This window comes from Sphingomonas phyllosphaerae, from assembly GCF_036946485.1.
GTDB lineage: Bacteria > Pseudomonadota > Alphaproteobacteria > Sphingomonadales > Sphingomonadaceae > Sphingomonas > Sphingomonas phyllosphaerae_E.
The window spans coordinates 473,416-530,242 of the sequence record NZ_JAQIJA010000005.1; the positions used below are offsets into that span (position 1 = coordinate 473,416).

Annotated in this window: 54 protein-coding genes (2 of these 54 running past the window's edge); 17 read left to right on the plus strand and 37 right to left on the minus strand. The window is 68.3% G+C overall.

Going from position 1 to position 56,827, the window contains the following annotated elements:
- Window positions 1-1,884, minus strand: the 5' portion of a protein-coding gene (locus tag PGN16_RS10830) for a CocE/NonD family hydrolase (RefSeq protein ID WP_335309409.1). It extends 33 nt beyond the left edge of the window; the window shows 1,884 of its 1,917 coding nt (coding positions 1-1,884); its start codon is at window positions 1,882-1,884; the stop codon falls past the left edge of the window.
- A 151-nt stretch (window positions 1,885-2,035) separates the two neighbouring features.
- Between PGN16_RS10830 and PGN16_RS10835 the strand changes: the two genes are divergently transcribed.
- The 3 genes from PGN16_RS10835 to PGN16_RS10845 all read left to right on the plus strand — a co-directional run bounded on the left by PGN16_RS10835 (window position 2,036) and on the right by PGN16_RS10845 (window position 6,177).
- Entirely contained in the window at window positions 2,036-3,745 is a 1,710-nt protein-coding gene (locus PGN16_RS10835; RefSeq protein WP_335309410.1) for an alpha-L-fucosidase, read from the plus strand.
- Window positions 3,746-4,088: 343 nt separating this feature from the next.
- Window positions 4,089-4,553, plus strand: coding sequence for a glycine zipper 2TM domain-containing protein (locus PGN16_RS10840; RefSeq protein WP_335309411.1), 465 nt, complete (start codon window positions 4,089-4,091; stop codon window positions 4,551-4,553).
- Window positions 4,554-4,695: 142 nt separating this feature from the next.
- Window positions 4,696-6,177, plus strand: coding sequence for a lipopolysaccharide biosynthesis protein (locus PGN16_RS10845; RefSeq protein WP_335309412.1), 1,482 nt, complete (start codon window positions 4,696-4,698; stop codon window positions 6,175-6,177).
- 9 nt (window positions 6,178-6,186) lie between these two features.
- Here PGN16_RS10845 and PGN16_RS10850 read toward each other — a convergent pair whose 3' ends face one another.
- From PGN16_RS10850 to PGN16_RS10875, 6 genes are all read right to left on the minus strand, one after another.
- Window positions 6,187-7,074 (minus strand): ATP-grasp fold amidoligase family protein, encoded by an 888-nt coding sequence (locus PGN16_RS10850; RefSeq protein ID WP_335309413.1) that lies wholly within the window; start codon window positions 7,072-7,074, stop codon window positions 6,187-6,189.
- 136 nt (window positions 7,075-7,210) lie between these two features.
- Window positions 7,211-7,612, minus strand: coding sequence for a TadE/TadG family type IV pilus assembly protein (locus tag PGN16_RS10855; protein ID WP_335309414.1), 402 nt, complete (start codon window positions 7,610-7,612; stop codon window positions 7,211-7,213).
- A complete protein-coding gene (locus PGN16_RS10860) occupies window positions 7,609-8,130 on the minus strand; it encodes a TadE/TadG family type IV pilus assembly protein (protein WP_335309415.1) in 522 nt (173 codons plus the stop codon). Before PGN16_RS10860 ends, PGN16_RS10855 begins: the two co-directional genes overlap by 4 nt.
- Window positions 8,127-10,088, minus strand: coding sequence for a hypothetical protein (locus PGN16_RS10865; RefSeq protein ID WP_335309416.1), 1,962 nt, complete (start codon window positions 10,086-10,088; stop codon window positions 8,127-8,129). The genes PGN16_RS10860 and PGN16_RS10865 overlap by 4 nt, the downstream gene beginning before the upstream one ends.
- Window positions 10,089-10,243: 155 nt before the next feature.
- Complete coding sequence (locus tag PGN16_RS10870) at window positions 10,244-10,954, minus strand: anti-sigma factor (protein ID WP_335309417.1); 711 nt, start codon at window positions 10,952-10,954, stop codon at window positions 10,244-10,246.
- Complete coding sequence (locus PGN16_RS10875) at window positions 10,944-11,525, minus strand: sigma-70 family RNA polymerase sigma factor (protein ID WP_335309418.1); 582 nt, start codon at window positions 11,523-11,525, stop codon at window positions 10,944-10,946. The genes PGN16_RS10870 and PGN16_RS10875 overlap by 11 nt, the downstream gene beginning before the upstream one ends.
- 144 nt (window positions 11,526-11,669) lie before the next feature.
- On the opposite strand from PGN16_RS10875, the gene PGN16_RS10880 reads away from it, so the two are divergent.
- A complete protein-coding gene (locus PGN16_RS10880) occupies window positions 11,670-12,668 on the plus strand; it encodes a ferritin-like domain-containing protein (protein ID WP_443019623.1) in 999 nt (332 codons plus the stop codon).
- 53 nt (window positions 12,669-12,721) lie between these two features.
- Entirely contained in the window at window positions 12,722-13,768 is a 1,047-nt protein-coding gene (locus PGN16_RS10885) for a ferritin-like domain-containing protein (RefSeq protein ID WP_335309419.1), read from the plus strand.
- 105 nt (window positions 13,769-13,873) lie between these two features.
- Here PGN16_RS10885 and queA read toward each other — a convergent pair whose 3' ends face one another.
- The 7 genes from queA to panC form a co-directional block, all read right to left on the minus strand.
- Window positions 13,874-14,899, minus strand: a complete 1,026-nt coding sequence (queA, locus tag PGN16_RS10890) for a tRNA preQ1(34) S-adenosylmethionine ribosyltransferase-isomerase QueA (protein ID WP_335309420.1) — start codon at window positions 14,897-14,899, stop codon at window positions 13,874-13,876.
- Window positions 14,900-14,903: 4 nt separating this feature from the next.
- Window positions 14,904-15,578: a peptidylprolyl isomerase gene (locus PGN16_RS10895; RefSeq protein ID WP_335309421.1), complete on the minus strand. Its 675-nt coding sequence runs from the start codon at window positions 15,576-15,578 to the stop codon at window positions 14,904-14,906.
- Between the two features lie 299 nt (window positions 15,579-15,877).
- A complete protein-coding gene (gene coaD / locus PGN16_RS10900) occupies window positions 15,878-16,378 on the minus strand; it encodes a pantetheine-phosphate adenylyltransferase (protein WP_335309422.1) in 501 nt (166 codons plus the stop codon).
- Window positions 16,379-16,393: 15 nt separating this feature from the next.
- Window positions 16,394-17,302, minus strand: a complete 909-nt coding sequence (locus PGN16_RS10905) for a polyprenyl synthetase family protein (protein ID WP_335309423.1) — start codon at window positions 17,300-17,302, stop codon at window positions 16,394-16,396.
- Window positions 17,299-17,538: an exodeoxyribonuclease VII small subunit gene (locus PGN16_RS10910; protein WP_028967147.1), complete on the minus strand. Its 240-nt coding sequence runs from the start codon at window positions 17,536-17,538 to the stop codon at window positions 17,299-17,301. The genes PGN16_RS10905 and PGN16_RS10910 overlap by 4 nt, the downstream gene beginning before the upstream one ends.
- 50 nt (window positions 17,539-17,588) lie before the next feature.
- Entirely contained in the window at window positions 17,589-17,879 is a 291-nt protein-coding gene (locus PGN16_RS10915) for a hypothetical protein (protein ID WP_335309424.1), read from the minus strand.
- 109 nt (window positions 17,880-17,988) lie between these two features.
- Window positions 17,989-18,831, minus strand: a complete 843-nt coding sequence (gene panC / locus PGN16_RS10920) for a pantoate--beta-alanine ligase (RefSeq protein ID WP_335309425.1) — start codon at window positions 18,829-18,831, stop codon at window positions 17,989-17,991.
- A 116-nt stretch (window positions 18,832-18,947) separates the two neighbouring features.
- Here panC and PGN16_RS10925 point away from each other — a divergent pair, with 116 nt between their 5' ends.
- From PGN16_RS10925 to pgmG, 3 genes are read left to right on the plus strand one after another with little or no spacing between them, the layout of a single operon-like run.
- Window positions 18,948-19,715, plus strand: coding sequence for a division plane positioning ATPase MipZ (locus tag PGN16_RS10925; RefSeq protein ID WP_335309426.1), 768 nt, complete (start codon window positions 18,948-18,950; stop codon window positions 19,713-19,715).
- A 2-nt stretch (window positions 19,716-19,717) separates the two neighbouring features.
- The gene (locus tag PGN16_RS10930; RefSeq protein ID WP_335309427.1) at window positions 19,718-19,984 is read left to right on the plus strand and encodes a J domain-containing protein; all 267 of its coding nucleotides are present in this window, start codon (window positions 19,718-19,720) and stop codon (window positions 19,982-19,984) included.
- Window positions 19,981-21,351 carry a phosphoglucomutase/phosphomannomutase PgmG gene (gene pgmG / locus PGN16_RS10935; protein ID WP_335309428.1) on the plus strand — a complete coding sequence of 457 codons (1,371 nt, stop codon included), beginning with the start codon at window positions 19,981-19,983 and terminating at the stop codon, window positions 21,349-21,351. The genes PGN16_RS10930 and pgmG overlap by 4 nt, the downstream gene beginning before the upstream one ends.
- 165 nt (window positions 21,352-21,516) lie before the next feature.
- On the opposite strand, the gene PGN16_RS10940 is transcribed toward pgmG, so the two are convergent.
- Entirely contained in the window at window positions 21,517-22,257 is a 741-nt protein-coding gene (locus tag PGN16_RS10940) for a Crp/Fnr family transcriptional regulator (protein ID WP_335309429.1), read from the minus strand.
- 128 nt (window positions 22,258-22,385) lie between these two features.
- Here PGN16_RS10940 and murA point away from each other — a divergent pair, with 128 nt between their 5' ends.
- Together murA and PGN16_RS10950 are read left to right on the plus strand one after the other, a co-directional pair.
- Window positions 22,386-23,669, plus strand: coding sequence for a UDP-N-acetylglucosamine 1-carboxyvinyltransferase (gene murA / locus PGN16_RS10945; protein WP_335309430.1), 1,284 nt, complete (start codon window positions 22,386-22,388; stop codon window positions 23,667-23,669).
- A gap of 145 nt (window positions 23,670-23,814) precedes the next feature.
- Entirely contained in the window at window positions 23,815-24,027 is a 213-nt protein-coding gene (locus PGN16_RS10950; RefSeq protein ID WP_335309431.1) for a hypothetical protein, read from the plus strand.
- A gap of 162 nt (window positions 24,028-24,189) precedes the next feature.
- Here the strand turns inward: PGN16_RS10950 and PGN16_RS10955 are convergent, their stop codons facing one another.
- The 4 genes from PGN16_RS10955 to PGN16_RS10970 all read right to left on the minus strand — a co-directional run bounded on the left by PGN16_RS10955 (window position 24,190) and on the right by PGN16_RS10970 (window position 28,248).
- Window positions 24,190-24,744, minus strand: coding sequence for a hypothetical protein (locus PGN16_RS10955; RefSeq protein WP_335309432.1), 555 nt, complete (start codon window positions 24,742-24,744; stop codon window positions 24,190-24,192).
- A gap of 85 nt (window positions 24,745-24,829) precedes the next feature.
- On the minus strand, window positions 24,830-26,053 hold the full coding sequence (locus tag PGN16_RS10960) for a threonine synthase (protein ID WP_335309433.1): 1,224 nt from the start codon (window positions 26,051-26,053) through the stop codon (window positions 24,830-24,832).
- Window positions 26,054-26,137: 84 nt separating this feature from the next.
- A complete protein-coding gene (locus PGN16_RS10965; RefSeq protein WP_335309434.1) occupies window positions 26,138-27,424 on the minus strand; it encodes a homoserine dehydrogenase in 1,287 nt (428 codons plus the stop codon).
- 341 nt (window positions 27,425-27,765) lie between these two features.
- Window positions 27,766-28,248, minus strand: a complete 483-nt coding sequence (locus PGN16_RS10970) for a GNAT family N-acetyltransferase (RefSeq protein ID WP_335309435.1) — start codon at window positions 28,246-28,248, stop codon at window positions 27,766-27,768.
- Window positions 28,249-28,362: 114 nt separating this feature from the next.
- Between PGN16_RS10970 and PGN16_RS10975 the strand changes: the two genes are divergently transcribed.
- From PGN16_RS10975 to PGN16_RS10995, 5 genes are all read left to right on the plus strand, one after another.
- Complete coding sequence (locus PGN16_RS10975; RefSeq protein WP_335309436.1) at window positions 28,363-29,151, plus strand: DUF6454 family protein; 789 nt, start codon at window positions 28,363-28,365, stop codon at window positions 29,149-29,151.
- 211 nt (window positions 29,152-29,362) lie between these two features.
- The gene (locus tag PGN16_RS10980) at window positions 29,363-31,300 is read left to right on the plus strand and encodes an OPT family oligopeptide transporter (protein ID WP_335309437.1); all 1,938 of its coding nucleotides are present in this window, start codon (window positions 29,363-29,365) and stop codon (window positions 31,298-31,300) included.
- Window positions 31,297-31,758, plus strand: coding sequence for an OsmC family protein (locus PGN16_RS10985; protein WP_335309438.1), 462 nt, complete (start codon window positions 31,297-31,299; stop codon window positions 31,756-31,758). The genes PGN16_RS10980 and PGN16_RS10985 overlap by 4 nt, the downstream gene beginning before the upstream one ends.
- A 136-nt stretch (window positions 31,759-31,894) precedes the next feature.
- Window positions 31,895-32,278 (plus strand): DUF2946 family protein, encoded by a 384-nt coding sequence (locus PGN16_RS10990; protein WP_335309439.1) that lies wholly within the window; start codon window positions 31,895-31,897, stop codon window positions 32,276-32,278.
- Window positions 32,279-32,325: 47 nt separating this feature from the next.
- Entirely contained in the window at window positions 32,326-33,642 is a 1,317-nt protein-coding gene (locus PGN16_RS10995) for a PepSY-associated TM helix domain-containing protein (protein ID WP_335309440.1), read from the plus strand.
- Here PGN16_RS10995 and PGN16_RS11000 read toward each other — a convergent pair.
- Both PGN16_RS11000 and PGN16_RS11005 read right to left on the minus strand, forming a co-directional pair.
- Window positions 33,597-34,790 carry a multidrug effflux MFS transporter gene (locus PGN16_RS11000; protein WP_335310325.1) on the minus strand — a complete coding sequence of 398 codons (1,194 nt, stop codon included), beginning with the start codon at window positions 34,788-34,790 and terminating at the stop codon, window positions 33,597-33,599. The genes PGN16_RS10995 and PGN16_RS11000 overlap by 46 nt on opposite strands.
- Window positions 34,791-34,835: 45 nt before the next feature.
- Window positions 34,836-36,017 carry a M24 family metallopeptidase gene (locus tag PGN16_RS11005; protein ID WP_335309441.1) on the minus strand — a complete coding sequence of 394 codons (1,182 nt, stop codon included), beginning with the start codon at window positions 36,015-36,017 and terminating at the stop codon, window positions 34,836-34,838.
- 123 nt (window positions 36,018-36,140) lie between these two features.
- On the opposite strand from PGN16_RS11005, the gene PGN16_RS11010 reads away from it, so the two are divergent.
- A complete protein-coding gene (locus PGN16_RS11010; RefSeq protein ID WP_335309442.1) occupies window positions 36,141-36,458 on the plus strand; it encodes a hypothetical protein in 318 nt (105 codons plus the stop codon).
- On the opposite strand, the gene PGN16_RS11015 is transcribed toward PGN16_RS11010, so the two are convergent.
- The 15 genes from PGN16_RS11015 to PGN16_RS11085 all read right to left on the minus strand — a co-directional run bounded on the left by PGN16_RS11015 (window position 36,440) and on the right by PGN16_RS11085 (window position 55,112).
- Window positions 36,440-38,182: a glycogen debranching protein gene (locus tag PGN16_RS11015; RefSeq protein WP_335309443.1), complete on the minus strand. Its 1,743-nt coding sequence runs from the start codon at window positions 38,180-38,182 to the stop codon at window positions 36,440-36,442. The genes PGN16_RS11010 and PGN16_RS11015 overlap by 19 nt on opposite strands.
- The gene (locus tag PGN16_RS11020) at window positions 38,179-39,798 is read right to left on the minus strand and encodes an alpha-D-glucose phosphate-specific phosphoglucomutase (RefSeq protein WP_335309444.1); all 1,620 of its coding nucleotides are present in this window, start codon (window positions 39,796-39,798) and stop codon (window positions 38,179-38,181) included. Before PGN16_RS11020 ends, PGN16_RS11015 begins: the two co-directional genes overlap by 4 nt.
- Entirely contained in the window at window positions 39,795-41,243 is a 1,449-nt protein-coding gene (gene glgA / locus PGN16_RS11025) for a glycogen synthase GlgA (protein ID WP_335309445.1), read from the minus strand. Before glgA ends, PGN16_RS11020 begins: the two co-directional genes overlap by 4 nt.
- Window positions 41,244-41,247: 4 nt before the next feature.
- The gene (gene glgC, locus PGN16_RS11030; protein WP_184035998.1) at window positions 41,248-42,510 is read right to left on the minus strand and encodes a glucose-1-phosphate adenylyltransferase; all 1,263 of its coding nucleotides are present in this window, start codon (window positions 42,508-42,510) and stop codon (window positions 41,248-41,250) included.
- A gap of 264 nt (window positions 42,511-42,774) precedes the next feature.
- Window positions 42,775-44,946, minus strand: a complete 2,172-nt coding sequence (gene glgB / locus PGN16_RS11035; protein WP_335309446.1) for a 1,4-alpha-glucan branching protein GlgB — start codon at window positions 44,944-44,946, stop codon at window positions 42,775-42,777.
- On the minus strand, window positions 44,943-47,363 hold the full coding sequence (locus PGN16_RS11040) for a glycogen/starch/alpha-glucan phosphorylase (RefSeq protein WP_443019659.1): 2,421 nt from the start codon (window positions 47,361-47,363) through the stop codon (window positions 44,943-44,945). The genes glgB and PGN16_RS11040 overlap by 4 nt, the downstream gene beginning before the upstream one ends.
- A 32-nt stretch (window positions 47,364-47,395) precedes the next feature.
- Window positions 47,396-48,295 carry a YihY/virulence factor BrkB family protein gene (locus PGN16_RS11045; protein ID WP_335309448.1) on the minus strand — a complete coding sequence of 300 codons (900 nt, stop codon included), beginning with the start codon at window positions 48,293-48,295 and terminating at the stop codon, window positions 47,396-47,398.
- Between the two features lie 269 nt (window positions 48,296-48,564).
- Complete coding sequence (locus PGN16_RS11050) at window positions 48,565-48,918, minus strand: HesB/IscA family protein (RefSeq protein ID WP_335309449.1); 354 nt, start codon at window positions 48,916-48,918, stop codon at window positions 48,565-48,567.
- Complete coding sequence (locus tag PGN16_RS11055) at window positions 48,918-49,382, minus strand: SUF system Fe-S cluster assembly protein (protein ID WP_335309451.1); 465 nt, start codon at window positions 49,380-49,382, stop codon at window positions 48,918-48,920. The genes PGN16_RS11050 and PGN16_RS11055 overlap by 1 nt, the downstream gene beginning before the upstream one ends.
- Window positions 49,379-50,596: an aminotransferase class V-fold PLP-dependent enzyme gene (locus tag PGN16_RS11060; protein ID WP_335309452.1), complete on the minus strand. Its 1,218-nt coding sequence runs from the start codon at window positions 50,594-50,596 to the stop codon at window positions 49,379-49,381. The genes PGN16_RS11055 and PGN16_RS11060 overlap by 4 nt, the downstream gene beginning before the upstream one ends.
- 136 nt (window positions 50,597-50,732) lie before the next feature.
- On the minus strand, window positions 50,733-51,797 hold the full coding sequence (locus PGN16_RS11065; protein WP_335309453.1) for a SufD family Fe-S cluster assembly protein: 1,065 nt from the start codon (window positions 51,795-51,797) through the stop codon (window positions 50,733-50,735).
- 190 nt (window positions 51,798-51,987) lie between these two features.
- Window positions 51,988-52,848: a Fe-S cluster assembly ATPase SufC gene (gene sufC / locus PGN16_RS11070; RefSeq protein WP_335309454.1), complete on the minus strand. Its 861-nt coding sequence runs from the start codon at window positions 52,846-52,848 to the stop codon at window positions 51,988-51,990.
- A 13-nt stretch (window positions 52,849-52,861) separates the two neighbouring features.
- On the minus strand, window positions 52,862-53,203 hold the full coding sequence (locus tag PGN16_RS11075; RefSeq protein ID WP_335309455.1) for a hypothetical protein: 342 nt from the start codon (window positions 53,201-53,203) through the stop codon (window positions 52,862-52,864).
- Entirely contained in the window at window positions 53,200-54,663 is a 1,464-nt protein-coding gene (gene sufB, locus PGN16_RS11080; protein WP_335309457.1) for a Fe-S cluster assembly protein SufB, read from the minus strand. Before sufB ends, PGN16_RS11075 begins: the two co-directional genes overlap by 4 nt.
- A gap of 2 nt (window positions 54,664-54,665) precedes the next feature.
- Window positions 54,666-55,112, minus strand: a complete 447-nt coding sequence (locus tag PGN16_RS11085; RefSeq protein ID WP_335309458.1) for an SUF system Fe-S cluster assembly regulator — start codon at window positions 55,110-55,112, stop codon at window positions 54,666-54,668.
- 277 nt (window positions 55,113-55,389) lie between these two features.
- Between PGN16_RS11085 and PGN16_RS11090 the strand changes: the two genes are divergently transcribed.
- Complete coding sequence (locus PGN16_RS11090) at window positions 55,390-56,415, plus strand: quinone-dependent dihydroorotate dehydrogenase (protein ID WP_335309459.1); 1,026 nt, start codon at window positions 55,390-55,392, stop codon at window positions 56,413-56,415.
- A gap of 127 nt (window positions 56,416-56,542) precedes the next feature.
- Here PGN16_RS11090 and PGN16_RS11095 read toward each other — a convergent pair whose 3' ends face one another.
- Window positions 56,543-56,827 carry the final stretch of a gamma-glutamyltransferase family protein gene (locus PGN16_RS11095; RefSeq protein WP_335309460.1) on the minus strand. The gene runs 1,446 nt beyond the window's last position, so 285 of the gene's 1,731 nt are visible here — the last part of the coding sequence; its start codon lies off the right edge, out of view — the gene reads right to left on this strand; it ends in the stop codon at window positions 56,543-56,545.

The following is a 56,827-nucleotide window of genomic DNA, read 5'->3' on the forward strand; positions in this document are numbered from 1 at the left end:
CGCGCTTGGGGTCGCGCCGCCGCGTTCGATCGTGACCGTCGCCTTCTTGTAGTCGCCCGGCTGCGCGAAGAAGATGTTCTTCACATAGGTCTGCGGGTTGCGGTCGTAGAGCGGGAACAGGCTCGACTGGACCTGCACCATCACCCGGTGTCCCGGCTGGAAGACGTGGTTCACCGTCGGCAGGCGGAAGCGATAGCGCTGGACCTTGCCCGCCGGGATCGCGCTGGGCTTGGCAAAGCTGTCGCGGTAGCGGCCGCGGAAGATGTCGAGGCTGATCGGCAGCTGATAACCGCCCATCTTCGCGTCGGCGACGTTGGCGGGCAGCACGTCGATGATCTTGACGACGAAATCGCCGTCGGTGCCGGTCGTCTTGGCATAGAGATCAGCGATCGGCGCGCCCGAGACGCGCAGCGGCTGCGTCAGCACCGGTGTCATATAGGTCATCACGTCGGTGCGACCATCGGCGGGACGCTGGTCGCTGACCAGCCAGTCGCCCCAGCGACCGTCGTCGAAATTGACCGGACGCGGCAGATGCGGAACCGGCTTGGCGGGATCGGAGACGTAGGCGTCGCCGCCCGCCGCGCCCTTCGCCAGCGCCAGCCCGCCGTCCGCCTGCAGATACATCGGCGTCAGCGGCGCGGCGCAGCCCTGTTCGCACGCCAGTGGCCAATTCGCGAAGCGATCCCAATGGTTCTCGCCGGTGTTGTAGATCGCGGCGGTCGGCAGGTTCGCCGCCGGCCCGTCCTTGAGATATTGATCGAACAGCGGACGCACCATCTGCTCGCGGAATTGCGCGGCGGTGTCGCCGTTCCATTGGAACGGGCCGAGGCTGCGCCCCTCGCGGTTGACCTGGCTGTGCCGCCACGGCCCCATGACGAGGAAGTTGTTGCCGACCTTGCCCTTGGCCTTGAGCGCCTCCCATGCGGTGATCGCGCCGTACATGTCCTCCTGATCCCACAGCCCCTGTTCCCAGAGCGTGGGCACGTTCGAGGGATTGGCGGCGAGCAATTTGTCGAGCGCCTGCCCCTGCCAGAAGGCGTCATAGGCGGGATGCTGCGACATGCGCGTCCAATAGGGCAGCTGGTCGTAGCCCGACTGCTTCGCCCAACCGCCCGCCGACTTGTCGCGGAAATTGTCGTAATCGTCATAGCCGCCGGTCGGCGGGAGCGGGCCGCCGCTCTTGTAACCGGTCTGCCCGCCCAGCCACGCGATGTTGGCGAGCCGGAACGCGCCATAGTGGAACCAGTCGTCGCCCATCCAGCCGTCGATCATCGGGCTTTCGGGCGCGGCGACCCTGAGCGCGGGATGCGGATTGAGCAGCGCCATCACGACGGTAAAGCCCTCGTAGGACGAGCCGATCATCCCGACGCGGCCGTTCGACTGCGGCAGGTTCGCCTTGTTCACCAGCCAGTCGATCGTGTCGTAGGCGTCGGTGACGTGGTCGACCTTGGTGGGGTTGAGCGGGCCGATCACCGGGCGCGTCACGACGTAATCGCCCTCCGAGCCATATTTGCCGCGCACGTCCTGATAGACGCGGATATACCCGCCCTTCACGAAGATCTCGTCGGCGAGCGGCAGCGCGTTGAGCATCGACGGGCTGTCGCTGCGGTTCGCGCGCGCCGAGGCGTTGTACGGCGTTCGGGTCAGCACGATCGGCGCGTTGGTCGCGTTCTTCGGGATGACGATGACGGTGTGGAGCTTCACCCCGTCGCGCATCGGGATCATCACCTCCTGCTTAATATAGTCGCGCGCGATCGTCGGCAGGCGGAAGTTCGCGGGGATGTCGCCCCCGGCCGGTGGCTGGGTCTTCGGTCCGGTCTGGGGCGCCTGCGCCGCGACGGTGGCAAGGGCGATGAGCGGCAGCGACAGCACGGAACGACGCATGGAAAACTCCGGCAGGATTGTTGTCGCGATCTGTGCGGCAGGACGCCCGCCGCCGCAAGCGCGTCGAAAGGGGGTGGCATTGCACCGGATCGCCGGGCATGATGATGAAAACCAGTTCTCAAATCAAAGAACGACCCGGAGAGGAGCAGCCATGAAGGTGACACGCAGGCAGGCGCTGGGCGCGGGCGCGACCGCAGCGGCGGTGGCCTCGGTGCCCGCGGGCGCGGCGAGCGCGGGCACATGCGCCTACGGCACCCGGCCCGGCGGCAAGCGTGCGGTGCGCGTCCCCGCCCCGCGCGCCTTCACCGGCGACTGGCGGTCGCTGACCGACGGCTACAGCGTCCCGGACTGGTTCCGCGACGCCAAGTTCGGGATCTGGGCGCACTGGACCGCGCAATGCGTCCCCGCCGCGGGCGACTGGTATGCGCGCAACATGTACCTGCAGGGGTCGTCGCAATATGCGCATCACCTGAAGAACTATGGCCACCCCGCCGACACCGGCTTCATGGAGATCCAGAACCGCTGGAAGGCCGAGAAGTGGGACCCGGTGCGGCTGATCGACCTCTATCAGAAGGCCGGCGCGCGCTATTTCATGGCGCTCGCCAATCATCACGACAATCTCGATTGCTATGCCTCGACGCATCACGCGTGGAACAGCACGCGTGTCGGGCCGAAGCGCGACATCGTGGGGACGTGGGAGAAGCTGGCGCGCGAGCGGGGCCTGCGCTTCGGGGTGTCGAACCATTCGGCGCATGCGTGGCACTGGAACCAGGCCGCCTATGGCTATGACGCCGAAGGGCCGCGGCGCGGGCAGCGCTATGACGCGTTCCGGCTGACCGCCGCCGACGGCAAGGGCAAATGGTGGGACGGGCTCGACCCGCAGCAGCTCTACACCGGGCGCGACGATATCATGCCCGACGGGATCGAGACGCTGCTGGAGGCCGATGCGTGGCACGAGGCGCACGACCGGCTGTGGAACGAGGGCACGCCCGCCAACCCGGCGTTCGTGCGCAACTGGTATCTGCGCTGTCAGGAGCTGATCGACCGCTACCGCCCCGATCTGGTCTATTTCGACAATTTCGACCTGCCGCTCGAACAGGCCGGGCTCGACATCACCGCGTACTTCTACAACCGCAGCATGGCGTGGAACCGCGGGCAATTGCAGGCGGTGGTGACCGGCAAGAACATCCCGCCGCAGCGCCGGATGGGCGTGGTCGACGACGTCGAGCGCGGCGGCAAGACCTATATCGAGCGCTTCCCGTGGCAGACCGACACCTGCATCGGCGAATGGCATTACGATCAGGCGGTCTACGATCAGGACCGCTACAAGTCCGCCGCGACGGTCATCCACACGTTGTGCGACGTGGTGTCGAAAAACGGCAATCTGATGGTCAACGTGCCGCTGCGCGGCGACGGCACGATCGACGACAAGGAAGAGCGGATCGTCGAGGGGATTGCGGCGTGGATGCAGCGTTATGGCGACGCGATCTACGCCACCCGCCCGTGGCGCGTGCATGGCGAGGGGCCGCGCAACGGCGGCGGCGGGCTGTTCTCCGAGGGCGGGCCGAAGTCGCTCTATGGCCCCAAGGACATTCGCTATGTTACCAAGGGCGAGCGGCTGCACGCTTTGGTGCTCGGCTGGCCGGAGGACGGGGTTGCGCGGCTGACGTTGCTGGCGAAGGACAATCGCGTCGGGCGCGGCACCGTCCAGCGCGTGACGGTGCCGGGCAGCGACGCGCCGCTGCGCTTCGTGCGGACCGGCGATGCGCTGGAGGTGACGTTGCCGCCCGCGTTGCGCAACGACATCGGCATCGCGCTGATCCTCAGCGGGTCGGGGCTGACCGAAGGGTCGGTAATATAGGGTGCGATGACGTCAGCTTGCTCCGTCATTGCGAGCGGAGCGAAGCAATCCAGTGCCGGATCAGGACGCCCTGGATTGCTTCGCTGCGCTCGCAATGACGATCGGGCTCGCCCCGTCGCCCCGGCCCTGAGCCGGGGCCCCGCTTCTGCGCCGCGTTTGGGAGAGAAGAAGCGGGATCCCGGATCAAGTCCGGGATGACGGAAAGAGGAAGGTGGCGTTTTGAACATCGACCTTAACGCAGGATAACGGACGCATTCAGTCTTCGCTCAATCGCGCGAGTCTATCCCCATCACTGTCGCAGCCGCTCCGGCCGGCGACGGTGGTGCGTGAGGGGAGCTGGATCATGTTCAGGAAGATGTCGGTGGGTCTCGGGTCTGCGGCGCTGGCGATCGTGGCGCTGACGCCGGTCGCGGCGCAGGCGCAGCGGTGGGTCGAGCGCGACTATTACGAGCGCGACTATCGCGGCTATGACGACGACGGCTATCGCGATCACGATCGCGCCTATCGCAGCGCGTATCGCGACGGCTGGAACCGTGGCCCGCGCTATGCCGAATACGACCGCGGCGGCTATGACCGCGACGATCGCTATCGTGGCTATGACCGCGACGACCGCCGCTATCGCTACCGCGCGCGCTGCCAGAGCGGCACGACCGGCACGGTGCTGGGCGCGATCGCCGGCGGGCTGCTCGGCCGCACGATCGATCGCGGTGGCGATCGGACGCTGGGCACCGTGATCGGCGCGGGCGCGGGTGCGCTGGCCGGCAATGCGGTCGAACGGTCGGACAATCCGCGTTACTGCCAGCGCTGACGATCGTGTCTTCCTGTCGAAGGTCGATCGTCCGCGGTCCCTTCGTATCCCTGAGCCCTCTTCCCGACGGAAGGGGGCTCTTTCGTATTGCGCCGCAACATGTTTCGCGACAAGCGCATGGCGGCGGCGCCACGAATCCGGCATGGCGCGCGACGTTTCGTCGAAGAGGAAGATCGTGGCGCGTCCAGCGGTTCTCAACACGCTCAGTCTGGCGATCTCCAGCGGGCTGAACTTCATCTCCCTGCTGCTGTGGGTGCGGCTGCTGCCGCCGGTCGAATTCGGGCAGTTCACGCTCATCACCACGACCGCGCTGCTCATCAACGCGATCCTGTTCGAATGGGCGCGGATCGTCAGCGCGCGGACGCTCTATTCGCCGACCGCCGCGACTCGCATCGATCCGGCGCGCGCCGATGCGCTGTTCACGATCGTCTTCGGCCTGATCCTGTTGCTCGGCATCCTGACCGCTATTCTGTCGATCTCGGGGCACACGATCTTCGGGCTGGGGCCGCGCTGGATGTGGGTACTGTTCGTGTTCCTCGTCAGCGAGGTGGCGCTGACGCAGCTCAACGTCATCAGCCGCGCGCGCCACGCCGCGTGGCACACCTTCTGGGTGATCGTGACACGCTCGACGCTGTCGCTGGTCATCGGGCTGGCGCTGGTGCTGGGGTATGGCCTCGGCCTGTCGGGGGTGTTGCTCGGGCTGGTGATCGGACAGGCGGTCGCGGTGATCGGCGGGATCGCCACCGATGCGGTATGGCGGCGGCTGCGCATCGCGGGGGCGCGCGCCGAGGATCGCGAGGTGATGGGCGGGATGCTGAAGCTCGGCGCGCCGCTGATGCTCAGTTCGGGGCTGTCCTACGGCGTCGGGGTGCTCGACCGCTATCAGGTCGAGCATATCCTCGGCACCTCCAGCGTCGCTTATTACGCGGCGCCGGCCGACCTGCTGCAGAAGACGCTGGGCTTCGCGATGCTGGCGGTCAACATCACCATGTATCCCGCGATGGTGCGCGCCTACGAGGACGAAGGGCCGGACAAGGCGCGCGTGCTGCTGGAGGGCAATGCCGTCATGTATGTGGCGATGTGCCTGCCGGTGCTGGTCGCCGCCACGGTGCTGGCCGGGCCGGTCAGCCACCTGCTGCTCGGCGCGCGGCTGGCGCCGCAGAGCGCGCCGCTGCTGCCGCTCGTCACCGCATCGGCGCTGTTGCGGTTGCTGATCATCTATCACCTGCAGGTCGCGTTCCAACTGACCCGGCACATGCGGTTGCTGATGGTCGCGCCGGCGCTGGCGATCGCGACCTTCGTGCTGCTCGGGCCGCTGTCGCTGCACCGCTTCGGGCTGATGGGGATCGCGGGCGTGTCGCTGCTGGCGCAGGCGACCGGCTATGCGGTCAGCGCGATAATGGCGCGGCGCACGTTCGGCATCCGGCTGCTGGGGCGCGACAATGCCAAGGTGCTGGTGGCGGGGGCGGCGATGGCGGCGGCGATGCTGCCGTTCGCGCACGTCACCGGCGTGCCGATGACATTGGTCGCGCTCGCCGCCGGGGGGCTGGTCTATGCCGCCGCGATCCTGCTGCTGCGGCTGGATCAGGTGCGCACGATCAAGGCGAAGTTCGTGCGCCGCTGACCGCCGCGATCAGACCGCGATCGACAGGTCGTCCGGTCGCGACGACGACAGCCGCTGCTCGCTCTCCGCCCACCAGTCGCCCATCATGCGATCGGCCGAGCGCGGCGAGAAGCGCTCCAGCCCCGCCCCCGGCGCGAAGGTGATCTCGCCGAACATCGGCCCGGCCTCCAGATCGTAGAAGTCGATCCGCGCGAATGCGAAGCCCGACGACAGTTCCTCGACCAGTTCGATCATGCGCGCCAGATGCCGAGGCGCGGGCACCTCGCCCTCGATCGGGTCATGCGCGAGGCTGAACGCCATTCGCTTCCAGTCGCGATCGTAGAAGCTGCGGCGGTGATCGGTGAAGCGCCCGGCGTCGACCTGCACGGCGCGGACCCGCCCGTTGAAGCAGAAGAACTTATAGTCGTTCAGGTTTTCGCCGATCATCGGCTCGATCAGCAGCAGCCGGTCGATCTCGTTATACCACCATTCGTGCAGGAAGGGGTACCAGTCGTTCTCCAGCCACGTCTTGCTGGTCACGCGCAGTTGCTGCCACGCCGCCTCGTCATAGGTGCGGACGAACGCGTTCCAGCCCGAGGAGTGGTTGGCCTTCACCACGAACGGCGTGCTGCACGGCACCTGCGCGGGCAGCACCTTGCCGGACCACAGGGTCGGGATCACCACGTCGCGACCGACGCGTTCCGCCACCCAGTCCTTCACCCGCACCTTGTCGGCGAGCAGCGGGAGCAGGGGATTGTGCGGTGCGAGCTTGAGCGCCTGCACCCGCTCGTTGAAGGTCTTCGGCTGGTCGAGGTCCGGCCACTCGCCGAGCGCCTTGAGATACTGCGCCTGCAAGGATTGCTTGGCGGGCAGCGCCGTAAAGACCGCCCGCATCACCGACTGCAGCAGGTTCGCCAACATACCTCTCCCACCGAGCCAACGCATCCCGGCTCCCCGCCGGGCACCGGCCCCACGGACGGCAGCGCCATAGACTCTTGTCCACCAAGGCGGAACGTCGGTTTTTTACAATTCCTCCTGCCCGCCGTGCCGCGGATCACACCTTCGGCAAGGCCGGCAGGCACGAGCGGCCTCGCACGATCGTCGGCAATGGCAACAGCTTGGCGACCGGCGAGCCGAAGTTGACCGTCAGCGTCACCAGCAGCGACCCGGCCGCGCCGTTGCAGGTGGCGGCGGGATCGACGACGACATTGGCGGGATCGACCTTGATGCCGTTCGCCTTCGCGCGCTGCACCGCATAGGCGACCTGCTTCGCGGCGCTGTCGCACGCCGCCGTTGCGATTGTGCGGCACCGTGCGGTGCTGTACGCGGCCTGGTCCAGCGCCTGATCCATCCAGACCAGCCGCGCGCCCTCGATCAGCCCGAACAGCGCCATCAGCAGCAGCGGCAGAACGATGCCGAATTCGATGACGGTCGCGCCGCGTTCGTCGCGGATCATTGGAGCCGCACCGTCGTGCTCTGTGAGACGACGCCGTTGCCGAGCAAACCGCGCGGCAGCAACGCCGGGCGGAAGGGATAGGACGCCGACATCTTCATGTAATAGCCCGACTGGCTGTTCGCCGACGCGCCACTGCCGCACGGCGCGCCACAGCTTCCCGCCGGCACCAGCGTCGCCGCCGCGGTGAGACAGGAGCAGGTCCGCGAGGTGTTGACGCAATTGTTCACCCCGCCGTTGCAGCCGACCGTCACCGTCAGCACGCCGGCGCCGGTGACCCCGGAGGCGGTGCGCAGATAACCGGGCAGCGCGGTGAAATTCACCGCGTCGCGCGACTTGAAGGCCGCGATCGACGCACCGCTCATCGCCTGCGCCAGCCGCGCGCGCTCGATCGAGAACGATCCGATGTCGAGCGCGGCGAGCATCGTGATGAAGAACAGCACCATCCACAGCGCGAATTCGGCCGCCGCCACGCCGCGCCGCTCGCCCGCGAGCCGGCGGAGAAGATGGGGTTTCCTCATGCGATCAGATCCACGGTTCCGCTGCCGCCGGCACCGGTGCCGATGCCCGAACAGGTCGATCCCGCGGTGGCGCCACCGGTCAGCGTCACGCGATAGGCGATGAGCATGAAGCAGCGGACGGCTGAATTCGAACTATTGCCCCCGCTGCTGGTGAGCGCCGAATTGGGCAGGTGCATCGTGCCGCTGAACACGCTGGTCGCCCCGTTACTCCATTTGGTGTCGGCCGAGGTCAGGCTGTCGATCAGGATGTCGGCGATCGCGCCGCCAGTGGTCGTGGTGCCGGGCGCCATCAGCAGCGTCTTCGCGCCGCCGGCGAGATTAATCGTGCCCGACAGGATGAAGCTGACATTGACCCCTGCCATGTCGTAGCCGGAAACATCGACGCTCTCCAACGTGTTGCCCCAGGTCTGGTTGTTGATCGGCGAGGTGTAGGGCCAGGTGGTACCGCCCGTACCGTTCGCCAGATTGCCATTCACGGTATAGCGACCGGCCCCGAACAGCACCGACCCGGCGATGGCGAGATCGCCGTTGATGAGGTGATTGGCGGTCTTGCCGAAGACGAGCCGACTGCCGCCCTCGGTAAACACCGACCCGTTGGCGCTGAACAGCCCATCGCCCATGAAGAAGCGACCGCTGCCGCTGAGGCTGATCGCCCGTGCACCCGGATTGGCGATCGTGACGTTGCCCGCCCCGGCGATGATGGTCGAATCGCCGCCGACCGAAATGCCGCCCGCCACGTCAAGCGCGCCGTCCCCCAGCGTCAGCCAGCTACCGCCGCCGACCGAGATGCCGCCGAAGGCGTGCGCGCCGGCACCGATCGCCAGCTTCGCGCCGTCGCCGACCACGAGCGGCGCGTTGATCGTCACCGGCCCCGCACCGATGCGATTGGTGCCGGTGAAGCGAACGGTGCCTTGCCCGATCGACAGCTCACCGTCGCCGAACGTGACATCCGTGGCGGAAAAACCGCCGTTGATCCGGTAAGTACCGTTGCCGAAGGTGACGATCGCACCGCCGTCGATCGTCACGCCGCGCGCCACCGTCACCTTCGAATCCGCAGCGAAGGTGACGGTGACGCTGCCCGAGGCCGTGAGCGTGTCGATCGTGTAATTGCCGGTCGGCACGGTGAAGTTGGTGCTGTTGCCCTTGCGGAAGCCGGCGACCGCCGCCGATGGCGAGCTGCTGAACGACCAGACCGCGCCGCCGCCCGGCGTCGTCGGGTTAGCCAGCGCCAGCGGCGTGCGCGAGGTGCCGATCAGCGAGCGCGCGCTGCTGAGATCGAGATTGTCGGCGAGCGGATCGGAAATGGTGGAACTCTGCTTCACCCGCTTGTCCGCGCTGGGGACATTGGTGTTCCAGTCCGGATTCGTGAAATTACCGGCGTAGCGGAGCAGATCGGCGGCGAGCGTGCCGTAATTGTTGACGATGTCGCCCGCGCCCGAGATGATGTTCTTCGCGGTGATCCCGGTGCCGTTGTTGGCGACCGTTCCCGCCCCCGCGACCGCGCAATTGGCCGCATTGATCGTCGCCCCGCCCTGCGTTTCGATCGCCGTGCCCGAGCTGGCGAGCCCGACGATGCAGCCGGCGGTGGACTGCGTCGCCAGACTGGCGGTCGCGGTCGTCCTGACCGGATAGCTTGCCCCCATCCCGAGCACGCGACCGAGCGTGACGGTCATCGGGACGGTGATCGTCACCCGCACCGCCTTCGCCCCCGCGGTGGGAACGTCGGCGACCAGCTGCGCGACGACGGTGCCGGCGGTGATGCCGTTGACCCTGGCCAGATCGTCTGCGGTCGGCTGAAGGATTGCCTCGCTCTTCGCCGCATTATAGGCGACCCCGGCGGCCAGCGCCGCCATGTCCGCCACGCGCTGGTTCGCGACCATCATCTCATAGCCGCGGTTGAGGTCGACCGCGAAGCTCGCCATCCCGATCAGGCTGACCGCGGACAGCGCGGCAAGCACGCTGACGCCGCCGCCGCGATCGGCGAGGACGTTCCTGAGCCACCTGGGCGCGCGAAAGCTTCGTTCCCACACGCACCCGCTGCTAACGGGTTTTCGTAAACAAATTCAGACCGCTGGCGCTACCGACCCCGGATGGCGCCGGGACGCGCGCACGCTTACAGGCGCTCGACGACGCCCGCGGCGACGACGGGGCCGGTCGGCTGGCCGGTCGGCGAACCGCCGCGCGGCTCGATCGAGATCGCCAGCGTGCTGCCCGCCGCGGGCACGTTCGCGGTCGCAATGCGGATCACGCGCGCGCCGCCCCGCGGAAGCAGGCCCAGCGACACCGGCTTGCCGCCGACCGGAATCCGCCACAGCTCGCCATCGTTTCCGGCCGGCGTGTCGACACCACGGCTCAGCCGCAGCGATCCGCTGGCCGGCTCGACCACCGCGACCGGCGGCGATGCCTTCGACGGATCGGTCCACGCCAATTGCGCGATCATCAGCCCGGCGGGGGCGACGGGCCGGGCGACCGGGGGTGTCCGCACCGGCGGCGTGGCCGCCGGCGGGATCAGCAGCCACGCCGCGAGCGACGCCGCGATCGCGCCGCCGGCCGCGCCCAGCGACAGCGATCGCCAGTGCAACCGCGACGCACGGGGCGTGATCGTCGGCAGGGCCAGCATCGCCTCGATCCGCGCGGCGAGATCGGGCGGCGGCGCGACGTCGCGATATTCGGCGAGCAGCGGGGCGAAGCGCGCCTCCCACCATTCGACCTCGGCGGCGAAGTCCGGTTCGCGCGCGCGCCAATCCTCCGCGCGCGCGGCTTCTTCGGCGGACAACAGGCCGACGACCAGCTCGGCGGCCAGGATGCGATCGTCAGGCGTCATCGTGCAGACACTCCCGCAAACGGATCAGCGCACGGCGGATGATACTCTTCATGGTCGGAAGCGGGACGCCCGTGCGATCCGCGACATCGGCATAGGTCAGCCCATCGAGAAAGGCGGAGCGGATTGCCCCGCGCGATCGATCCTCCAATTGTTCCATGCAGTCATCCAGCCGCTGCCCCTCCTCGGCCGCGACCAGCGACTGATCGGCGAGCGGCGCGTCGTCGGCTGCCTCCACGCCCCCGCCGTCGGGGATCGGCGTGACGGCGCGGCCGCGCGGCGAGCGGCGCCAGTCGAGCGAGCGATTGCGCGCGATCGTCGCCAGCCAGGTCACGGGATGGCTGCGTTCCGGCCGATAGGCGGCGGCGCGGCGCCAGACGATCAGATACACTTCCTGCAACACGTCCTCCGCGGCCTGTCGCTCGCCACAGATACGCAGGCAGATGCCGAATAGCTTCGCGGCGGTCATGTCGTACACGCGCCGGAACGCCTGCCGGTCGCCGGTCGCGCTCATCGCCAGTGCGGTGGCGAGCGCCGCCCTTCGTGTATCCGCCTGCGTCTCGATAGCCGTCACCGCATCACTCCGCTGGCAGAACCGGTCAGTTCAACAGCTTTTTCACTAAACCCTGCATCCCGATCCAGGTTCATCTCGTACCTGCCTTACCCACGGCAAGGACGATGCCCCCCTGTCATCCGCGTGGGTTGTGGGAGGTGCGACATGACGATGCAAGACGCCCGAACCGAGCAGGACCTTTTGATCGAAACCTTTGACGGCCGCGCGCGCCGCCGCGAAAATCGCCGCGCGTTCTTTACCGCTGCTTTGGGGGTCGCCGCCGTCGGCGGGGCCTTCGCCTATGCCGATCCGGCGCTGGCGCAGACCAGCGTGACCGACAGCGACGTGCTAAACTTCGCGCTGAACCTCGAATATCTGGAGGCGCAATTCTACCTTTATGCGGTCGGTGGAACCGGGCTGACCAGCGATCTGACCGCCAGCGGCGGCGGCGCGGCGGGCGGCACGGTGACCGGCGGCGCGGCGGTCGATTTCACCACCGATCCGCTGGTGGGTGCCTATGCCCGCGAAATCGCCGCCGACGAGCTGGCGCACGTCAAGTTCCTGCGCACCGCGCTGGGCAGCGCGGCGGTCGCGATGCCGAACATCAACATCAGCGGCGACGCGAGCGGGCCGTTCACCGCCGCCGCGCGGGCGGCCGGCGTGGTCGATTCGTCCACCGCCTTCAATCCGTACAGCTCGCCGACCAACTTCCTGCTGGGTGCGTTCATCTTCGAGGACGTCGGCGTCACCGCCTACAAGGGCGCGGCGCCGTTGCTGAGCAACAAGACCTTCCTGGAGGCCGCCGCGGGCATCCTGGCCGTGGAGGCGTATCACGCCGCGATCGTGCGCACGACGCTCTATTCGAAGGGCGTGCAGGGCCTGATCGACGCCACCGAGAAGATCGCCGCCGCGCGCGATTCGCTGGACGGGGCGCCGACCGAGGACAAGGTGCGCGGCATCGGCCCCAACGACGATCAGGGGATCGCCCCCTCCGGCAGCGGTGCGACGCTGACCGCGAACCTGTCGCCGCTCAACAGCAACGGCCTCGCGTTCAGCCGCACGCCCGGACAGGTGCTCAACATCGTCTACCTCAACGCCGGAACCGCGACGATGGGCGGTTTCTTCCCCAACGGCGTCAACGGAAACATCAAATCGACGACCTGAGCGCCGTGGCGCTTCCGATGATGTTCCCCTGACGCTTTCAAGGAATCTTCCCCATGATCGATCCCATCAAAGCCATCGAGATCCTGGCCGCCGCCGATGCGCGCCGCGCCGCCCGCCGCGGTTTCCTGAAGGCCGCCGGTGGCGGCGCGATGCTGCTGGGCGGCGCTTCGCTGCTGTCGGGCTGCTACGGCGACTATGGCGATTCCGTCGACCCGACGCCGACACCATCGCCGACCCCGACGCCGTCGGCGATCACCGACAGCGACGTCCTGAACCTGGCGCTCAACCTCGAGTATCTCGAGGCGCAATTCTACCTCTATGCCGTCAACGGCACCGGCCTGTCCGCCGCGCAGACCGCCAGCGGCAGCGGCACCGCGGGCGGCACCGTCACCGGCGGCGCCAAGGTCGACTTTTCGGGCGATCCGGCGGTCGGCGCCTATGCGCGCGAGATCGCCGCGGACGAGGCGGCGCATGTCGCCTTCCTGCGCGCAGCACTCGGCTCGGCGGCGGTGGCGATGCCCAATATCAACATCGACGGCGGCGCGAATGGCGCCTTCACCGCCGCGGCGCGCGCCGCCGGGGTGATCGGGTCGAGCGACACGTTCAACCCCTATGCCTCGCCCGAGAACTTCCTGCTGGGCGCGTTCATCTTCGAGGACGTCGGCGTCACCGCCTACAAGGGCGCGGCACCGTTGCTCAGCAACAAGACCTATCTGGAGGCGGCGGCCGGCATTCTTGCGGCGGAGGCCTATCACGCCGGGATCGTGCGCACCGTACTGTATGCCAAGGGTATCTCGACCGCGGCACTGCTGACCGCCACGACCAAGATCTCCGACGCGCGCGATCTGCTCGACGGCAAGCCGACCGACGATGCGGTGCGCGGGATCGGCGCCGACGACGATCAGGGGCTGGTCGACAGCAGCAATGCCGCCAATCTGGTGCCGGCCAACGGCAACGGCCTCGCCTACAGCCGCAGCAGCGAGCAGGTGCACAACATCGTCTACCTGAACGCCACCGGTGCGAACCGGACGAGCGGCGGCTTCTTCCCGAACGGGACGAACAACCCCAACGCCGCGCTGCGCGTCGGGCTGTCGTCGTAATATCTCCATCCGTCATCCCGGACCTGATCCGGGATCCCGCTTCTTCTGCTCGGCGTGCAAGGAAGAAGCGGGGCCCCGGATCAAGTCCGGGGCGACGGAGGAGGGTTACGGCAGCAACAGGCTCGCGTCGCCGTAGGAATAGAAGCGATAGTCGTGCTCGATCGCATAGGCATAGGCCGCCTGCATCCGGTCGAGCCCCATCAGCGCCGATACCAGCATGAACAATGTCGAGCGCGGCAGGTGGAAGTTGGTCATCAGCCCGTCGATGCCGCGGAAGCGATAGCCGGGGGTGATGAAGATCGACGTGTCGCCCTCGAACGGCTGGATGCCGCCGTCCGCGTCGGTCGCGCTCTCGATCAACCGTAGCGAGGTGGTGCCGACCGCGATCACCCGCCCGCCGCGCGCGCGCACCGCATTGAGCCGCGCGGCGGTGGCGGCGTCGATCCGGCCCCATTCGGCGTGCATCTTGTGGTCGGCGGTGTCCTCGGCCTTGACCGGCAGGAACGTGCCGGCGCCGACATGGAGCGTCAGCGTCGCGTGCTCGACCCCGGCGGACTCCAGCGCGGCGAGCAGCGCGGGGGTGAAGTGCAGCGCGGCGGTCGGTGCGGCCACCGCGCCCGGCTCGGCCGCGAACATCGTCTGGTAATCCTGCGCGTCGCGCGCGTCGGTGTCGCGCTTGCCCGCGATATAGGGCGGCAGCGGCATCCGCCCGGCGCGCTCCAGCAGCAGCTCGACCGGCTCCTCACCCGCGAAGACCAGCGCCCAACTGCCATCCTCGGCACGGTCGTGCGCGGTGGCGACCACCTCCTGCCCGAAGTCGATCGCATCGCCGTCGCGCAGCCGCCGCGCGTTGCGGACGAACGCGCGCCAGCGGCGCGGCCCCTCGCGCTTGTGGAGCGTCGCGCCGATCCGCGCCGATCCGCGCGTGCCCTCCAGCTGCGCGGGGATGACGCGGGTGTCGTTGAACACCAGCAGGTCGCCCGCGCGGAGCTGCGCCGGCAGGTCGGCGACGATCCGGTCGGCGAGCCCGTCGGGCGTGACCACCAGCATCCGCGCCGCGTCGCGCGGGGCGGCGGGGCGCAGCGCGATCCGCTCCGGCGGGAGCGTGAAGTCGAACAGATCGACGTTCATTGTGTCAGCGGCGGGCGGCGCGCTTCTTGGGCGCGGGCTGCGTGCCCGGTAGCGTGGGGAGCGTCGCCGGCAGCGTCGGCGGCGGCGCGACCGCCAGCGGCTGATATGCCAAGGGATTGTCCGACGCGATATAGGCGTGGACGATCCGCGACGGATTCTGCGGCGGCTCGCCCTTTTCGATCAGGTCGACGTAGTTCATGCCGGTCGTCACGCGGCCGAACACGGTGTACTTCTTGTCGAGCTGGAAGCGCGGTTGCAGCACGATGTAGAACTGGCTGTTGGCGCTGTCTTCCTTCTCGGCGCGCGCCGCCGCCACCGCGCCGCGGACGTGCGGCAGGTAATTGAACTCGGCGGGCAGGTCGGGAAGCGTGCTGCCGCCGGTGCCGTCGCCCCTGGGATCGCCGCCCTGCGCCATGAAGCCGTCGATCACGCGATGGAAGGTCAGCCCGTCGTAGAAATGCTGGCGGGTCAGCGTCTTGATCCGCTCGACCATCTTGGGCGCGACATCGGGGCGCAGCGCCACCTCGACCCGGCCGCCCGTCGAGAGATCGAGCACCCAGACGTTGCTCTTGTCGGTCAGCGGCGGGGCGGGCAGCCGGTCCTGCGTGGTCACCTGGGCGGAAGCGGCGACGGACGCGGTCGCGGCGAGCGCGGCGGCAAGAAGGGCGAACGGGCGCATCGGGTCTTTCGGATCGGATCAGTGGGTTCTGTTTCGCCCTAGACCAGAAACGCGCTTGCGCCAAACTGAACGCGTGGCGGCGTGAGACAGGAATCCGCGCCTGTCGTCCCCGCGGCGGCGAGACCTTTGCGGAGCCAATTTCCGTGCGTCATCCCGGACTTGATCCGGGATCCCGCTTCTACCTGGTTCGCGAGAAGAAGCGGGGCCCCGGATCAAGTCCGGGGCGATGAGCGAGCGGAACGTCCGGATCGAAAGTGACGCCGGTTCATGATGGAACCCAGAGGATCGATCCCGACGACTCAGCTTCCCCGCCGACCATCCCGCTCGACGCGCGCCACCACCTCGTCGCGCACCGCCGGGCTGACGAACTTGCCGATATGGCCGCCGAAGATCGCGATTTCCTTCACCAGCCGCGACGCGATCGGTTGCAGGCAGACGTCGGCCATCAGGAAGACCGTCTCGATCCGGTCGTTCAGCTGCTGGTTCATCCCCGCCATCTGATATTCGTATTCGAAATCGGCGACGGCGCGCAGGCCGCGGACGATCATCGTCGCCCCTTCCCGCTCGGCGAAGTCCATGAGCAGCGAATCGAACGACACGACGCGGATGTCACCGCCGATCGCGGCGACTTCGCGCTCGACCATCGCCATCCGCTCACCCAGCGAAAACATCGGCGACTTGCCCGGATTGGTGGTGACGCCCACCACCAGCCGGTCGACCAGCTTCGCGCCGCGCCGGATGATGTCCATATGCCCCAGCGTGATCGGATCGAAGGTGCCGGGATAGACGCCGATACGCATGGGGAAGCCTTCCGGTCAGCCGCGACGATCGATGACGAAGCGCGCGATCGCGCGGAGCAATTCGGCCTCCTCGCCATAGCTGCGCAGATGGTCGATCGCCTGATCGACCAGCATCCGCGATTGCTGGCGCGCGCGGTCGACGCCGAGCAGCGAGACGAACGTCTCCTTGCCCTGCTCGCCGTCCTTGCGCAGCTTCTTGCCGGCCAGTTCCTCGTCGCCCTCGACGTCGAGCAGGTCGTCGACGATCTGGAACGCGAGCCCGAGGTCGTGCGCATAGCCGCGCAGGTGGCGGCGGCCCTCCGGCGGGATACGCCCGAGGATCGCCCCGCCCTCCACCGCCGCGCCGATCAGCGCGCCGGTCTTCATCTGCTGGAGCCGGGTGACGGTGTTCAGGTCGAAGCGCGTGCCGTCGGCCTTGAGGTCCATCGCCTGCCCGCCCGCCATCCCCGACGGGCCGGAGGCGCGCGCGAGGTCGGCGATCAACTCGGCACGGACAAAGGGGTCGGCATGTGTCGCGGGATCGGCGAGCACCTCGAACGCCAGGGCATGGAGGCAGTCTCCGGCGAGGATCGCGGTCGCCTCATCGAACGCCTTGTGGACGGTCGCCTTGCCGTGGCGCAGATCGTCGTCGTCCATCGCGGGCAGATCGTCGTGGATCAGCGAATAGACGTGGATCGCCTCCAGCGCGACCGCGACGCGCGCCGCGGCATCGCGCGCGACGTCGAACAGCCGCGCGGTCGCGAACACCAGCAACGGACGCAGCCGCTTGCCGCCACCGATCGTGGCGTGGCGCATCGCGCGATACAGGTCCGCGCGCGGATCGTCGGGGATCGGCAGCAGCGCGTCGAAGCGCCGGTCCATCTCCGCCGACACTTCCTTGAGCGCCGCCTTGAGCTGCGGCGAGGCGTTGGCGGCGACGCTCATCCGGCGGCGAACGGCTCGACCGCGGCGGGGCGCCCGTCGGCGCCGGTACGGATCGCCTCGATCCGCGCCTGGGCGGCATCCAGCCGGTCGGCGCACCGCTGCCGCAGCACGCTGCCGCGCTCGTACAGGCGGATCGCCTCCTCCAGCGGGGTATCACCCGATTCAAGCCGCGCGACGATCTCCTCGAGTTCGCGCAGACCGGCTTCGAAGGACAGCGTCTCGGTCGAATTCTCCATGACCGGGCTATGCGCCGCGCAACCGCGACGGGTCAAGGAGATGCCGCAGGTTAGGCGGCGCGGCGCTGCATCCCGCCGAGCACGTCGCGCGCGGCGCGCTGCGCATTGGCGATCTCACGCGCGGTCATGTCCTCGGCGATGTCCGAGCGCGCGGCGGCGGCGGCGTCATTGCCCCAGGCGGCCGACAGGTTGAACCACTTGTGCGCCTCGATCAGGTCGAGGATCGCACCCATGGTGCCGGTCGAATAGGCGACACCCAGATCATAGGCGGCGTCGCTGTCGCCGCGGGTCGCTTCGTTGGTGCGGCGCGCTAACAGCGCGAGGTCGAATTCAGTTACCATCGGATCACCCCTCCATCCTTCAATGTGAGAGGGGTTGTGCACCGATTCGGCTCACCAAATGGTTAAGGCCGCGATCATCTAAGCCAGTGACGCCAAATGGCTGGTCCGATCACGCCGGATCGACCGCAAGGTTGTCGATCAGCCGCGTGTTGCCCAGCCGCGCGGCGGCCAGCAACTGGCGCCGCCGCCCCGGTGCGGGATCGCTTTCGAGCGTCTCGGCATCGACCAGCGCGACATAATCGACGGTGAAGCCGGCCGCGACCAGCGTCGCGGTCGCATCCGCCAACGCCTTCTCGACATCGCCCCCGCCCAGCACCGCACGCGCCGCGACGCCCAGCGCCCGGGGCAGCGCCACCGCTTTCTGACGCTCCTCGGGCAACAGATAGACGTTGCGCGACGACAGCGCGAGGCCGTCGTCCTCGCGCTGGGTGGGGACGCCGGTGACCTCGATGTCGAAATCGAGGTCGGCGACCATCCGCCGGATCACGGCGAGCTGCTGGAAATCCTTCTCGCCGAAATAGGCGCGGGTCGGGCGGACCTGGTTGAACAGCTTGGCGACGACGGTCGCGACCCCGTCGAAATGGCCGGGCCGCGCCGCCCCGTCCCAACCGTCGCTGACGCCCGATACCGATACGTTCGTCGCGAAGCCCGCCGGGTACATCTGCTCGACCGGCGGCAACCACAAGACATCGCAGCCCGCGTCGGTGAGCATGGCGATGTCGCTGACCTCCTTGCGGGGGTAGCGCGACAGGTCCTCGTTGGCGCCGAACTGCTTGGGATTGACGAAGATCGACGCGACGACCAGCGCCCCGGGGCGCCGCGCCGCCTCGACCAGGGCGATGTGCCCGGCATGGAGCGCCCCCATCGTCGGCACCAGCGCCACCTCACGCCCGCCGGCGCGCGCTGCCTCCAGCGCGGCGCGCAGGCCGGCGAGATCACGATATACTTCCACCCGTTACCCCTCGAAACTCGCGGTCGGGGGTTCTATGGTCGGGGCAGGACGCAATCAATCGAGGATGCGACGAATTGTCCGAAACGGGGACGGAAGCGCAACACGGTCGCACGCATGTGATTGTGTTCGCCAACGAAAAGGGTGGCACGGGCAAGTCGACGACGGCGGTCCACGTCGCGATCGCGCTGGCCGCGAAGGGCGCGCGCGTGGCGTGCATCGACCTCGATCATCGCCAGCGGACGCTGGGGCGCTATCTCGACAATCGCGAGGCGACGGTGAAGCGCGCGGGCATCGATCTGGCGGTGCCGGTCCATGCCACGGGTGACGGGCGCGCCGACGGCAGCTTCGGCGGGTTGTACCGGGACTTCACCGACGGCTACGACTTTCTCGTCATCGACACGCCGGGACGCGACGATCCGGCGGCGCGCATCGCCGCCGCGCTGGCCGACACGCTGGTGACGCCGATGAACGACAGTTTCGTCGACTTCGACCTGATCGGGCAGGTCGATCCCGAAACCTACAAGGTGGTGCGCCCCAGTTTCTATTCGGAGCTGATCTGGGACGCGCGCAAGGCCCGCGCGCGTGAGGACGGCACGACGATCGACTGGGTCGTGCTGCGCAACCGCCTGCAATATCTGGAGGCGCGCAACATGCGCCGCGTGTCCGAAGCGCTCGACCAGCTCGCGCGGCGCGTCGGCTTCCGCATCATCCCCGGCCTGGGCGAGCGCGTGATCTATCGCGAATTGTTCCCCAAGGGGCTGACGCTGCTCGACGCCAAGGAGTTCGGCGGGATGGGGCTGAGCCATGTCGCCGCGCGGCAGGAGCTGCGCGAGATGATGGCGGCGCTGGCGCTGCCCGAAGTCGGCGCGACGCAGGCCGCCTGACGATGCTGATGAAATGGGTCGTCGCCGCGCTGATCGTGTGGGGCGTGTGGATGCTGCTCCGCAAACCGGCGAAGAAGCGCGTCTCGCCACTCGGCGAGGCGCGGCGCGTGCTGGGCGTCGATGCGCGCGCCGACGCGGGCGAGATCCGCGCCGCGCATCGCCGGCTGATGAGCGAGCTGCACCCCGATCGCGGCGGTTCCGAACAGCGCGCGCGGCGCGTCAATGCCGCGCGCGACACATTGCTCGCCGCGCTGAAGGACCCGCGATGACGCACCGGCTCTCGCCCGAGATCCTGCGCGCCTATGACATTCGCGGGCGCGTCGGCGACACGCTGACCGAGGCCGATGCCTGGGCGGTCGGGCGCGGCTTCGCGACGCGCATCCGACGCGCGGGCGGGACGCGCGTCGCGGTCGGCTATGACGGGCGGACGCATTCGCCGATGCTGGAGGCGGCGCTGGTCGCCGGGCTGATCGCCTCGGGCGTGGACGTCGTCCGCATCGGGGTCGGGCCGTCGCCGATGCTCTATTATGCCGCCGCAACGCTAGAAGTGGATGGCGGCGTACAGGTAACGGGCAGCCATAATCCCCGCGAGGACAATGGCTTCAAGCTGGTGATGCAGGGCAACAGCTTTTGCGGGCCGGACGTGCGCGATCTCGCGCGGCTCGCCGAGACCGGCGACTGGGAGGTCGGCGCCGGCACCGTCACCCAGGCCGAGGTGCTCGACGCCTATGTCGGGCGGCTGCTCGCCGGCTATGCGGGTGGCACCTACCGGATCGGCTGGGACGCCGGCAACGGCGCCGCCGGTCCCGCCATCCGGGCGCTGACCGCGCAGCTTCCGGGCGAACATCATCTGTTGTTCTGCGACATCGACGGTACCTTCCCCAACCACCACCCCGACCCGACGGTGGAGGCCAATCTCGCACAGCTTCAGGCGCTGGTGGCGGAGAAGAAGCTCGATTTCGGATTGGCTTTCGACGGCGACGGCGATCGGATCGGCGCGGTCGACGCGCAGGGGCGCGTGTTGTGGGGCGACGAGATCCTGTCGATCCTGGTCGGGCCGATCCTCGCCGAACTGCCGGGCAGCACGATCGTCGCCGACGTGAAATCGAGCGACGCCTTGTTCGAACGGATCACCGCGTTGGGCGGCACGCCGGTGATGTGGCGGACCGGGCACAGCGAGATCAAGACGAAGATGAAGGCGCTCGGCGCGCCGCTGGCCGGCGAGCTGTCCGGGCATATCTTCTTCGCGCACCATTATTACGGGTTCGACGATGCGCTCTATGCCGCGGTGCGGCTGATCCATGCGGTGCATCTGTCGGGGCGCTCGCTGACCGAGCTGCGCGAGGACACCTCCGCGCGGGTCGCGACCCCCGAATGGCGCGTCCCGGTCGCCGAGGCGCGCAAGGTCGCGGTGGTCGAGGAGGTGGCCGCGCGACTGTCCGAACAGGGCGCGCGCGTGACCGTCACCGATGGCGTGCGCGTGTCGACCGACGACGGCTGGTGGCTGCTGCGCGCCTCGAACACGCAGGCCGCGCTGACGCTGCGCGCCGAGGGCCGCGACGCCGAGGCGCTGGCGCGGCTGGTGGCGGCGATCGATGCGCAACTGGCGGCAAACGGGCTGTCGCGCGCCGGATGACGTTTATTTCCATCCTCTCGTCATCCCGGACTTGATCCGGGATCCCGCTTCTTACTTCCGTGGCCAAGAAGCGGGGCCCCGGATCAAGTCCGGGGCGACGAAATAACGAGCCGCCTGGCCCCAGAACTACCGCGTCCATCCCGTACACGCCCGGGAAGCTACCCCCTAAGCCTGCTGCACCTCGGGCAGCCACGACAGATCGCCTTCCTCGCTGCGATCGTTGCGCCCCGCCGCGCGGCGCAGCCCCGCCTCGTCGAGGATCGTGACCCGCCCGGCGGTGCGCGTGATCAGCGCCTGATCCTCGAGCTGGCGCAGCATCCGGTTGACATGAACCGCGGTCAGACCGATCGCGTCGCCGATCTCCTCCTGCGTCAACCCGGGGGTGAAGCTGTCGCCGATCGCCGGATCGCCGCGCCGCATCCGCCCGCGGATCTCCAGCAACATCCCCGCCACCCGCGCGCGTGCGGGCAGCTTGGCGACCGCCGCGAGCCGATCCGCCAGCGACGCGCTCTCGACCTGTTCGAGCGCGGTCAGCGCCAGCGCCAGTCGCGGGTGACGCAGCGTCGCGTCGGCCAAGGCATTGCGATCGATCGGCGAAACGATGCTGTCGGCGGCCGCCACCAGCGTCTGCTGCGCCTTGCCGAACACCATCACCTGCGTCCCGAACAAGTCGCCGGGGAAGATCAGCCGCAATATCTGTCGACTGCCGTCGCCGAGCAACACATAGCCCATCATCATGCCGCTTTTCAGCGCGAAGAGATCGGTGCCGCGTTCGTTCTGGCGCACAAGCGTCGCGCCCCGGCGAAGCGCGCGTTCCCGCTCGACAAGCCCCGCCAGCACGCCGCGTTCGACTGTGGTAAGAGATAGAAAATCGCCGACCCGATCGGCGAAACTAAGCGCTGGCACGCAATGTTGATCCTCAAGTTCCTCGGATCGTTACGCGGGCGTGGCCCATAGCTGCATTAAAACCGATCAACCGGGCGGATGCGTTCGCTCGCTTGGCGTCGGCACCCGGCTTCGATAGAGCATGGCTGATGGACCGTATCATCATTCGCGGCGGCCGCCGCCTGTCTGGCAAGCTCCCCATTTCCGGCGCCAAGAATGCCGCCTTGACGCTGATGCCATGCGCCTTGCTCACCGACGAGCCGCTGACGCTGCGCAATCTCCCGCGCCTCGCCGATGTCGACGGCTTCGGGCACCTGCTCAACCAATTGGGTGCCTCGACCCGGATCGAGGGCAGCAAGCCCGACGAATTCGGCCGCGTGATGACGATCCGCGCCGGGCAGCTGACCTCGACCGAGGCCCCCTATGACATCGTGCGCAAGATGCGCGCGTCGATCCTGGTATTGGGTCCGATCCTCGCCCGCGCCGGACAGGCGCGCGTCTCGCTGCCGGGCGGCTGCGCGATCGGCAACCGCCCGATCGACCTGCATCTGAAGGCGCTGGAGGCGATCGGCGCGACGCTGGAGATGAGCGCGGGCTATGTCACCGCCACCGCGCCGGGCGGACGACTGGCGGGCGGCAGCTACAGCTTCCCGGTCGTCTCGGTCGGCGCGACCGAGAATGTCGTCATGGCGGCGGTGACCGCGAAGGGCGGCAGCCGGATCGAGAATGCCGCGCGCGAGCCCGAGATTGTCGACCTGTGCCGCTGTCTGATCGCGATGGGCGCGCGGATCGAGGGCGTCGGCACCGGCACGCTCGAGATCGAGGGCGTCGACGAGCTGCACGGCGCGACCTATGCCGTGATGCCCGACCGGATCGAGGCGGGCAGCTATGCCTGCGCGGTCGCCGTCACCGGCGGCGCGGTTGAACTGACCAACGTCAACGCCGCCGACATGGGCGCGACGCTCGACGCGCTGCGCGAAGCCGGCGTCGGGATCGAGGAGCGGCGCGGGTCGATCATGGTCACGTCCGAGGCGGAGCTGAAGCCGCTGTCGTTGTCGACCGCGCCCTATCCGGGCTTCGCCACCGACATGCAGGCGCAGTTCATGGCGATGCTGTGCAAGGCGCCGGGCACCAGCACGCTGACCGAGACGATCTTCGAGAACCGTTACATGCACGTTCCCGAACTGGCGCGGATGGGCGCGGACATCAGCGTGCGCGGGCGCACTGCGGAAGTCACCGGCGTCGACCGGCTGGTCGGCGCGCCGGTGATGGCCACCGATCTGCGCGCGTCGATGAGCCTGATCATCGCCGGGCTGGTCGCGGACGGCGAGACGACCGTCTCGCGCGTCTACCACCTCGATCGCGGCTACGAGCGGCTGGAGGAAAAGCTGCAGGCGGTCGGCGCGGACATCGAGCGCGACGGCGGCGGCTGACCGGGCGCCCTGCCGCGGCGCGTTAACGGTTCGTCAACCAATTTCGATTAAAGCCGTGGTGGGGCGTTGACGAACCGGCGCGCAGTCGTTCCTCTCTCGGCCCTGCGGCGACACGAGTCGCCCGCACGCCCGAGGGTGGGAAACGATGGACGCGATGATGGGCGGTGCGCCGTCCGAGCAACTGGCAACGATCCTGTGGAGCGCCCGCAGCGCCGGTGCGACGCTGATCATCTCCCGCGGGCAGGATCCGGCGGCGATCCGGCTGCTGCTCGACGAAGGACTGGTCCGCGAGCGGCTCGGGCATCTGGTGCTGACGCTGAAGGGCTTGCAACGCCGACGGGCGTGCGCGCCGTATTGAAGGCGACGGTCGGCCCCACACGCCCCGTCATTCCCGCGAAGGCGGGAATCCAGAACCTCTGACGTTTATGGCTCGCGCGAAGACCTGCGCGTCTGGATTCCCGCCAGCGTGGGGATGACGGGATGTGGTGGGTAGCGGAAGGTCCGCTATAAAACGCGCTGATCAGCCGGTCCATCCGCGAAGCCGCCGACGAATGAAAAACAAATGTCGGCCTGTCGCTACAATCAGGCCAAGCAAGACACCCAGCACAAATTTTCCTAGCCATTTGTCGGATCGAGCATTCTCGGCCAAGCCGCGTAGTTGATCCATGCGCTGGGCCGGCGATAGCAGAACCTTTCCTGAACCATCGCGTGCGGCGAGTATCACGTTCGTGCCGGCGAAATCGAAAACGTCGACACTTCGAACCTCAGGTAAAACGGAAGGCAGTACGCACGATCCTGCGTTGTAATAGGCACCGCAAGTCACATTAACGCGCTCACCTGATGGCAAAACTAAGCGTAAGTACCGGTCTCGTTTTCCCGATGTGTGCAAGTGGCCTTTTATTGTTCGCGCCTGTGCGTGAAGAGCAGCCTCGCCGACTCCGGCCCACTCGCTAATAGTGAAGCAGCTGACGACTAAACCTGTAAAAAGCGGAATCACTGTCCAATTTAAGGCGACGCTTCTTTCCCACAAGGCGATCCCGCAGTTGATCCACTCTGAGCAGGAACCTGCCTTCACGATCATAGGTCCTCAACGCCCGGCCCTGACATACCACATCCTATCAGCGGAAGTGATGTCCGCAATTGGGCGGCTTCAGCGGTCCCTACAAAGCATCGAAATCAATCACTCCATGCCGGTCCAGCCGCTGCTCCGCCGCCGGCATCGGATACTTCAACCCCGTCGCGCAATTGAACAGCACAACCTCGTCATCCTCATCCACCAGCCCGTCGCGCAGCGCCTGCCGATACGCCGCCAGCGTCGCGCCGCCCTCCGGGCACATCAACAGACCGTCCTTGCGCGCGCAATCGTCGACCGCCTTCAGGATCGCGGGATCGCCGACCGCCAGCGCGCGCCCGCCGCTCTCGCGCACGGCGCGCAGGATCAGGAAATCGCCGACCGCACGCGGCACGCGGATGCCCGCGGCGACGGTGTGCGCGTCCTCCCAGCGTTCGGCATGTTCCTCGCCCGCCTCGAAGGCGCGCACGATCGGCGCACATCCCGCGGCCTGTACCGCAAACATCCGCGGCCGTTCCGCGCCGATCCAGCCGAGTTTCTCCAGCTCTTCGAACGCCTTCCACATGCCGATCAATCCGGTGCCGCCGCCGGTCGGGTAGAAGATCGCCTTGGGCAGCCGCCAGCCGAATTGCGCCGCCAGTTCCAGCCCCATCGTCTTCTTGCCCTCGATCCGGTACGGCTCCTTCAGGGTCGAAAAGTCGAACCACCGCCCCTCTGCGGCACCTTTGCCAACAATCGCACCGCAATCGTCGATCAAGCCGTTGACGCGCCACACCTTTGCGCCCTGCGCGGCGATCTCCCGGACGTTCACCTCGGGCGTATCCTCCGGGCAGAAGACGATCGTCTCGATCCCGACGCGCGTGGCATAGGCGGCGAGCGCCGCCCCGGCATTGCCGTTGGTCGGCATCGCAATCCGCGTGACGCCCAGTTCCTTCGCCATCGCCACCGCCATCACCAACCCGCGTGCCTTGAAGCTGCCGGTCGGCAACCGGCCCTCGTCCTTGACCCAGACGTTCGGGCCGGCGCTGGCGGGGGCCGGGATCAGCGGCGTTTCGATCTCGCCGAGGCTGACGATGTTGCGGGTGTGGCGCACCGGCAGCAACTCGCGCCACCGCCATAGATCGGTCGGTCGCGTGGCGAGCGCATCACGCGGCAGCGCGGCGCGAATCGCATCGAGATCGTAGCGCACGAGCAGCGGTCGCCCGGCGCGCGAGAGATTGTGGAGCTGGTCGGCCTCATACCGCTCCCCGGTCAGCGAACATTCGAGATGCGTGACGAACGTCGCGCGGTCGGCGGTGAGGTTTTCGTTCATGCCCGTGGGTTTAACCGGCGGCGGGAGGGGCGTCATCCCCACGACCCTCGTCATTCCCGCGGAGGCGGGAATGACGGAATGACCTCACCCCAGAATGTGCATCCACAACGGCTCGCCGGTCAGGCTCTGCGAGCCGCGCAGCCGCTCCAGCGCGGCGGCGACGCAACGTTCCGGGCCGTCGTGGGTGACGATCGCGACCAGCACGCTGCCGTCGGCGGGCGCGCCGCGCTGGATCAGGCTTTCGATCGAGACGCCCGCGTCGCGCATCGCCGCCGCGATCTCGGCGAGCACGCCGACGCGGTCCGCGACCGTGAAGCGCAGATAGGCGCGCCCACGCCGCTCGCCGCTGTCCGCCGCCGCGGCGGTCGCGAGCGCGTCGGCGGGCATGGCGAACGGCGGGCCGGCCTCGCCGCGCGCGATGTCGATCAGATCGGCGACCACCGCGCTGGCGGTCGGCCCCTCGCCCGCGCCCGCGCCCTGGAACAGCAAGCGGCCGACGAAATTGCCCTCCGCCACCACTGCGTTGGTCGCGCCGGTGACATGCGCGAGCGGGTGATCGTTGGGGACGAGATGCGCGTGGACGCGCTGGAACAGCCGGTCGCCGTCCGCCTCCGCGACCCCGACCAGTCGCACGCGATAGCCCAGCGCCGCCGCCTCGGCGATGTCGGCGGCGAGCAGGTGCCGGATGCCACTGATCGCCACATCGCCGAATGCAGGGGCGGTGCCGAAGGCGAGGCTGGCGAGGATCGACAGTTTGTGCGCCGCGTCGACCCCGTCGATGTCGAACGACGGATCGGCCTCGGCAAAGCCGAGCGCCTGCGCCTCGGCGAGCACCTCCGCGAAGTCGCGCCCCTCGGCCTCCATCTTCGAGACGATAAAATTGCACGTCCCGTTGAGGATGCCGTAGACGCGCGCGATCGCATTCGCCGCCGCGCCTTCGCGCAGCCCCTTGATCACCGGGATGCCGCCGGCGACCGCCGCCTCGAACTTCAGCGGCACGCCCGCGCCTTCCGCGACCCGCGCCAGCTCGAGGCCGTGATGCGCGAGCATCGCCTTGTTGGCGGTGACGAACCCCTTGCCCGCCGCCAGCGTGCGGCGCGCGAGCGCCAGCGCCGGGCCGTCCGACCCGCCGATCAGCTCGACGACGACGTCGGCTTCCGCCTCGGCCAGCGAGGCCGTGTCGTCGACCCAGGCGAAGCGCGACAGATCGACGCCGCGGTCCTTCGACCGGTCGCGCGCGGAAACCGCGACCACCTCGATCGGGCGACCGGCGCGGCGGGTAATCAGCTCGCGGTTCTCGTCGAGGACGCGGATCACGCCGCCCCCGACCGTCCCCAGTCCCGCCAATGCCACCCGCAACGCCTGCGCCATATTCGCCTCCGTATCCTTAGCCCGCGCTGCTAGGCGGTGCGGCTGATGCTGTCGAGCGCGTTGAAAACCGGCAGATTGCAATTCCTGCAATCATGGTGGGAATTATTGCACTTGCGTCCTGGCGTGCTGCGGCGCAAAAAAGGTGTGCCTTTCAGGCATCCTCTCCTAAAAACTTTTACAGCCGGGCCTTGCCCGGCTTTTTTTTGGCCCTGACGTCCGCTAGGCAGCGACTCGCCGCACCGGAGAGCGCGGACGAACAGGAAAAAACAGGACAGGATGCGCCGGTCGAACCGGCAGCGGAGCGGGGAACGGTCGGCGGGCCGTTCCCCGGGCGGGGCACCTCACAGCGAGCGGAACATCACCAGCGCATCGACCGGGCCGAGCGTCGGATGCCGGAACGCGCCGGGCAACCGCCCGACGATCGCGAAGCCGAGCGCCTGCCAAAGCGCGACCGCGCGCGCGTTGCTGGATACCACGAAATTGAATTGCATCGCGGTGAAGCCCGCCGCGCGGGCACGATCGAACGAATCCGTCGCCATCGCGCGCGCCACACCCCGCCCCCGCACGGCGGGATCGACCATATAGCCCGCATTGGCGACGTGATCGCCGCCACCGGACTGGTTCGCACGCAGATAATAGCTGCCGAACAGCCGCCCTTCCTCTTCGATGACGAAGGTTTCGCGGTCCGGGCCACACCAGTGTGCCACTGCGGCCGCCGCACTCATGTCGCGCGGCAAGGCATAGGTCTCGCCGGCGGCAATTTCGGGAAGAAGCAGCGCGGCGATCGCCGCCGCATCATCGCGGGAGGCAGGACGGATCATCATCGCCGACGTCTTTAAGTCGACATCGGACCCTCATCAAACCGCAACGCAGCTTGCGCGCTGCTGACATGAAGCGCGGGCATGGGCGTGGCGGACAAGGGTTGCGGGGGTCCGGCCATGAACCGTCGATGGATGCGATCCGGGACGACCGTCGCGCTGTTGCTGCTCTCCAGCCTGTCGGTCGCGGCCGCGCCGCAAACCGCCGAGGACGAGGTGGAGGGCGCGCAGTTCCGCGGCGTCGCCGCGCTCGACGGCAGTGTCTTCCACGTTCAGGGACTTGCCTTGCAGGGGCGGCGCGTCTGGGTGACCTCGGTCGATCGCTTTTCGCGTCGCGGCTTCCTGCATCTGTTCGACCGCGCGACGGGGCGGTTCGTCCGCAGGGTCGAGCTGACCGATGGCGCGCGCTACCATCCCGGCGGGATTTCGGTCGACGGACATTCCCTGTGGGTGCCGGTCGCCGAGCTGCGCCCGGATAGCTCGGCCGTGTTGGTGGAGGTGGATACCGAGACGCTGCGCGTGCGGCGGCGCATCCGGGTCGCCGATCACCTCGGCTGCGTCGCGGCGCAGGGGCGCTGGCTGGTGGCGGGTAATTGGAACAGCCGGCTGCTGTACGTCATCGACCGCGACGCGCCGACGCGGATGCGGGTCGTACCCAACCCGTCGCCGACCCGCTATCAGGACCTCAAGTTCGCCGGCGGGCAATTGGTGGGCAGCGGCCCGCGGTCGTGGTGGAGCGGGACGGTCGATTGGCTCGACTGGCCGAAGCTGACGCTGCGCCGCTCGATCGGTGCGGGGGCTTTTACCGCGGAGGGCATGGCGATCGAGGGGCGCGACCTGTATTTCGCGCCGGAGGATGGGCCGGGGCGCCTGTACCGGTTCCGGCTGAAGGACGGAGTGTCGGCGTAGAAGTAAGACCGGAGTTCTCGCTAACGCCCTGAACTGTCGCCCCGGACTTGATCCGAGGCCCCTCTCCTTCTTGCCCCCGCACGGAGCAGCAGGATCCCGGATCAAGTCCGGGATGACGGGGAAATCGAGCCGCCCGCCTGCCACCGCGCCATCAATCATCGTGGGTTTGCCCGGTCTGTAACCGGCCGCGGACTTGTGGCACGGAGGCGACATGGCTCCCGCTCCGCTCCGCTCTCCTGTCGAACTCACGCTGCGCGGCGTGCTGCTCGGCGGCATCATCACGTTGCTGTTCACCGCCGCCAACGTCTATCTCGGGCTGAAGATCGGGCTGACCTTCGCCACCTCGATCCCCGCCGCGGTGATCTCGATGGCGGTGCTGCGCGCGTTTCGCGATTCGACGATCCTCGAGAACAATATCGTCCAGACCGTCGCCTCGGCGGCGGGGACGCTGGCGGCGATCATCTTCGTGCTGCCGGGGCTGGTGATGATCGGCTGGTGGCAGGGCTTTCCGTTCGTTACCACCGCGACGATCACCGCGACCGGCGGCATCCTCGGCGTGATGTTCTCGGTGCCGCTGCGCCGCGCGCTGGTGGTCGATACCGTGCTGCCCTTCCCCGAAGGCCGCGCCGCCGCCGAGGTGCTCAAGGTCGGTGAGGAAAGCCGCCACGGCGGCGCGGAGAGTGCCAAGGGCCTGTCGGCGATCGTCGCGAGCACGCTGGCCGCCGCGGGCTTTTCGATCCTGACGCAGACGCGGCTGATCGCGGGCGAGGCCGCGCACTTCTTCCGTGTCGGCGCGGGCGCGACCGGGGTGAGCGCGGGCCTGTCGTTCGCGCTGCTGGGCGCGGGGCATCTGATCGGGCTGTCGGCGGGGCTCGCAATCCTGCTCGGTGTCGTGGTCGGATGGTGGGTGGTGCTGCCGATCCTGACCGCCGCGGCGCCACAGGTCGGTGATGTCGCGGCCTGGGCGAACGGGGTGTTCCGTAGCGACGTGCGCTTCTTCGGCGCAGGCGTGATCGGGGTGGCGGCGATCTGGACCTTGCTGCGGATCGCGCGCCCGGTGATCGGCGGGCTGCGCGCCTCGCTGACCGCGTCGCGCGGCGCCAGCGTCGCGATCGAGGAGCGCGACCTGCCGATCGGAATCGTCGCGGCGGTGAGCCTTGCGACGCTCGTGCCGATCGCGGTGCTGCTCCATTCGGTAGTGAGCGGCGGGCCGCTCGTGGGGCATGAATGGGCGCTGGTCGCGGGCAGCCTGTTGTTCGTGGCGGTGATCGGGCTCGTGATCGCGGCGGTGTGCGGCTATATGGCCGGGCTGATCGGAGCGTCGAACTCGCCGGTGTCGGGGATCGGCATCCTGTCGGTGATCGCGGCGGCGACCTTGCTGGTCGGGCTGTTCGGACGCGGCGGCGAGCTCGCGCAGACACAGGCGCTGGTCGCCTATGCGCTGATCGTGACGGGCATCGTGTTCGGCGTGGCGACGATCTCGAACGACAATCTGCAGGATCTGAAGACCGGGCAGCTGGTCGGCGCGACGCCGTGGAAGCAGCAGGTCGCGCTGGTCATCGGCGTGTGCTTCGGATCGGTAGTGGTGCCGCCGGTGATGCAGTTGCTCTACACCTCGTTCGGCTTCGCCGGGACGCCGGGCGCGGGGCCGAACGCCTTGGCCGCGCCGCAGGCGGCGCTGATCTCGGCGCTGGCGAAGGGCGTGCTGGGCGGCAATCTCAACTGGACGATGATCGGCTGGGGCGCGCTGGTCGGCGTGGCGGTGATCGCGCTCGACGAGGCGCTGTGTCGGGCCGGGGGACTTCGGCTGCCGCCGCTGGGCGTCGGGCTCGGCATCTACCTGCCGATGAGCGCGACGCTGACGGTGGTGGTCGGCGCGGTGGTCGGGCATTTCTACGACAGGCGCGCCGACGCACGCCCCGGTGCCGAGGCGGCCAAGCGGCTGGGCGTGCTGACCGCGACCGGCATGATCGTCGGCGAGAGCCTGTGGAACGTCGTGTTCGCCGGGATCGTCTATGAGACCGGCACCGAGACGCCGCTCGCCCTGGTCGACGGGTTCGAGGGGCCGGCGCTGATCGCGGGAACGTTGCTGTTCGCGCTGGTCGCGTGGTGGCTGTATCGCCGCACACGGCGACTGCACGCGGCGTGACGCGCGTCCGGCTGCGTTGGACCGGCAATCGCGGCGTCGGCACCGCGGGATACACCGGCTATGCGCGCGATCATGAGATCGCGGCGGACGGCAAGCCGGTGATCGCCGGCTCGTCCGACCCGCGCTTCCGCGGCGATGCGACGCGCTGGAACCCTGAGGAATTGCTGCTCGGCGCGATCAGCGCCTGTCATCAATTATGGTATCTGCATCTGTGCGCCGACGCCGGGATCGTCGTCACCGATTATCGCGACGAGGCGGATGCGGTGCTGACGCTCGACGCGGACGGCAATGGGCAGATAAGCGAGGCGACCTTGCGTCCGCACGTCACGATCGCGGCCGGCGGCGATGCCGCACTGGCCGAGGCGCTTCATGCGGAGGCGCAGCGGCGCTGCTTCATCGCGCGCTCGGTCGCCTTTCCGGTGCGCCATGCGGCGGTGATCGCGGTCGACGCGGTATAGGCGCGTTAACCATCGGGCACTACAGTGCCGCGCATGGCAGATGTTGTTCGTCATTGCGAGCGTAGCGAAGCAACCCAAGGCGTCATGATCCGGCCCTGAATTGCTTCGCTGCGCTCGCAATGACGGAGTTGCTGTGGTGAGCGGGATTCGCACACGATCGACGCTGTTCGCGATCGTGGCCGCGCTGGCGTTGCTGGTGCGGTTGCTGGTGCCGGCCGGGTTCATGCCGCAGGTCGCGCACGGGCAGGTCGCGATCGTCGCCTGCCCCGGCATGGCGATGGCGACCAGCGCGCATCACCACGCGCAGGACGCGCCGGTGCACGACGGTTTCGAGCGTCCGTGCGCCTTCGCCGCGGTCGCCGCACCGGCGACGTTGCTCGCGATCGTGTTGCTGCTGGTGCTGCCGCCGGCGGCGATGGTTCAGCAAATCCGTCGCCTCGCACCGCCACTTGCACCGCGCCTTGCGCTGCGCTGGCGACCGCCACTCCGCGCCCCGCCGACGATCCTCCCGACCCGCTGACCTGCTGTCGCGGCGCGCCCGATGCGCGCCGAACCCGAGGAATCGTCATGACCCTTTCCCGTCCGGTCGCGATCGCGGCCGAACTCCAGCGCGCGGTGTGGCGCTGGCACTTCTTCGCCGGCCTGCTGGTGCTGCCGTTCCTGCTGTGGCTGGCGGTGACCGGCGCGCTGTATCTCTACAAGCCCGAGATCGAGCGGCAGGTCTATGCCGACTGGATCCACGTCACGCCCGGGCGCGCGACGCTGCCGCTCGAGACGCTCGCCGCGCGCGTCGGGGCCTCGGTCGGCGGCACGGTGACGCAGGTGCAGAAGCCCGCGCTTCTCGACGAAAGCTGGCGCGTGACTGTGCGGCGCGCCAACGGGACGCAGCGGATGGCGTTCGTCGATCCGCATGACGCGCATGTCTTCGGCACCACCAATCCGGGCGGGGTGATGCAGACCATCAAGCATCTCCACAGCCTCGCGATCACCGGCTGGGTGGGCAACTGGCTGATCGAGATCGCCGCCGGCTGGTCGATCATCCTCGTCGTCAGCGGGCTGTATTTGTGGTGGGGCCGTGGGCGGACGGTGACGGTACGCGGCCGGGCGAGCGGGCGGCTGTTCTGGCGCGACCTCCATGCCGTGACCGGGCTGTTCGCGGGCGGCTTGATCCTGTTCCTCGCGCTGAGCGGGATGCCGTGGAGCGCGGTGTGGGGGCACAACGTGCAGGCGGGAGTGGCCGGCGCGGGCTGGGGTCGCCCCGCCGCGCCCGGCGGCGAGGGACATGCCGGGCACGATTTGCCATGGTCGCTCCAGCAACATGCGATGCCGATGGGGCATGACGGCCCGCGCATCGCCGCCGACCGCGCGCTGGCGGCGGCGCAGGCGCGCGGCATGGCGCCCGACTGGACGCTGACGTGGCCGGAAGGCCCGGGCGCGCCGTATCTGGTCAGCGCGACGCTCGGGCCGTCAGGGGCGGCGCATGTCGTCTATGTCGACGCCGGCACCGGGCGGGTGTTGCAGGACGCCGGGTTCAGGGACTTCGGCCGCCCCGGTCAGGTGATCGAGTGGAGCGCGGCGGTCCATCAGGGCAAGGAATATGGCGAAGCGAACCGGCTCATCATGCTGTTCGCCTGCGCGGCGCTCGCGTTGCTGACCGTCACCGCGCCGGTGATGTGGTGGAAGCGCGGGCCGCGCGGACGGACGACGCTGCCCGATGCGCGCACCGGCACCGGGCTGCTCGCGATCATGAGCGTAGCGGGCGTGCTGTTCCCGCTGACCGGGCTGACGATGCTCGCCGCGTTGGCCTATGGGCGGATCAAGACCGCACTCGGCACGGCTCAGGCGAGCCGCGCGCGGAAGAGCTGGCCCTCCTCCACGACATAGACGATCACGAACGCCGCGACGCCGATCGCGAGATAGCCCAAAGTCAGCGGCAGCGTGGTGCCGGCATAGGATTGGCCGATCGCCGATCCGACCAGCACCGCGCCGACGCTGGTGATGAAGCCCTGCACCGACGAGGCGGTGCCCGCGATTCGCCCGACCGGCTCCATCGCCATCGCGCCGAAGTTTGACCCGCACAGGCCGATGCAGGTCATGCTCAGCGACTGGAAGACCATGTAGCTGGCGAGCGTCTCCCACCCCATCCACACTACCGACAGGTGCAGCAGCGACAGCACGATCAGCGCCAGCACCGCGCTCTGCGAGATCAGCCGCGTGCCGAGCCGCTCGACCAGCCGGCTGTTCATGAACGACGCCACGCCCATCGCGCCCGCGCAGATCGCGAACAACAGCGTGAAGCGGTCGCCCGCGCCGAACTCATCGACGAACACCTGCTGCGCCGAGGAGACGAATGCGATGATCCCGCCGAACGTCAGCGAGGCAGCAAGCGCATAGCCGAGCGAATAGCGGTTGGTGAGCGTCAGCCGGTAGCTGCTGGAGAGATTGGCGAGCGAGATCGCGGTGCGGCGCTCGACCGGGAGCGTCTCGGGCAGCCGCGTCAGCGTCCACACCAGCACCAGCCCCGCAAAGCCGCCGAGCGCGTAGAAGACGAACCGCCACGGCCCGATCACCAGCAACCCCTGTCCGATCGTCGGCGCGAGGATCGGCACGAGGAAGAAGATCATTTGCGCCACCGACATGGTGCGCGCCATCGCGCGGCCCGAGGCGTTGTCACGCACCACCGCCACTGCGATCACGCGCGTCGAAGCGGACATCAGCCCCTGCAACACGCGCGCGCCGAGCAGCGCCGCGAACGTCGCCGAGGCGGCGGCGAAGACGCTCGCCCCGACGAACCCGATCAAGGTCGCGACCAGCACCGGCTTGCGCCCGTAGCGATCGGCAAGCGGGCCGTAGAGCAACTGCCCGACGCCGAACCCCAGCACATAGGCCGTCACCACCCACTGCCGGTGGTTGGCCTGATCGATCGCCAGATCGCGCCCGATATCGGCGAGCGCGGGAAGCATCAAATCCACTCCCAGCGCATTCACTGCCATCACCGCCGCAACGAAAATGACGAATTCTGTCGCATTCATGCCCGGGGGCGCGGCGTGGGGCTTCATGCAATAATGTCCGTTTTTTCAATCGAATGGGCGGTCGATACTCGGTTGCGGCTCGGTAAACCACGCCGCTCCAGCGTTCGTGACGTAGAAATGATCCTCCAGCCGAATGCCGAAGCGGCCGGGGACGACGATCATCGGCTCGTTCGAGAAGCACATGCCCGGGGCGAGCGGGGTCCGGTCGCCGCGCACCAGATACGCCGGCTCGTGGATCGACAGCCCGATGCCATGGCCAGTGCGATGCGGCAGGCCGGGGAGACGGTAGTCCGGCCCCAGCCCCTCACGCACCAGCACGGCGCGTGCGGCGGCGTCGATGTCCTCGCACGGCACGCCCGGCGCAACCGCGGCGAAGGCAGCGGCCTGCGCGGCGTGTTCGATGTCCCAGATTGCACGCACCTCGTCGGCGACCTGGCCGAACGCGTACGTGCGCGTGATGTCGGAATGATAGCCGTGGACGCGGCAGCCGGTGTCGACCAGCACCAGATCGCCCTCCGCCAGCGCACGGTCGCCGGGCAGGCCGTGCGGATAGGCGGTGGCCTGCCCGAACTGCACCGCGCAGAAATAGGACGGGCCGCCGCCGATCGCGCGATGCGCATCGTCGATAAAGCGGACCACTTCGCTTTCCCGGATGCCGGGGCGCAGGATGCGCGCGGCGGCCGCGTGCACCGCGAGCGTCATCTGCATCGCCTGACGCATCAGCGCGAGTTCGGCGGGCGACTTGATCATCCGGCAGCCGTCGATCGCGGGCGCGCCGTCGACGGTGGTCAGCCCCGCCCCCGCCAGCCGCCGCGCCCAGCCGAAGAAGAGCATGGGATCCAGCGCGAGCCTCGCCCCGGCGGGCAAGGCGTCGGCGACCAGCGCCACCGGATCCTCATCCTCTTCCCACAGCGCCAGATCGGCGGAAACGGCGAGTTCGGCCTCCAGCGAGCCGCGCTCGAACGTCGGGCAGACCAGCCGCGGCGTACCGGTGACCGGCAGCAGCAGCGCGACCAGCCGTTCGGTCGGGTTCCACGGCACGCCGGTGAAATAATGAAGCGACGGCCCGGCCTGCACCAGCAGCGCATCGGCGCCCAGCTCCGCGGTCAATTCGCGGGCGCGCTCCAGCCGTGCGTTGCGCTCGGCGACATCGATCGGCGGCGCCTTGTCCGCCCAGGGGATGATGGCCGCGAGTTCCGCCGCCGCGCTGGATCCGCCGATCGTCATGCCACGCTCCGTCAAAATGGGTCATGCCGCCGCGGTCCCGGCGAACAATAACATAGGTGGTTACCGCTTCTTTACTCCTCGCTCCGTAGATCGCGGGCAGGACAGAAGAAGTGAGAAGGGGCCATGGCATCCAAACCGCAGATCGACAACCGTCGGGAGCCGCGTCTTCCGGCCGAATGTCGCGGGCTGGCGCGGCTGGCGATTTCGATCGAAATCCTCGACGCCTCGGCAGCGGGACTGCGTGCGCGCGCCGGCATGTCGCTGGCGGCAGGCACGCTGCTGAAGCTGACGCTGCCGGGGGGTGCGGAACGCCATGCGCGGATCGCATGGGTCGACGATCACGTCTTCGGCTGCGAGTTCATGAAGCCGTTAAACAGCAAGGAGTTGCGCGATCTGGTCGATGCGACCGCCAACGCCGCGCCTTATGCGATCTGCGCCTGATCCGTCAGCGTGACGCTGCGCGCGGTACGGTCGACGGTGATCGTCGCGTCGCGCAAGCGCAGGATGAAGCCGGGCGCGTCGTGCCAGTCGGCATCGCGCATCGGCTGACCGTCGAGCCGTAACCATGTCGCATCGTGCGCGACCGCCGCGTCGGCGAGCGACGCGCACGCCGCGCGCCGCCGCGCCAGATCGGCGACGAACGATTCGCGCGCGCGGTCGCGGCCCTCCCAGTCGAGCCACAGCAGCTCATCCTGCGCATAGCCGTTGTTGTTGCCGCCTTGCGTGCGGCCGAACTCGTCGCCCGCCGTCAGCATGATCGTCCCGCGCGTTGCGAACAGGGTCGCGAGCAGCGCGCGCACGTCGGCGTCGCGCGCGGCGCGTACCGCGGGGTCGTCGCTCTTGCCCTCGACGCCGTTGTTCCACGCGATCTCGCCGGCATGGCCGTCGCGATTGTCCTCGCCATTGGCGTGGTTATGGCGGGTGGCGAAGGCGACGGTGTCGGCGAGCGTGAGGCCGTCATGCGCGGCGACGAAGCTGACCCCGCGCGTGCGATCGCCGAAAATGTCGCTCGATCCCATCAGCCGCGTCGCGAGCGCCCCCGCGCCGCCATCGCGGCGCCAGAAACGGCGGACGTCGTCGCGATAGCGATCGTTCCATTCGAGCCAGTCGTCGGGAAAGTTTCCCAGCTGATAGCCGCCGGGACCGATATCCCACGGCTCGGCGATCAACACGCGGTCGCGCAGCACGGGGTCGGCGGCGATCTCGGCGAAGATCGGCGCGGCGGGGTCGAAGCCCGGACCGCGCGCCATGACGGTGGCGAGGTCGAAGCGGAAGCCGTCGACCCCGGCCTGCGTGACGAAGTGGCGCAGCGTGTCCAGCGTCAGCGCGCGCGCCGCCGGGTTGGCGAAGTCGAGCGTGTTGCCGGTGCCCGCGTCGTTGATGAGCATTCCGTCGGGCGCGCGCGCATAAGCGGCGTCATCCAGCCCGCGCAGCGCCAGCGTCGGGCCGAGCAGGTCGCTTTCGCCAGTATGATTGAACACGAGGTCGAGGAGCGTGCCGATCCCCGCCGCGCGCAACGCCGCGACGGTCGCGCGCAGCTCGGCGATGCCGCCGGGGGCGAGCCGCGGATCGAGCGCCATCGGCACGACCGGGTTGTAGCCCCAGCCGTTGCCGAGCCCGAGCGGCGGCAGATGCCGCTCGTCGATCCAGGCGACGATCGGCATCAGCTCGACCGCCGCGACGCCGATCCGCTGGAGGTGTGCGATCACCGCCGGGTGCGCGAGCGCGGCGATCGTCCCGCGCTGCGCCGCCGGGACGTCGGGGTGGCGCATCGTGAAGGCGCGGACGTTGATCTCGTAGATCAGCCCGCCGGCGCGGAACAGCGGCGGCAGGTCGAGCGGCGCGAGCGGCGCGGTGACGATCGCCTTGGGGACCAGCGCTGCGGTGTCCATACGCGGCTCGCGCAGATGCGGGTCGTAGACGAAGCGCCGGTCGAGCGTCACCGCATGCGGATCGACCAGCAGCTTGGCGGAATCCGCATCGATGCGGAAGCCGTAGCGCGTCCCCGCCCCCGCCCCGGCGACCTGCGCGTGCCAGTAGTCACCGACACGCGCCATCGCGATGCGGCGCTCGGTGTCGCCGTCGAACAGGCACAGCCAGACCGCCCCCGCGCGCGGCGCGCGGACGGTGAAGTCGACGCCGCCCGCGACGATCGTCGCGGTCACGTCACGACGTCGGGCTGCTCGCGTCCGGTATGCGCGCGGATGCCGGCGATCGCCTCGGCCGCGGCGACGATCCCGGCGAGCATCGCGCCGGTCTCGGCATCAAGGTCGCCGCCGACCGGCTCGTAGCGTTCGAGATAGACGCGCAGCGTCGCGCCGCTCGTCCCGGTGCCGGACAGGCGGAACACGACGCGGCTGCCGCCTTCGAACAGCACGCGCACGCCCTGGTTGCGGCTGACGGACCCGTCGGTCGGGTCCTCATAGGCGAAGTCGTCCGCCGCCGCGACGGTCAGCGCGTCGAACGACGTGCCCGGCAGCGTGTCGAGCTTGCCGCGCAATTCCGCCATCAGCGTGTCGGCAGCGGCGCTGTCGACGCCCTCGTAATCGTGCCGGGCGTAGTAGTTGCGGCCATATTCCGCCCAGTGATCGCGCGCGATCCGGTCGACGCTCTTGCCGGTCGCCGCGAGGATGTTGAGCCACAGCAGCACCGCCCACAGCCCGTCCTTCTCGCGGACGTGATCGCTGCCGGTGCCGGCGCTTTCCTCGCCGCAGATCGTCGCCATGCCGGCGTCGAGCAAATTGCCGAAGAACTTCCAGCCGGTCGGCGTCTCGAACGACGGAATGCCGAGCTTCCCGGCGACGCGATCCGCCGCGGCGCTGGTCGGCATCGAGCGCGCGATGCCCTTCAACCCGCCGGCATAGCCGGGCGCGAGATGCGCGTTGGCGGCGAGCATCGCGAGGCTGTCCGACGGCGTCACGAAGCGCCCGCGCCCGATGATGAGGTTGCGGTCGCCGTCGCCGTCCGACGCCGCACCGAAATCGGGCGCGTCCGCCGCCATCATCGTCTCGTAGAGTTCGTGCGCGTGGACCAGATTGGGATCGGGGTGATGCCCGCCGAAATCCTCCAGCGGCGTGCCGTTGCGCACCGTGCCCGGCGCGAAGCCGAGCCTTTTCTCAAGGATCTCGGTCGCATACGGCCCGGTCACCGCGCTCATCGCGTCGAACGCCATCGTCAGCTTCGCGGCGCGGATCGCGTCGAAGTCGAACAGCGTCTCCATCAGTTCGGCATAGTCGGCGACCGGGTCGATCACCTCGACCGTCAGTCCCTCGACCTGCGTCTCGCCGGGCGTGTCGAGATCGACATCGGCGGTGTCGGCGGCGTGCCATTCCGCGATCGACAGCGTGCGCGCATGGATCGCCTCGGTCACCTTCTCGGGCGCGGGGCCGCCGTTCGACACATTGTACTTGATCCCGAAATCCTCGTCCGGCCCGCCGGGATTGTGGCTCGCCGACAGCACGAGCCCGCCGAGCGCGCCGCGCTTGCGGATCACGTTCGACGCGGCCGGGGTCGAGAGGATGCCGCCCTGCCCGACCACGACGCGCGCGAAGCCCGCCGCCGCCGCCATGCGGATCGCGGTCTGGATCACCTCGCGATTGAGGTAGCGCCCGTCGCCGCCGATCACCAGCGTCGCGCCCTGCTTGCCCTCGACCACGTCGAAGACCGACTGGATGAAGTTCTCGGCATAATTGGGCTGCTGGAACACCTTCACCTTCTTGCGCAGCCCGGAGGTGCCGGGCTTCTGGTCGGTGAAGGGCGTGGTCGTGACGGTACGGATCATGCGGACAGCAGCTCCCGGTAGAGATCGGCATAGCGGCGTCCGCTGGTCGCCCAGGAGAAGTCCGCCGCCATGCCCGCGCGCTGGATCGAGGCCCAGCGATCGGGCGTGGCAAATAGCCGTAACGCAAGCGCAATGGCCTGCGCCAGTGACTCGTGCGTGACGGCGTCGAACTGGATGCCGGTCGCCACGCCAGCGTCGAGCGCCGCTTCATTGGCGTGGATCACCGTGTCGGCCAGCCCGCCGGTGCGCGCGACGACCGGCACGCAGCCATAGGCGAGGCCATATAGCTGGGTCAGCCCGCAGGGCTCGAACCGCGACGGGATCAGGATCACGTCCGCCCCGCCCTGCAGCAGGTGCGACAGCGCCTCGTCATAGCCGATCCGTACCCCGATCCGGCCGGGATGCCGCGCGGCCGCCTCCTGAAAGGCATGTTCGAGCCACGCGTCACCCGACCCGAGCAGCGCCAGCCGTCCGCCGCCCGCGACCAGCGCGTCGAGCGTGTCGGCGAGCACGTCCATGCCCTTCTGCCACGTCAGCCGCGACACGACGCAGAACAGCGGCCCGTCGCCGGGTTCGAGCGCGAAGGCCTGTTCCAGCGCACGCTTGTTGATCGTGCGCAGCGCCAGGTCGCCGGCGTCATAGCGTTCGGGCAGCGCTTCGTCGGACGCCGGATTCCACACCGCCGGATCGATGCCGTTGACGATCCCCGACACCCGCTCGCGGCGTGCGCGGATCAGGCCTTCCAGCCCCATGCCGAACTCGGGACGCAGGATTTCGGCGGCATAGGTCGGGCTGACGGTGGTGATCGCGTCGGCGGCCTCCAGCCCGGCCTTCAAATAGCCGACCCCGCCATAATATTCGACGCCGTCGACCGCGAAGGCGCGGTCGGGCAGCGCCAGCGAGCCAAAAATGCCGCCGTCATAGCGCCCCTGAAAGGCGATGTTGTGGATCGTCATCACCGACCGCGCGCAGCGCCCGCCCGCCGGGGCGAAGCGCAGATAGGCCGGCGCGAGTCCCGACTGCCAGTCGTGCGCGTGGAGCACGTCGAAGCGGAAGCCCTTGACCGCGCCCGAGGCGAGATCGGCCGCCGCGCGCCCGAAGGCGGCAAAGCGCCGCCAATTGTCGTCCCAGTCGCGCCCCGACGGATCGCCATACGGACCGCCCTCGCGCGCGAAGTAGCCGGGCGCGTCGAGCACCAGCAATTTGTGCCCGGCGATCGTGCCCGACAGCAGCCGTGCCGGTGCGCCGATCAGGTCCGGCCAGTCGTGGAGCGCCGCCGATCCCTGGACTGCCGCCATGACCCGCGGATAGCCGGGGACGAGCGTGACGACGTTGACGTCATGCGGCATCAGCGCCGCCGGCAGCGCGCCGACCACGTCGCCGAGCCCGCCGGTCTTGACGAGCGGATAGGCTTCGGAGGCGACCGACAGGACCGAGATCGTCATGCCGTCACAGCTCCAGCCGGTCGATCATCGGCTGGGTGATGAGGCACACGCCCTTGTCGGTGCGGCGGAAGCGGTGCCCGTCGAGCACCGGGTCCTCGCCGACGACCAGCCCGTCGGGGATGATGACGCCGCGATCGAGCACCACCTTGCTCAACCGCGCGTTGCGACCGATCTTGCAATAGGGCAGCACCACCGCTTCATCGAGCGACGAGTAACTGTGGGTGCGCACGCCCGTCGAGATGAGGCTGCGGTGGACGTTCGAGCCGGAGATGATCGTGTCCCCGGCGACGAGGCTCGACACCGCCTGCCCGCGCCGTCCGTCGATGTCGTGGACGAACTTGGCGGGCGGGGTCAGCTCCGAATAGGTCCACAGCGGCCACTCGCGATCGTAGAGGTCGAGCTGCGGGACGACATCGGTCAGGTCGATGTTCGCTTCCCAATAAGCGTCGACCGTCCCGACGTCGCGCCAATAGGCGGCGGGCTCCTCGGGCGAGCGGACGCAGCTCGCCGAGAAGCGGTGTGCGTGCGCATGGCCGTGCTTGACCAGATAGGGGATGATGTCCTTGCCGAAGTCGCGCGACGAGCCTTCGGTCGCGGCATCGCGGCGCAATTCCTCGATCAGCAGCTTCGTGTTGAAGACGTAGATGCCGAGGCTGGCGAGCGCGACATCGGGCTGGCCGGGGATCGACGGCGGGTCGGCGGGCTTTTCGACGAAATCGACGATCCGGTCGTTTCCGTCGACGTGCATGACGCCGAACGCGACCGCCTCCATCCGCGGGACTTCCATGCACGCGACCGTGACGTCGGCACCGCTGTCGCAGTGCTGCCGCAGCATGATCTCATAGTCCATCTTGTAGATATGGTCGCCGGCGAGGATGACCATGAACTCCGGCGCGCTCTCGGCGATGATGTCGATGTTCTGATAGACCGCGTCGGCGGTCCCTTCGTACCATTGAAATTCGCTGATCCGCTGCGACGCTGGCAGAATGTCGAAGCTCTCATTTCGTTCGGGACGCAAGAAGTTCCAGCCACGCTGAAGGTGGCGGATCAATGAATGCGCCTTGTACTGCGTCGCAACGCCGATGCGGCGAATACCCGAATTGATCGCGTTCGACAAAGCGAAGTCGATGATGCGGCTCTTACCACCGAAGTAGACAGCTGGTTTCGCACGCGTATCGGTTAATTCCTTCAAGCGGCTGCCCCTGCCCCCGGCGAGGACATAGGCCATGGCGTCGCGCGCCAGCGGCTGACCTTTGCGTTCGTCCACGTCAGGCTCTCCTTCCCTGCATCTTTACTTGTCGTTCATCACGCGTTAACCATGTTGTCACGGTCCTGACGCCAAAAGACGCGGGTAACGTGAGTGTGTGCGTAGTCAGAACAATTCGACTATCGAGAGGATCGCCGATGCACCCCGCCTGCCAACCCCGTTCCGCCGACGGTCTGATCCGTGGCGTCGCCTGTGCGCTCATCCCGTCGCTGCTCGCCTGGGGCGCGATCTTCGCGCTCGTCGGCCGGATCGTCTGAGCCGGGGTCACGCCTCCGGTTCCCATTCGAGCATCACCGTCGCCAGCGGCGGCAGCGTCACCTCCGCATGACCGCCGCTCGCGATCACCCCGCCCAGATTGCCCAGCCCCGAGCCCCAATAATCGTGCGCGTCGGAATTGAGCACCTCGCGCCAGCGACCGTCATGCGGCAACGGCACGCGATACGGCATCCGCGCCACCGGGGTCATGTTGACGATCACCGCGATCGGCGCGGCGCCCGGTGCGCTGCGTAGCCAGACGAACACCGAATTCTCGGCATCGTCCTGCACCAGCCAGCGGAAGCCGTCGCGCTCGCAATCGCGGGCATGGAGCGCGCGCTTCTCGCGATAGAGGCGGTTGAGGTCGCGGACCAGCTTGCGGACGCCGTCGTGCGCGTGCGAGTGGAGCAGGTCCCAGTCGAGCGAGCGCTCCTCGCTCCATTCGGCGCGCTGCGCGAACTCCTGCCCCATGAACAGCAGCTTCTTGCCGGGATAGCCCCACATCATCGCATAATACGTGCGGAGATTGGCGAACTTCTGCCAATCGTCGCCCGGCATCTTGGTCAGCATCGATCCCTTGCCATGCACGACCTCGTCATGGCTGATCGGCAGCACGAAATTCTCGTCGAAGGCATAGACCAGCCCGAAGGTGATCGCGTCGTGATGATGCTTCCGGTGGATCGGCTCGCGCGCCATGTACTTCAGCGTGTCGTGCATCCAGCCCATGTTCCACTTGAACCCGAAGCCGAGCGCGGTGCGGGGGGCCTCGTCGTAAGCGGGGGCGGAGACGCCGGGCCAGCTGGTCGACTCTTCGGCGACGGTGAACACGCCGGGGTGGCGGGCGTAGAGCGCGCGGTTGGCGGCGCGCATGAAGTCGACCGCTTCCCAATTCTCGCGTCCGCCCTCGCGGTTGGCGATCCACTCGCCGTCCTTGCGCGAATAATCGCGGTACAGCATCGAGGCGACCGCATCGACGCGCAAGCCGTCGACATGATAGCGCTCGGCCCAGAACAGCGCATTGTTGACGAGGAACGCCGACACCTCGCGCCGCCCGAAATTGTAGATCGCGGTGTTCCAGTCGGGGTGATAGCCGAGCCGCGGGTCTTCATGCTCGTACAGCGCGGTGCCGTCGAAGCGTGCGAGCCCATGCGCGTCGGTCGGGAAATGCGCGGGCACCCAGTCGAGCAGCACGCCGAGCCCGGCGCGGTGCGCGCCGTCGACGAAGCGTGCGAACCCCTCGTGATCGCCGAACCGTGCACTCGGCGCATAGAGGCCGGTGGTCTGATAGCCCCAGCTCGGATCATAGGGATGTTCCGAGATCGGCATGAACTCGATGTGCGTGAAGCCCATCGACACGGCGTACGGGATCAGCCGCTCGGCAAGCTGGTCCCAGGTCAGGAACCAGCCATTCTCGTCACGCTGCCAGCTGCCGGCATGGACCTCGTAGATGCTGATCGGCGCGCGGCGCGGATCGACCGATGCCCATGCCTCGCGATGCGCGGCGTCGCCCCATTCGTGGTGCATCGGCGCGGTGGTCAGTGAGGCGGTCTTCGGGCGCAACTCGGCGGCGAAGGCATAAGGGTCGGCCTTGAGCGGCTGGAGCGCGCCATCGGGGCCGGTGAGCGCATATTTATAGGCCCGGCCCGCGCCGATGTCGGGCAGGAACAGCTCCCAGACCCCCGTATCGCTGCGCCGACGCATCCCGTGACGGCGCAAATCCCAATCGTTGAAGTCACCGACGACGGCCACACGCCGCGCATTCGGCGCCCAGACCGCGAAATGCACGCCCTCCGCGCCCTCGTGCACGATCAAATGCGCGCCCATTTTGTCGTGAAGGCGAAAATGCGTGCCCTCGTTCATCAGGAAATCGTCGGTGGGACCAAGCACCGGACCGAAGCTGTACGGATCGGTCACCCACCATTCCGCGCCCCCGCCCTGCGCGACATAGCGCAGCGGCTGCGGATCGCCGTCGATCACCCCTTCGAACAGCCCGCGATCGTCAACGCGCTTCAGCGCCCCGAGCGTCTCGCCGGTCAGCGTATGCGCGACGGCGGTGTCCGCCCCCGGTATCCAGACGCGCGCGAACGTGCCTTCGGGGCCGCGATGCGGGCCGAGCAGCGCAAAGGGGTCCTCGTTGGTGCCGTCCAGCAGCGCGTCGATCGCGGCGGCGGGCGGCTTCACTTCACGCCCCAGATCTCGCGTGCATAGTCGCCGATCGTCCGGTCCGAGGAGAACCAGCCCATGTTCGCAACGTTACGGATCGCGCTGCGGCTCCAGCCGTCACGATCCGCCCAGCGCGCATCGACGTCGCGTTGCGCGGCGGCATAGGCATCGAAATCGGCCGCCACCATGAACCAGTCATGGTCGTACAGGCCGTTCATGAGGTCGCGGTAGCGGTCGTGGTCATCTGGTGAAAACACTCCGGAGGCGATCGCGTTCACCGCCTGCGCGAGTTCCGCCGAATTTTCGATGACTTCTCGGGGATTGTAGCCACCGGCACGCTTGGCCGCGACCTCGTCGGCGGTCAGGCCGAAGATCACGATATTCTCCGCGCCGACGTGATCGCGGATCTCGACGTTCGCGCCGTCGAGTGTGCCGATCGTCAAGGCACCGTTGAGCGCGAACTTCATGTTGCCGGTGCCCGACGCCTCCATCCCGGCGGTCGAGATCTGCTCGGACAGGTCGGCGGCCGGCACCATCCGCTCGGCGAGGCTGACATTGTAATTGGGCACGAACGCGACCTTGAGCAACCCGCCGATCGACGGATCGGCATTGACGCGCCGCGCGACGTCGCCGGCCAGCTTGATGATGAGCTTGGCCTGGTGATAGCTCGACGCCGCCTTGCCCGCGAACAGCTTGACGCGCGGCGTCCAGTCGCGCTCGGGGTGGCTGCGGATCTGGTCGTAGAGCGCGACCGTCTCGATGATGTTGAGCAACTGGCGCTTGTATTCGTGGATCCGCTTGATCTGCACGTCGAAGATCGCCGACGGATCGAGCCGCACACCCATCTCGGTGCGCAGATAGTCCGACAGCGCGGCCTTGTTCGCGCGCTTGACCGCCGCGAACCGCTCACGGAACGAGGCGTCCTCCGCAAAGGGGGCGAGCGCGGTCAGCTTCCCGGCATCGTCCATGAAGCCGTCGCCGATCGCCTCGCGGATCAGCGATGTCAGCCCCGGATTGCACTCCTGCAACCAGCGGCGCGGCGTGATGCCGTTAGTCTTGTTGTTGATCCGATCGGGGTAGAGATGGTGGATATCGGCGAACACCGTCGTTTTCATCAACCCGGTGTGCAGCGCCGCCACGCCGTTGACGCTGTGCGAACCCGCGAAGGCGAGGTTGGCCATGCGGACGCGCCGCTCGCCGCCCTCGTCGATCAGGCTGATCGCGGCGATCGCACGGTCGTCCATCCCCTCCGCCTTGCGCGCGGCGCGGAGCAGTTTGGCGTTGATCGCATAGACCAATTGCATGTGCCGCGGCAGCAATCGCTCGAACAGCGGCAGCGGCCAGCTCTCCAGCGCCTCGGGCAGCAAGGTGTGGTTGGTATAGCCGAACGTCGCCTGCGTGATCTCCCACGCTTCGTCGAACGCGAGACCGTGTTCGTCGAGCAGCAGCCGCATCAGCTCGGCGACCGACACCGCCGGGTGCGTGTCGTTGAGCTGGATCGCGGCGCGCGTCGGCAGCGTGCGGATGTCGCCGAAATACTGGACGTGGCGGCGGACGATGTCCTGGATCGAGGCGGAGGAGAAGAAATATTCCTGCCGCAGCCGCAGCTCCTGCCCCGCCGCCGTCGAGTCATTGGGATAGAGGACGCGGACCAAGGTCTCGGCGCGGAGCTGGTCGGCCATCGCACCGGCGAAATCGCCCTGGTTGAACGCGTCGAGCTTGAAGGGATCGAGGCTGCGTGCCGTCCACAGCCGCAGCGTGTTGACGCGCCGCCCGCGCCAGCCGACGACGGGCGTGTCGACCGCCATCGCCTCAACCTTCTCGCCCGGCTTCCATGTCACCGTGCCGCTTTCATCGCCGTGGACCTCGCCGCCGAACCCGATCACGTAGGCGCTCTCGCGGCGGCGGAATTCCCACGGGTTGCCGTATTGCAGCCACGTCTCCGGCAGCTCGACCTGCCAGCCGTCGTCGATCCGCTGCCGGAACATGCCGTTCACATAGCGGATGCCATAGCCATAGGCGGGCAGGTCGAGCGTCGCGAGGCTCTCCATGAAGCACGCCGCCAACCGCCCGAGCCCGCCGTTGCCGAGCGCGGCATCGGGCTCGATCTCCTCGAGCGCGGCGAGGTCGACACCGAGTTCGCGCAATGCGCTCGCCACCTCGTCGCGCGCCGACAGATTGGCGAGCGTGTCGCGCAGCAGCCGGCCGATCAGGAATTCGAGGCTGAGGTAATAGACGCGCTTCGCCCCGGCGGCGTGCGCGGCCTTGGTGGACAACATCCAGCGTTCGATGATCTCGTTGCGGACGGTGAAGATCGTCGCCGCCAGCCAGTCGTGCGGACGCGCCGCCTGTTCGTCCTTGCCGATGCGGTGCACCAGCGTGTCGAGGATGTTGAGCGCGAGCGGACCCCGCTGCGGCACGGTTTCGGTCTCGATCACGCCTACCCCCTTGTTCGTAGATGCAATGCCTAGGCGGTCGCCGGTGCCGCAGCAACGCTTTCCGCCGCGCGGCCGCGATACGCCTGCACGTCGAGCGCGGCGCCGAGCAGGAACGCGTAGACGCTCAACCACAGCCAGGTCAGCGCGACGATGATCGCGCCGAGCGAGCCGTAGGTCGCGCCGTAATTGCCGAAATTCGCCACGTAGATGCTGAAGCCGGTGGTCGCGAGCAGCCACACCGCCGTCGCGGTGACCGTCCCCGGCGTCGCCCAGCGCAGCCGCGCGCCGTGGCGATACGGCCCGAACCGGAACAGCAGCGACGCGCCGGTGATGACGATCGTCGCGAGCAGCGCATAGGTCGCGATGCGGATCAGCGCGAGCACGATGCCCGGAAACCACGGGATCAGCGTGCCGATGAACGCCACCACCGCACTGGCGGCGATGCCGAGGAAGATCAGCAGGATCCCGCCGAGCACGATCGCGAACGAGGTCAGCGTCCAGACGATGAAGTTGCGCTTGTCCTTGACCTCATAGGCGACATCAAGCGCGGTCATCATCGCGGTCGCGGCCTTGCTGCCGCCGTAGAGCGCGATAACGAGCGCGACGATCAGCCCGAGCCCCTTGCGCCCCTGCGAGCCCGACGTGACGATGTCGAGCTGCTGCCCGATCAGCGTCGCGACGTCGCCGGGCAGCGAGACGAACAGCGCGCGGATGTCCTCCTGTACGGTCACCGGATCGGCGAACAGGCCGTAGGTGAAGACCGTGACCGCGAGGATCGGGGCGATCGACGAGATGATGTAGAAGGCCGCGCCGGCCGCGATCAGCCCGAGATTGTCGTCGTTCGAGGCGGTGTAGGCGGCCTTCATCTGGCCCCACCAGTCACGCCGGAAGGATCGCCAGAGATCGGTCGAGGAAAGGTCGATGTTCATTACGGGGGCGAACGCGGCGCGGCGGCGTAGGCTCCCGGTCGACCGGTTGTTTTGGGTTAGTCCGGCTGCGGATGGGAATGGCGGCAATGATAGGCGTGACCTCAGCCCGATCTCCGTCGCCCCTGCGACGGCAGGGGCCTATGGCTGTATCGTATGCCGGTCGGCGTGACACAGGATCGCCGTGCTATGTGTCAGATGTTACTCGACATTCCACAGACATGGGCCCCTGCCTTCGCAGGGGCGACAGAGAGCGTGCGAAGGGGTGACGATCAGACCGTGAAGCTCTCGCCGCAGCCGCACGCGCCCTTGGCGTTGGGGTTGTTGAAGACGAAGCCGGCGGTGAAATCGTCCTCGACCCAGTTCATCGTCGAGCCGATCAGGTACAGGATCGATCCGCCGTCGACGAACAAAGTGCCGCCCGGCGTGTCGATCCGCTCGTCCATCGGCTTGGCCTCGGTGACGTAGTCGACCGAATAGGCCAGCCCCGAACAGCCGCGGCGCGGGGTCGACAGCTTGACGCCGATCGCGTCGGCGGGTGCCTTGGCCATCAGCTCGGCGATGCGCGCCTCGGCGGTCGGGGTCAGCAGCAGCGGCGCGGGGCGCGCGCGGAGCGTGGTGGCCATCACAGCATCCCCAGTTCGAGCCGCGCGTCGTCGGACATCTTCTGCGGGTCCCACGGCGGATCCCAGACGAGGTTGACGTCGGCGAAGGCGATGCCGGGCACCGCGGCGACACGCATCTCGACCTCGCCGGGCATCGACTCGGCGACCGGGCAATGCGGCGTCGTCAGCGTCATCGTGACCGCGGCATGGCCGTCCTCGGTAACATCGACGCCGTAGATCAGCCCGAGGTCATAGATATTGACCGGGATCTCGGGGTCGAAAATGTCCTTGAGCGCGTCGATCACCGCCTCGTACAGCGCGCCGCCAGGTTCGTGCGCGGCCTCGCCGGTCGGTTTCTGCGCGAGGAAGCCCGACAGATAGTCGCGCTGCCGCTCCGCTCCGCCCGTGTCGACCGCGTCGGACACCTGCGCGCGCGGCGGCTTGTCGACCGCCTCGACCGTTTCGCTCCGCACCGAGTCGCTCATCCGAAAATCCTCTTCACTCGCTCGATCCCCGCCGCCAGCGCCGCCACGTCCCCGGGGCCATTGTAGACCGCGAAGCTGGCGCGCGCGGTCGCCTCGACGCCCAGCGCCGCCATCAGCGGCTGGGCGCAATGATGCCCGACGCGGATCGCGACCCGGCTCTCGTCCAAGATGGTGCCGATGTCGTGCGGATGCACCCCCTCCATCACGAAGGAAACGATCCCGGCGCTGTCGTCCGGGCCGAGCATGCGGATCGAATTGACGTGCGACAGCGCCGCGCGTGCCTCGCGCACCAAAGCGGTTTCGTGCGCGTGGATGCGGTCGAGCCCGATCGCGCGGACGTAATCGACCGCCGCCGACAGCCCGAGCGCGCCGACGATATGCGGCGTCCCCGCCTCGAAGCGGGTCGGTGCGGGGGCGTAGGTGGTGCGCGCGAACGAGACGCGGTCGATCATCGACCCGCCGCCCTGATAGGGCGGCATCGCGTCGAGCAGGTCGGCGCGCGCCCACAGCACGCCGATCCCGGTCGGGCCGTAGAGCTTGTGCCCGGAGAAGACGTAGAAATCGCAACCGAGCGCGGCGACGTCTACGCGCACGCGCGGCACCGCCTGACAGCCGTCGATCAGGATCTTCGCGCCGACCGAGTGGGCGATGTCGCTCGCCTTCGCCACGTCGAGGATCGAGCCGAGCACGTTCGAGACATGCGCCAGCGCGACCAACTTGTGCTCGGGGCGGATCATCGCCGCCATCGCGTCGAGGTCGATGCGGTGATCCGCGGTGAGCGGGATCACGTCGATCGCGGCGCCGACGCGCTCGGCGACCATCTGCCATGGCACGATGTTGCTGTGATGCTCGAGCATCGACAGCAGGATCCGGTCGCCGGCCTTGAGGTTCTGCCCCGCCCATGATTGCGCGACGAGGTTGATCGCCTCGGTCGCGCCACGCAGGAAGACGATTTCGTTCGCGGGCGCGCCGATCAGGTCGGCGATGTTGGCGCGCGCGGCCTCATACGCCAACGTCATGTCCGCCGAACGCTGGTACACGCCGCGGTGGACGGTGGCGTAGGTGGTGTCGTAGCCGCGGGTGATCGCGTCGATCACCGCCTTTGGCTTCTGCGCGGTTGCGGCGGTATCGAGATACGCCCAACCCGCCGGGATCGCAGGGAAATCTGCGACCAGATCGAGCGGGCGACCGGCGGCGAGCGCAGTGTCGGTCATGCGAACCGCCCGCCCTTCGCCGCGCGGATGTTTGCGAAGGTCACGCCAAACGCGATCGGCGCATCATGCACGGAAAAGACCGGGAGCGCCGCCATCGGCGCGGACGCTGACAGATCGCGGGCGTGTAGGACAGCGCTCACAACGCGCTCTCCAGCCACGCGTCGGCATCGGCGGCGAAGGCATCGCGGACGGTGTCGTCGGCGATCCGGTCGAGCGCATCGGCGACGAAGGCGCGGGTCAGCAACGCCTTGGCACGTGGCGCCGGGATGCCGCGGCTTTCCATGTAGAACAAGGCGCGCGCGTCGAGTTCGCCGACCGTCGCGCCGTGTGCGCATTTCACGTCGTCGGCGAAGATCTCCAGCTCGGGCTTGAGGTTGACGGTCGCGGTGCGGTGCAGGAGCAGCCCGCGCAGCGATTGTTCGCCGTCGGTCTTCTGCGCATGGCGCGCGACCTCGACAGCGGCGGCGAGGCTCGCCTGCGACTGGTCGGCGGCGACCGCGCGCCACAATTGGTGCGACTGGCCGTTGGGCTCGGCGTGGCGGACGCGCACCGCGCACTCCTGCTTGAGCCGGTCGCGGGTCAGCAACGCGCCGCCGTACTCGGCATAGCCGCCCTCGCCCGCCAGCGTGATCGCGGCGTCGATGCGGACGCCCTGATCGCCCGCCGCGAGCATCGTGCCGACCAGGCTCGCGCCCTCGCCCAGCTCCGCCTCGTCGCGGAGCGTGACGAAGCCCGCGCCCTGCGTCATGCGGACGGCGCGCATCAGCCGCGCGGCCTTGCCGAGCCGGATGCGGGTGTTGCGGTTCGCCCAGCCCGCGCCGACGAACGTCTCGACGACCTGCGCCGAGGTGTCGGTGTCGAGCACGATCTCCGCCGCGACGTGATTGTCGCCGCCGGTCGCGACGTGGACGACCTGCACCGGGTGCGCGACCGCCTGCGCATCGAGGTGGAGCGACCAGCCGCGCGTGGCGCGCTTGCCGAGCGCGTGCGCGCCGGGGGTCAGGTCGCCGACGCGGACGCGGTGGAGTTCGCTGGCGGCGTCATCGAGGACGCCGTCGACGAACAGCAGCTTCGCGCCGGGCAGGTCGAGGAATTGCGCGTCCGGACGCGTGATCGGCGCGAGCGCGGCCGCGGCGGCGATCCCGCCGAGATCCGCCCAGCGCCACGCTTCCTCGCGGTTTGAGGGAAGGTCGAGGGTCATGCGAATTTGCCTTGGATGTCGTGCGACGCCGTGAGCGCGTGGAAGATGTTGTTCGCGCAGAGACGCAGAGGCGCAGAGAGGGCAGCACTCGCCGCGCCAGCGGCTCCCCTGTTCCGTGTCGGAGATTGAAAGGGTGCGCTACCGCGCGCGCACCATCTCTGCGCCTCTGCGCCTCTGCGCGAAATCAACATCACGCCGTCACCTCGGCATAGCCTTCGCGCTCGAGCTGCAACGCCAGCTCCGGCCCGCCCGAGCGGGTGATGCGGCCGTCGGCGAGGACGTGGACGCGGTCGGGCTGCACGTAATCGAGCAGGCGCTGATAGTGGGTGATGAGTAGCACCGCCTTGTCGGGCTTGCGCATGATCCGGTTGATACCGTCGCCGACGATCCGCAGCGCGTCGATGTCGAGCCCCGAGTCGGTCTCGTCGAGGATCGCGAAAGCGGGGTCGATGATCCCCATCTGCACCATTTCGTTGCGCTTCTTCTCACCGCCCGAGAAGCCGACGTTGACCGGGCGTTTGAGCATGTCCTGCTGGAGCCCGAGCGCATCGGCCTGCGCGCGCGCGAGCTTGAGGAATTCCGCGCCCGACAGCGGCTTCTCGCCGCGGCTGGTGCGCTGTGCGTTGAGCGATTCGCGCAGGAACTGGACGTTCGAGACGCCGGGGATCTCGACCGGATACTGGAAGCCGAGGAACACGCCGGCAGCGGCGCGCTCGTGCGGTTCGAGTTCCAGGAGGTCGATCCATTCGCCCTCGGGGTCGGTCTCTTCCCCCGTTCGTGCTGAGCCTGTCGAAGCACGTGCGGCAGGCGCATCGTCCGTGGCACGCCCTTCGACAGGCTCAGGGCGAACGGTGGCGGCGGGGCGGAACAGGATCGAGCCCGCGGTCACCTCGTAACCGGGGCGGCCGCCGAGGACGTAGCCGAGCGTCGACTTGCCGGCACCGTTCGGCCCCATGATCGCGTGGATCTCGCCCGCGTTCACCTCGAGCGACAGGCCCTTGAGGATTTCCTTGCCGTCGATTTCGGCGTGGAGGTTTTCGATTTTCAGCATCGTGTACCCTGAACTAATTAGCGGACCGGGCCGCGCGGTCGCGGCGGATCTTAGCGATCAGCGCCATGAAATTCGGCTTCGACGAAGCATCCATCTGCGCGATCAGATCGCTTGCCTGCGCAGGCGGCAGCTTCTCTTTGAGCGCGCCCTTCAATTGCTCATCAAGTGCCGAACAGGCGCGTGTCGCGTCGGCAAAAATCGCCTCGTCCGTCGCCTCAGTCTTCGTGAGGCGAACGGCGTAGGTCGTCATGCACCTATCGAGAGCTTGCGCGACAATTTGCGGGTCTGCCACCTCATTCGATGGTGTCACCGCCTGAATGCCTGCCAACAACAACGCCCCAAAAACCAACATCACCCCACACTCCCCTCAAGGCTGATCCCGAGCAGCTTCTGCGCCTCGACCGCGAACTCCATCGGAAGTTGCTGCAAGACCTCGCGCGCGAAGCCGTTGACGATCAGCGCGACCGCCGCTTCGGCATCCAGACCGCGCGACATCGCATAGAAGAGCTGGTCCTCGCTGATCTTGCTGGTGGTCGCCTCATGCTCGATCTGCGCGCTGGGGTTCTTGACCTCGATATATGGCACGGTGTGCGCGCCGCACTGGTCGCTGAGGAGCAGCGAGTCGCATTGCGTGAAGTTGCGAACGTTCTCGGCGCTCGCCGCGACGCGCACCAGCCCGCGATAGGTGTTGTCCGAGCGCCCGGCGCTGATCCCCTTCGACACGATGGTCGACTTGGTGTTCTTGCCGAGGTGGATCATCTTGGTGCCGGTATCGGCCTGCTGGCGGTTGTTGGTGACCGCCACCGAATAGAATTCGCCGACCGAGCCGTCACCCGCCAGCACGCACGACGGATACTTCCAGGTGATCGCGCTGCCGGTCTCGACCTGCGTCCAGCTCACCTTGCTGTTACGGCCCTGACAAAGCGCGCGCTTGGTGACGAAATTGTAGATGCCGCCGACGCCGTTCTCGTCGCCGGGATACCAGTTCTGGACGGTCGAATATTTGATCTCGGCATCGTCCATCGCGACCAGCTCAACCACCGCGGCGTGGAGCTGGTTCTCGTCGCGCATCGGCGCGGTGCAGCCTTCGAGGTACGAGACATACGCCCCCTCGTCGGCGACGATCAGCGTGCGCTCGAACTGGCCGGTGTTCTCGGCGTTGATGCGGAAGTAGGTGCTCAGCTCCATCGGGCAGCGCACGCCCTTCGGCACGTAGACGAACGTGCCGTCGGAGAAGACCGCCGAGTTGAGCGTCGCGAAGTAATTGTCGCGCTGCGGCACGACCTTGCCGAGCCACTTCTTCACCAGCTCGGGATATTCGCGGATCGCCTCGCTGATCGACAGGAAGATCACCCCCGCGGCCTTCAGCTCGGCGCGGAAGGTGGTGGCGACCGAGACACTGTCGAACACCGCGTCGACCGCGACCTTGCGCGCGCCCTCGACACCCGCCAGCACTTCCTGCTCGGCGATCGGGATGCCAAGCTTCTCATAGGTGCGGCGGATTTCGGGATCGAGCTCGTCGAGCGAGGCGATCGTCTTCTTCACCTTCGGCTCAGCGTAATAATACGCATCCTGATAGTCGATCGGCGGCACGTTGAGCTTCGCCCAGTCGGGCGCCTCCAGCGTCTGCCAGACGCGGAATGCCTTCAGCCGCCAGTCGAGCATCCATTCCGGCTCGTTCTTCTTCGCCGAGATATAGCGGACGGTGTCTTCGCTCAGCCCCTTGGGCGCGAAGTCCTGCTCGATGTCGGTCGCGAAGCCCCATTCGTACTTCTTGGCGACGGCGGCGTGTGCCTCGGCGTTCTTGGTGGCCATGATTATGCCTCAACCTTCATCTGCTGCTGCGCCGCGGGCGGCGCGTCTGCGGCGAGTTGCGCCAGCGTGATCCCCGCCAGCGCCCCGCGCACCGCCCGGTTGACCGCACCCCAGTGCGGCTTCACCCGGCAATTTCCCTCGATCGCGCAATCGTGGTTCGCGGCGTCGACGCACGAGGTCATCGCGATCGGCCCCTCGACCGCTTCGACGATGTCGGCGAGCGTGATCGACGCGGGCGGCCGCGACAGGCGGAAACCGCCGCCGGTGCCGCGCGCGCTGTCGATCAGCCCCGCCGCGGCGAGCTTGCTGACCAGCTTCTGCGCGGTCGGCAGCGGCACGCCGGTTTCCTCGGCAAGCGACGTCGCATTCTGCCGCGCCATCCCGCCGCAATGCCGCGCGGCGGCACCGAGCAGCACCACGGCGTAATCGGTCAGGCTGGAAAGACGCATCTGTTGCGAACCACTCTCAAATCGGATCGAATCGTTCCGATTGGCAGATGGTCGTTTGCGGCGCCGAAATCAACCGCCGCGTGCCGAGCAAAAAAAGGGCCCGGCATCGCTGCCGGGCCCTCCAGGAAAGAGACTTCCGTCGGAAGCCCTTCGGGTCGCAAGGGTCTTATGCCGCTGATTCGGCCCTAAAGATTGGATGGATGCGACACCTCGTCCGGCAAAACTTACAATTTCGCCGCGCTTGATCTCCGTGGACGAGGAGGCGAAACGCCATGGCATGGCCGACCTGCTCTCCCGCCTCGCGCATATGCTCGACCCCGAAACCGCGCATGTCTGGGCGATTCGCGCGCTCGGCGCGTGGGGGCGCAACGGTGCGCCGCTGGCGGGCACGATGCCGCGGCTGGAGACGGTGGTGGCCGGCATACGCTTCCCGAACCCGGTCGGGCTGGCGGCGGGGCTCGACAAGGATGCGCGCGCGATCACCGGGTTGATGGCGCTGGGGTTCGGGTCGGTCGAGGTCGGGACGCTGACGCCGCGCGCGCAGCCGGGCAATCCGACGCCGCGGCTGTTCCGGCTGAGCGAGGATCGCGCGGTCATCAACCGGATGGGGTTCAACAACGGCGGGCTCGCCGCCGGGATCGCGCGCGCACGCGCGGCGAACCGGCGCGGCGGCGTGCTGGGAATCAACGTAGGCGCGAACAAGGACGCGACCGACCGCGTCGCCGATTATGTCGCAGGGGTGCGCGCCGCGGCGGCGATCGCGGACTATGTGACGATCAACATCAGCTCGCCGAACACGCCGGGCTTGCGCGACCTGCAACAGGGCGCGGCGCTCGATGAATTGCTGGCGGCGTGCGTGGCGGAGCGCGGGACGACGCCGCTGTTCCTGAAGATCGCGCCCGATCTCGACGCGGGCGGGATCGACGGGGTGGCGAAGGCGGCGATCGCGCGCGGCGTCGATGCCTTGGTGATCGGCAATACGACGATCTCGCGCCCGGCGTTGCGGAGCGGTCATGCGGGCGAGACCGGCGGGCTGTCGGGCGCGCCGCTCCGCGCGCTGGCGGCGGCGAAGCTGGCGGAGGTACGCGCGGCGACCGGCGGGCAGGTCGCGCTGGTCGCGGCGGGCGGAATCGCCAGCGGGGCGGAGGCTTATGCGCGGATCAGGGCGGGGGCGAGTCTGGTGCAGCTCTATTCGGCGCTGGTGTATGAGGGAGCCGGGCTGCCGCGGCGGGTGGCGACCGAACTGGCGGCGTGTCTGGCGCGCGACGGCTTCGCAAGCGTGGCGGAGGCGGTGGGGGCGTAAGAAGCCCGGCTCCCCCTCATTCCGTCATCCCGGACTTGATCCGGGATCCCGCTTACGACTTCAGTCGACAAGAAGAAGCGGGGCCCCGGGTCAAGCACGGGGCGACGAAGCTGGTAACGCGCGCGCCCTATCGCTGGGCCGGCGCCGGCTCGATCGCGACCTTGCCCTCGCGGCGCGGGTCGTAGCCGCCGTCGAGGCGACCGTCGCGCAGGATGATGCCGTGGAGGCCGGAATCCTCGCCCTGCCCCGGCCGGACGACGATCCCGCGCGCCGCCAGCCCGTCGCGCACCACAGGCGAGAAGCGCGACGCCTCGCCTTGATACGCATCGCCCTTCGCGATCAGGTTGGGCAGCGCCAGCGCGTCCTGCATCGGCAGCTTCCAGTCGATCGCCGCGACGGCCGCCTTGCCGAC

Bases quoted from the DNA above. Each gene is read 5' to 3' on its own strand.
- PGN16_RS10835 (WP_335309410.1), top strand. From the start codon at position 2,036: ATGAAGGTGACACGCAGGCAGGCGCTGGGCGCGGGCGCGACCGCAGCG.
- PGN16_RS10840 (WP_335309411.1), top strand. From the start codon at position 4,089: ATGTTCAGGAAGATGTCGGTGGGTCTCGGGTCTGCGGCGCTGGCGATC.
- PGN16_RS10845 (WP_335309412.1), top strand. From the start codon at position 4,696: ATGGCGCGCGACGTTTCGTCGAAGAGGAAGATCGTGGCGCGTCCAGCG.
- PGN16_RS10855 (WP_335309414.1), bottom strand. From the start codon at position 7,612: ATGATCCGCGACGAACGCGGCGCGACCGTCATCGAATTCGGCATCGTT.
- PGN16_RS10860 (WP_335309415.1), bottom strand. From the start codon at position 8,130: ATGAGGAAACCCCATCTTCTCCGCCGGCTCGCGGGCGAGCGGCGCGGC.
- PGN16_RS10870 (WP_335309417.1), bottom strand. From the start codon at position 10,954: ATGACGCCTGACGATCGCATCCTGGCCGCCGAGCTGGTCGTCGGCCTG.
- PGN16_RS10880 (WP_443019623.1), top strand. From the start codon at position 11,670: ATGACGATGCAAGACGCCCGAACCGAGCAGGACCTTTTGATCGAAACC.
- PGN16_RS10885 (WP_335309419.1), top strand. From the start codon at position 12,722: ATGATCGATCCCATCAAAGCCATCGAGATCCTGGCCGCCGCCGATGCG.
- queA (WP_335309420.1), bottom strand. From the start codon at position 14,899: ATGAACGTCGATCTGTTCGACTTCACGCTCCCGCCGGAGCGGATCGCG.
- PGN16_RS10895 (WP_335309421.1), bottom strand. From the start codon at position 15,578: ATGCGCCCGTTCGCCCTTCTTGCCGCCGCGCTCGCCGCGACCGCGTCC.
- coaD (WP_335309422.1), bottom strand. From the start codon at position 16,378: ATGCGTATCGGCGTCTATCCCGGCACCTTCGATCCGATCACGCTGGGG.
- PGN16_RS10905 (WP_335309423.1), bottom strand. From the start codon at position 17,302: ATGAGCGTCGCCGCCAACGCCTCGCCGCAGCTCAAGGCGGCGCTCAAG.
- PGN16_RS10910 (WP_028967147.1), bottom strand. From the start codon at position 17,538: ATGGAGAATTCGACCGAGACGCTGTCCTTCGAAGCCGGTCTGCGCGAA.
- PGN16_RS10915 (WP_335309424.1), bottom strand. From the start codon at position 17,879: ATGGTAACTGAATTCGACCTCGCGCTGTTAGCGCGCCGCACCAACGAA.
- PGN16_RS10930 (WP_335309427.1), top strand. From the start codon at position 19,718: ATGCTGATGAAATGGGTCGTCGCCGCGCTGATCGTGTGGGGCGTGTGG.
- pgmG (WP_335309428.1), top strand. From the start codon at position 19,981: ATGACGCACCGGCTCTCGCCCGAGATCCTGCGCGCCTATGACATTCGC.
- murA (WP_335309430.1), top strand. From the start codon at position 22,386: ATGGACCGTATCATCATTCGCGGCGGCCGCCGCCTGTCTGGCAAGCTC.
- PGN16_RS10950 (WP_335309431.1), top strand. From the start codon at position 23,815: ATGGACGCGATGATGGGCGGTGCGCCGTCCGAGCAACTGGCAACGATC.
- PGN16_RS10960 (WP_335309433.1), bottom strand. From the start codon at position 26,053: ATGAACGAAAACCTCACCGCCGACCGCGCGACGTTCGTCACGCATCTC.
- PGN16_RS10965 (WP_335309434.1), bottom strand. From the start codon at position 27,424: ATGGCGCAGGCGTTGCGGGTGGCATTGGCGGGACTGGGGACGGTCGGG.
- PGN16_RS10970 (WP_335309435.1), bottom strand. From the start codon at position 28,248: ATGATGATCCGTCCTGCCTCCCGCGATGATGCGGCGGCGATCGCCGCG.
- PGN16_RS10975 (WP_335309436.1), top strand. From the start codon at position 28,363: ATGAACCGTCGATGGATGCGATCCGGGACGACCGTCGCGCTGTTGCTG.
- PGN16_RS10980 (WP_335309437.1), top strand. From the start codon at position 29,363: ATGGCTCCCGCTCCGCTCCGCTCTCCTGTCGAACTCACGCTGCGCGGC.
- PGN16_RS10995 (WP_335309440.1), top strand. From the start codon at position 32,326: ATGACCCTTTCCCGTCCGGTCGCGATCGCGGCCGAACTCCAGCGCGCG.
- PGN16_RS11000 (WP_335310325.1), bottom strand. From the start codon at position 34,790: ATGAATGCGACAGAATTCGTCATTTTCGTTGCGGCGGTGATGGCAGTG.
- PGN16_RS11005 (WP_335309441.1), bottom strand. From the start codon at position 36,017: ATGACGATCGGCGGATCCAGCGCGGCGGCGGAACTCGCGGCCATCATC.
- PGN16_RS11010 (WP_335309442.1), top strand. From the start codon at position 36,141: ATGGCATCCAAACCGCAGATCGACAACCGTCGGGAGCCGCGTCTTCCG.
- PGN16_RS11020 (WP_335309444.1), bottom strand. From the start codon at position 39,798: ATGATCCGTACCGTCACGACCACGCCCTTCACCGACCAGAAGCCCGGC.
- glgA (WP_335309445.1), bottom strand. From the start codon at position 41,243: ATGACGATCTCGGTCCTGTCGGTCGCCTCCGAAGCCTATCCGCTCGTC.
- PGN16_RS11045 (WP_335309448.1), bottom strand. From the start codon at position 48,295: ATGAACATCGACCTTTCCTCGACCGATCTCTGGCGATCCTTCCGGCGT.
- PGN16_RS11050 (WP_335309449.1), bottom strand. From the start codon at position 48,918: ATGGCCACCACGCTCCGCGCGCGCCCCGCGCCGCTGCTGCTGACCCCG.
- PGN16_RS11055 (WP_335309451.1), bottom strand. From the start codon at position 49,382: ATGAGCGACTCGGTGCGGAGCGAAACGGTCGAGGCGGTCGACAAGCCG.
- PGN16_RS11060 (WP_335309452.1), bottom strand. From the start codon at position 50,596: ATGACCGACACTGCGCTCGCCGCCGGTCGCCCGCTCGATCTGGTCGCA.
- PGN16_RS11065 (WP_335309453.1), bottom strand. From the start codon at position 51,797: ATGACCCTCGACCTTCCCTCAAACCGCGAGGAAGCGTGGCGCTGGGCG.
- sufC (WP_335309454.1), bottom strand. From the start codon at position 52,848: ATGCTGAAAATCGAAAACCTCCACGCCGAAATCGACGGCAAGGAAATC.
- sufB (WP_335309457.1), bottom strand. From the start codon at position 54,663: ATGGCCACCAAGAACGCCGAGGCACACGCCGCCGTCGCCAAGAAGTAC.
- PGN16_RS11085 (WP_335309458.1), bottom strand. From the start codon at position 55,112: ATGCGTCTTTCCAGCCTGACCGATTACGCCGTGGTGCTGCTCGGTGCC.
- PGN16_RS11090 (WP_335309459.1), top strand. From the start codon at position 55,390: ATGGCCGACCTGCTCTCCCGCCTCGCGCATATGCTCGACCCCGAAACC.